This is a genomic window from Erwinia typographi (genome assembly GCF_000773975.1).
Taxonomy (GTDB): Bacteria; Pseudomonadota; Gammaproteobacteria; order Enterobacterales; family Enterobacteriaceae; genus Erwinia; species Erwinia typographi.
Genome location: NZ_JRUQ01000027.1, coordinates 57,672 through 114,099, shown reverse-complemented (window position 1 = coordinate 114,099; position 56,428 = coordinate 57,672). Strand labels below are relative to the sequence as shown.

Below are 56,428 nucleotides of genomic sequence, written 5' to 3'. Positions count from 1 at the left end.
GTGTTTGAGTCGTCTCACAGCGTAGTCTTCGACCAGGCGGAAAACCGTCTGCACACCATCAAGGCGGTGATGGTCGCCACGCTGGCTAAATTGCCGTAGCCGGGCTGGGAGCAAACGGTTACGCTGTTCGCGTTTTTTACTTGCCGCAGCGGGCCGATTGCGTATAATTCCCCCCGTTTGCCGGGAGGAAGCATGAAACTGAGTAGCGTTAACATTGCTGGACTGACAAGCCTGACCGCAGGCTGGCAGCGCCGTTTTTCCTTACCAGGCACCCCGATCTTAGTAAAAAGAAGCCCCTCATTGAGGGGCTTTTTTTTGCCCGTTTTCCAGCTAACCGGCACGCGAAGGAGTGATAATGGCTAATCCCTTATTTCACAAACACATCATTTCAATCAACGACCTCAACCGCGAAGAGCTGGAGCTGGTGCTGCGCACGGCCGCCAGCCTGAAGGCGAACCCGCAGCCGGAACTGCTTAAGCATACTGTCATTGCGAGCTGCTTCTTCGAAGCCTCCACCCGTACCCGCCTCTCCTTCGAGAGCGCGATGCACCGGCTGGGCGCCTCCGTCGTCGGTTTTGCTGACGGCGGCAATACCTCGCTGGGCAAAAAAGGCGAAACCCTGGCCGACACCATTTCGGTCATCAGCACCTATGTGGATGCCATCGTGATGCGCCATCCGCAGGAGGGCGCGGCGCGTCTGGCCACCGAGTTCTCCAGCGGCATTCCTGTTCTGAACGCCGGTGACGGCGCCAACCAGCATCCCACCCAGACGCTGCTGGATCTGTTCACCATTCAGGAAACCCAGGGCCGCCTTAGCAACCTCAGCGTGGCGATGGTCGGCGATCTGAAATATGGCCGCACCGTGCACTCGCTGGCGCAGGCGCTGGCGAAGTTCGACGGCAACCGCTTCTACTTTATCGCGCCGGACGCGCTGGCTATGCCGTCCTACATCACCGACCTGCTCGACGAGAAAGGCATCCTTTGGAGCCGCCACGACAGCATTGAGGAAGTGGTGCCGCAGGTAGATATTCTCTACATGACCCGCGTGCAGAAAGAGCGTCTCGACCCGTCTGAGTACGCCAACGTCAAGGCCCAGTTTATTCTGCGTGCGGCGGACCTGGCCGGAGCCAGGCAAAATATGAAAGTGCTGCATCCGCTGCCGCGCATTGATGAGATCGCCACTGACGTGGACAACACCCCGTTTGCCTGGTACTTCCAGCAGGCAGGCAACGGCATCTACGCACGCCAGGCGCTTCTGGCGCTGGTACTGAACAGCGAACCGGTTCTGTAAGGGGGAATTGACGATGACGCAAGATAACAAACTCCAGGTCGAAGCGATTAAACGCGGTACGGTAATCGACCATATTCCGGCACAGATTGGCTTTAAGCTGCTGTCGCTGTTTCGCCTGACCGAAACCGATCAGCGCATTACCATCGGCCTGAATCTGCCCTCCGGCGAGATGGGCCGCAAGGATCTGATCAAAATTGAGAACACTTTCCTGACCGACGATCAGATCAACCAGCTGGCGGTCTACGCCCCGCACGCGACGGTTAACCGCATCGACAACTATGAGGTGGTGGGGAAAATCGCCCCGGCGCTGCCGGATCGGATCGAGCATGTGCTGATCTGCCCGAACAGCAACTGCATCAGCCGTAGCGAGCCGGTCAGCTCCAGCTTCGCGGTGAAAAAGCGTCAGGACGACGTGCGCTTAACCTGTAAATACTGCGAGAAATCGTTCGCCCACCATGTGGTGTTGGCAAACTGGTAATCAGCCGCCAGCAGCCTATAATGGGCCGGATTCAGGCGGCATAGCCTGCGCTCCCTGCATCTGTTGTCGGGGGCGAAGGCCGTCGCCAGTTGAGCCACATTATCCCTTAAACATGGAGAACGTTATGTCTCGCGAAATCAGCACTGAAAACGCACCAGCCGCTATCGGACCTTATGTGCAGGGCGTCGATCTGGGCAGCATGATCATCACTTCAGGCCAGATCCCGGTCGATCCTAAAACCGGCAGCGTGGCGGACGATGTGACTGCCCAGGCGCGCCAGTCGCTGGAGAACGTGAAGGCTATCGTCGAAGCCGCCGGTCTGAAGGTGGGCGACATCGTGAAAACCACGGTCTTCGTCAAGGATCTGAACGACTTCACCACTGTGAACGCCGCTTATGAAGCGTTTTTCACCGAGCATCAGGCCAGCTTCCCGGCGCGCTCCTGCGTGGAAGTGGCCCGTCTGCCTAAAGATGTTAAGATCGAAATCGAAGCCATCGCCGTTCGTCGCTAAGCGGTTCTTTCCTCTCCCGCCACCGGGAGAGGGATTTCAGCCCGGCGCGCCCGCCCGCAGCAACTTCTCAATCGGATAAACCAGCGCCAGCACCACCTCATCCTGCGTCTCTGCCGCCTTATCCAGCTTTGCATGCATTGCGGCGACTTCATTTGCCCCGAACGTCCGGTTCTCCTCCATCGCATCCAGGAGCGACAGCCCCATGCTGCTAACCTCCTGCAACTGCTCCGCCACCGGCCTCAGCGGCTGCAACGGGTAATTCTGCGCCAGTAGCGGCATCACTTCAGGGATATTTTGCTGCCACAGACGCAGCTGATGGCGAATAGCCTGCATGGCCTGACGGTCGCCCCGATTCGCGGTCAGCTTTTCCACCTGAAGATTCAGCTCGCGGATCTTATCGCTTTCCGCTGGCAGCACGTCCGCCAGGCGATTCAGCGGCTCGTTGAGATCGTAATGCCCCGCCTGGAATTTCAGGTGCTGCCGAGTGTAATACTGCGCGGGCTCCAGCGCTTCGGCAAAAATTTGCAGCGGTACGGTGCTGCTGCCGTTCGCCAGGCGGATCATTTGCGTCTGCGCCTGAGCGTGCTGTTGCAGCCCAACCGAGACGGCGGACCAGCTGTCCACAGCCGCCAGCCGCCGATACATATTCTGTTGGTTGGTCACATCCTTCGCTGACCACAGCCGCTCCGCCACCACAAATGCCCTCGGCCACAGGCGCACGTCAATCACCTGTGGATTAACAATTTCCGCCCACAGCGCCGCTTCCCCGCCCAGCAGGTTGTCTTTCATCTGCTGCTCGTCCGGCACGCTCGGCTGAAGGCCGACCGGCACTTCTTTCAGCCTGCTGCCTTGCGCGGGATAGCGAACGTTGCCCACCAGCATATAGCCTGACATTTTATCGTCCGCCAGCAGAACCACCGGGCTGAACTCGCCCATCCAGGTATCGACGGTGAAGGTCACCCGATCCGGGGCCAGCCAGTCAATGTCGCGCACCATTCTGCGCGACTTGCCGGCAAAATCGATAAAGCCGCGCCACTTGCCGTCACGCTCAATCAGCGTGAAGCTGCCTTTAACCGCGCTGCCCTTCAGCCTCGGCATGGTGAACTGCCAGCTCTGCGCCGTATCGTCTTTTTGCAGCCGATCCTGACCGTTCAGCCCAACCGGATAGACTTCATTTCGGTAGTGATAGGAGGCGGGCTGCGCCTGGTCGAGGTAAAACCCGGCGGAAAGAATGCCGCGATAGCCGTTTTTACTGACTTCGCCCAGCGCATCCTGCCCCTGCCAGGACTGGATCAAAATGCTCTTCGGCAGATCGGGATGGGCGATCTCATCCCATCCGAGCATCTGGCGATGGTGCTTTTGCAGGATCTTTTCCACCCGCTGATTGAAATACGCCTGCAAAGCGTGCTCATCCTTCAGCCCTTTTTGCTGCATAAAGGCCTGAATGTGCGGCGACGCTTTCCACTGTGTGGCATCCACCTCATCACCGCCAATGTGCAGCCAGGGATCGGGGAACACCGCCGCAACCTCGCCGACCAGCGTGTCGACAAACTGATAAACCTGCTCGTTGCTGGGATCGAGCAGCGGCTTGAACACGCCCCAGCCACGCTCGATCTGATAAGGCCCCGGCGCGGAGATCAGCTCCGGCATCGCCACCGCCAGCGCGGTGGCATGGCCCGGCAGATCGATCTCTGGCACCACCCGCACGCCGCGATCGGCCGCATAGCGCACGATCTCCCTCATCTGATCCTGGCTGTAGAACAGGCCATCGCTGCCCTTTTCCTGGAGCTGCGGGAAGTGCGTGGAGGCAAAGCGCCAGCCCTGATCGTCAGTCAGATGCCAGTGAAATACGTTCATCCTCGCGGCGGCGATACCGTCAATTTGCCGACGGATCGTCTCCAGCGGCATAAAGTGACGGGCGGAATCGATCAGGATCCCTCGCCACGGAAAACGCGGGCTGTCATGGATCGATACATAGGGAATTCCGCTGTTTTGCCTGCCGTTTTGCACCAGTTGCAGAAGCGTTTCCATACCGCGCATCGCTCCGAAGCGGGTGGCGGCATCCAGCTGTACGCCTGCGCTGCTAACTTTAAGGCTATAGCTTTCGTCGCTGTCCAGCTGCGGCAGAGGGTCAACCCGTCGGGCAATGGTAATCTCAATCGTTGGCTGCGCCTCGTTTGCGTCCTGCGGCAGCATCTGCCAGCCGGTTTGCAGGCCAATCCGCTGACGCCAGCGGTCTACAGCGCCCGGCAGATCGTCGCCTGTAATACGGATGGCAAGCCGGTTATTCAGCGCAAGGCTACCGCCGCCTTTGGGCTGTTCTACCTGCTGGGGCCAGGGCATTAGCGGCAGATTGCCAGCAGGCGTGGCGTGAGCATACAGCGAGACGAAAAGAGAGGTGGAAAGGAGCGACCAGCGCAGAAAACAGGGCATCAAAACTTCTCCATAAGTGTGACGGGCCAAAAAAGGCAAAACATTGATAAAACATAATTCGCTTTACACATCAAGTTACAACTTGCTTAACGAACCAGCAGTCTCTGGTTTTGTGACACCTTGCGAGTTAATGGCTAACCTTAAATAAGAACAACAGCGCGTGATAAGCGCCATCAGTCTGGCCAGACCCTTTAACCTGATAATCAGGATTGAGCAATGACTAACCTTCTCCCGTGGTGGCAAAACGGCGTTATCTATCAAATTTATCCCAAGAGTTTTCAGGACACCACCGGCAGCGGCACGGGCGATTTGGCTGGCGTGGTGCAGCGGCTGGATTATCTTAAAGAGCTTGGCGTAGACGCCATCTGGCTGACGCCGTTCTATATTTCCCCGCAGGTGGACAATGGCTATGACGTGGCGAACTACATCGCCATCGATCCGATCTACGGTACGCTCAACGACTTCGACAGGCTGGTAGAGGAGACTCACCTGCGCGGGATGCGGATCATTCTCGATATGGTGTTTAACCACAGCTCCACCCAGCACCACTGGTTCCACGAGGCGCTGGATCGCGAAAGCCCGTACCGATCCTATTACATCTGGCGCGACGGCGCGCCCAGCCAGCCGCCCAATAACTGGCTGTCGAAGTTCGGCGGCAACGCCTGGCGCTGGCACCCGGAAAGCGCCCAGTACTACATGCATCTGTGGGCGCCGGAGCAGGCCGAACTCAACTGGGAAAACGACAGCCTGCGCGCCGAGCTGAAGCAGATCGTCAACTTCTGGGCGGATCGCGGCATTGACGGGCTGCGGCTGGACGTGGTGAATCTGGTCTCCAAGCATCAGGATTTTCCGGACGATCCGAACGGCGACGGGCTGCGCCTGTATACCGACGGACCGCGTATTCATGAATATATGCAGGAGATGAGCCGCGATGTTTTTCGCCCTCGCGGGCTGATGACCGTCGGGGAGATGTCTTCAGCAACGCTGGAGCACTGCCAGCGCTATGGTTCGCTGGACGGTCAGGAGCTGTCGATGGTGTTCAGCTTCGATCATGTTGAGGTAGATTTTTACAACGGTCAGAAATGGACGCTGACGGCGCTGGATCTGGTGGCGCAGAAGGCGATCTTCAGCCACTGGCAGCAGGGGATGCACAACAAGGCCTGGAACGCGCTGTTCTGGTGTAACCACGATCAGCCGCGCGTGGTGTCACGCTGGGGCGATGAGGATCGCTATCGCGTGCAGTCGGCCAAGATGCTGGCGCTGGTACTGCACGGTATGCAGGGCACCCCTTACATCTATCAGGGGGAAGAGCTGGGGATGACCAATCCGCACTTCACCCGCATCATCGATTACCGCGATATAGAAAGCCATAATATGTACGCCGAGCTGCGCTCTCAGGGGCGCGACAGCGATAATCTGCTGGCGATCCTCGCCAGCAAATCACGCGATAACGGCCGGACGCCCATCCCCTGGAACGCCGCAGAGAACGGTGGGTTTACCAGCGGCACGCCGTGGATTGGCATGTGCGATAATCTGGAGACGATCAATGTTGAAGCCGCGCTGGCCGATAAGGAATCAGTGTTTTACACCTATCAGCGGCTGATCCAGCTGCGTAAGGAGTATGCGATCCTCAGTTGGGGGGATTATCTCGATCTGCTGCCGGATCACCCCTGGCTGTGGTGCTACTGCCGCCGCTATGAGAACCAGACGCTGGTCGTCGCCACTAACTTCAGCGCCGAAACGCAGGTCTGGCATCCTCCGGCCTACAGCGGCCAGTGGGACGTGCTAATCAGTAACTATTCCGATACTCACGTCACGCCGGGTGAAGTGATGCTGCGCCCGTGGGAAGCGGTGTGGTGGTATCAGCGGCGTTAACTCTTCAAACCGGCGCAAACAGCGCGGCCAGATCCTCACTGGTAAACTGAGCGGGCTCGCTGAGCTCATCTTCCAGAATGCTGCCCGCCAGCTCGGCCTTCTGCTCCTGTAGCGCCACGATCTTCTCTTCAATGCTGCCTGCCGCAATCAGTTTATAAACAAAGACCGGTTTGTCCTGGCCCAGCCGGTAAGCGCGATCCGTCGCCTGATTCTCGGCAGCCGGATTCCACCAGGGATCGTAATGGATCACCGTGTCCGCCGCCGTCAGGTTCAGGCCCACGCCGCCCGCCTTGAGGCTTACCAGAAACACCGGCACTTCGCCCTGCTGAAAACGCCGCACCGGCTCGGTTCTGTCCCGCGTGCTGCCGGTTAAGCTGGCATACGGGATGCGGGCCTTATGCAGCTCCTCCGCGATCAGCGAAAGCATGGTGGTGAACTGCGAGAAGATCAGAATGTGGCGATCTTCCGCCAGCAGATCGGTGAGCATTTCCCGCAGCAGCGCCAGCTTGGCCGAGTGTTTAACCTTCAGCGCCTTATCGGTTTTTACCAGCCGGGGATCGCAGCAGATCTGCCGCAGCTTCAGCAGCGCGTCCAGCACCAGCAGATGGCTGCGCCCTGCCCCCTGCTGCTCAACCGCCAGGCGCACACGATCCTGCATCGCGCTGCGCACCGATTCGTACAGTTCGCGCTGGCTCCCTTCCATCTCCACCGAGCGCACAATGGTGTTTTTCGGCGGTAACTCTTTCGCCACTTCCTGCTTGCGCCGCCGCAGCATAAATGGCCTGACGCGCCGCGCCAGCAGCTCCCGACGCACCCGATCGCCGTTACGCTCGATCGGCACGCGCCACTCCTGCGTGAACTGTTTTTCGCTGCCCAGAAATCCCGGCAGCAGGAAATCAAACTGTGACCACAGCTCGCCGAGATGATTTTCCAGCGGCGTGCCGGTCAGACAGAGACGATGGCGGGACTTCAGCGAGCGGATCACCGAGGCGGCGCGCGAAGCGCTGTTTTTCACGTACTGCGCCTCATCCAGGATCAGCAGGTGATAGCTGTGCCCCAGCAGCTGCGGCTGGTCGCGCCACAGCAGCGAATAGGTGGTGATCACCACGTCGTATTTTTCAATGGCGTCATAGAAATCTTTGCGTTCCGGCCCGGTCAGCGCCAGCACCTTCAGACCCGGCGTGAAGCGGCTCGCCTCCTGCGTCCAGTTGTAGACCAGCGTGGTGGGAACGACGATCAGCGCCGGACGATCCAACCTGCCGGCCTCTTTCTCCAGCTGGAGGTGCGCCAGCGTCTGGACGGTTTTACCCAGCCCCATATCGTCCGCGAGCACGCCGGAGAGATCGTGCGCTCGCAGGAACTGCATCCAGTTAAGCCCCTGCTGCTGATAGTCACGCAGCTGCGCGTGCAGCCCCACGGGCGGCCTGACCGGAAGGATGCCCTCGCTGGATCGCAGGCGCTCGGCCAGCTGATGCACGCCGCTGTCGCCAGAGAACTGCCAGCGCCCGGTATCGCTCAGCGCCGTAAGCCTGCCCGCCTCGTAAGGCGCAATGCGCAGCGGCGTATTCATGCCCTGCGCAAACAGATCGATCAGATTGCCCACCAGCGGTTTCATCACGCTGGCACTGATATGCAGACGCTCGTTGCGGTCGCTTCTCAGCTCGATCACTTCCTCATCCGGGATCTGATTGAGGTTGCCGGAGAACCAGCGGCGATCCTTTTGGAACAGTCCGGCCAGCAGCGGCTGCATCCGTAGCTGGCGCTTACCGACGCTGACCTCCAGCTCCAGATTGAACCAGCCATCCTGCCCCTGCACGGCCTTGCCTTCAATGCCCGCAATCTCGGTGATGTTCCAGGTGAAGTCGTCGTCCATGCTGACCTTCCAGCCGCTTTTGCGCAGCTTCGGCAGCTGGGTGCGGATAAAGTCTCGCCACTGAGCGGGCATGTCTGGCGCGAAAATGGACGGCGGCAAAGGAGCCGACTCCGGGGTATAAATATGTCCGGCGGGGATAGTATTCAGCCCGGCCGCGTTGATTTCAGCCAGCCACTCCTGCTCCAGCCCCGTCTGGCGCTGAACCAGAAAGGGCACGCCCTGAGAATCAATGAAACGATCGCCGCTGCTGCCTGCGGCCACCGCGATGCCAGCGTAGTCAAAATGCACTGCGGCAAAATCCAGCCTCTTCTGCCGGTGGCCGTAGCGACCAAAGCCGCTGATAAATTTTGCGCGCGATTCCAGCCGGAGGGTGGGAACTGGTCGGCTTGAGATACGGTGTAAAAGTGGCTCTTCAGGCGTGAGTTCTGGCTGCTGTTGCAGGTTGGCCAGCATCACCGCCGCCACATGGCGACAGTTATTTTTTACCGGGCAGGTACATTCGCCGCTGGCGTGAAGCTTGCCCTGCGGCAGGCTGAAATGGACCATCACCTGGTACGGCTCAATTTTTCTGCCCGGCACTTCGCCGGTCAGCAGATTATTTTGCCACTGAATATTCTGCGCTTTTTCCACCAGGCTTTTTGCTCTGGCGACGGTGCGCGCACCGATCCATCGGCTAACCTGTTTTTCATTGTACGTCACAGAAGACATCAGACAGTATCCCTGGATGACCTGAGCAAAGAGATGTTTGCTCCGCATAACAGGCAATAATATGAATTCCTCGACTATGAATGCAACTCAAGCGCGCCGATCCGGCGACAAAAAATTGGCGATCGCGGCGTATCGGCCCTTCAGAGGATGTCAGATCGCGGGCTTTAATGTTGTCCCAGGCGGCCCCCACATTTCACTATTTTTTTCTGTCCGGGTGACAACCGGCTACGTTTCCCGCTGAGTTTTCCAATCCTTGTCCTACATCAATAAACTCGCTGTTATTTTGCTACAAACACCATATATAGCGCCTATCATGAATTTATATTCAACATATAGATATTCAGGCGAGGAGGGACAAGGTGGCGAGGGTGATAAAAAGAGATGGCTGCAACGTGGCGTTTGACGCAACGCGCATTGGCGAAGCCATTAAAGGAGCAGCGCGCGCGGCGGCCATTGACGATGAGAAATATTGTGCGGAAGTGACCGCGCAGATTTGCCAGCAGCTTCAGCAGCAGGAGAGCCTGGATATTAATGACATCCAGCGTGCGGTAGAAAACCAGCTTATGGCCGGCCGCTACCCTGAGCTGGCGCGCACCTATATCGAATATCGTCACGACCGGGATATCGCCCGGGAACTGCGTGGCAAGCTGAATAAAGCCATTCGCGGGCTGGTCGAGCAAAGCAACCCCGCCCTGCTGAACGAAAACGCCAATAAAGACAGCAAGGTGATCCCTACCCAGCGCGATCTGCTGGCGGGCATTGTCGCTAAGCATTACGCCACGCAGCATATTTTACCGCGCGACGTGGTCATGGCCCACGAGCGGGGCGAGATCCACTATCACGATCTGGACTACTCTCCGTTCTTCCCGATGTTTAACTGCATGCTAATCGACCTGAAAGGTATGCTGACCCACGGGTTTAAAATGGGCAATGCGGAAATTGAGCCGCCGAAATCCATCTCCACCGCCACGGCGGTAACTGCCCAGATCATCGCTCAGGTCGCCAGCCACATCTATGGCGGCACTACCATCAACCGCATTGACGAAGTGCTGGCCCCCTTTGTTGAGGCCAGCCTGGCGAAGCACCATAAAACCGCGCTGAGCTGGCAGATCGCCGATGCTGACGCCTATGCCCGTGAACGGACTGAAAAAGAGTGCTACGACGCTTTCCAGTCGCTCGAATATGAGGTGAACACGCTGCACACGGCTAACGGCCAGACGCCCTTTGTCACCTTCGGCTTTGGCCTCGGCACCAGCTGGTCTGCGCGGCTGGTGCAGCAGTCCGTTCTGCGCAACCGCATTGCCGGATTAGGCAAAAACCGCAAAACGGCGGTCTTTCCCAAGCTGGTCTTTGCCATCAGGCAGGGACTGAACCGCCTGCCCGGCGAACCTAATTATGATATTAAACAGCTGGCTCTGGAGTGCGCCAGCAAGCGCATGTATCCCGATATTCTCAACTATGAACAGGTAGTAAACATCACCGGTTCCTTCAAGACGCCAATGGGCTGCCGCAGCTTCCTGGGCGCGTGGGAAGAGAACGGCGAGCTGGTGCATGAAGGCCGTAACAATATTGGCGTTATCAGCCTGAACCTGCCGCGCATCGCGCTGGAAGCGAAAGGCAATGAAGCGGCCTTCTGGTCGCTGCTGGACAGCCGCCTGGCAATAGCGAAAAAAGCGCTGATGACGCGCATCGCCAGGCTGGAAAACGTCAAGGCGCGCGTCGCGCCAATCCTGTATATGGAAGGCGCCTGCGGCGTGCGGCTGAAGGCCGATGACGATGTGGCGGAAATTTTCCGCCATGGCCGCGCCTCAATCTCTCTGGGCTATATCGGCCTGCATGAAACCATTAATGCGCTTTTCGGTGCTGAAACGCACGTCTATGACGACGAGCGGCTGCGGGCTAAGGCAGTGGCTATCGTCAGCCATCTGCGCAGGGCAACCGACCGCTGGAAGGAGGAAACGGGCTACGGCTTCAGCCTTTACAGCACGCCAAGCGAGAACCTCTGCGATCGCTTCTGTCGTCTGGACGCCGCCGAGTTTGGCGTGGTGCCGGGCGTGACCGACAAGGGCTATTACACCAACAGCTTCCACCTCGACGTCGAGAAAAAGGTAAACCCCTACGACAAAATTGATTTCGAAGCGGCCTATCCGCCGATCGCCAACGGCGGGTTCATCTGCTACGGCGAATATCCCAATATTCAGCATAACCTCAAAGCGCTGGAAGACGTCTGGGACTATAGCTACAGCCGCGTACCCTATTACGGCACCAATACGCCGATTGATGAGTGCTACGAGTGCGGCTTCACCGGGGAATTTTCCTGCACCAGCAAAGGCTTCACCTGCCCTAAATGCGGCAATCACGATGCGGCCAGAGTTTCCGTCACCCGCCGGGTGTGCGGCTACCTGGGCAGCCCGGATGCGCGCCCGTTCAATGCCGGAAAACAGGAAGAGGTAAAACGCCGCGTTAAGCATCTGAGCGGACCGCTGGGATGAATATCCACCAGTATTACCCGGTCGATATTGTGAACGGGCCGGGAACCCGCTGTACGCTGTTTGTCGCCGGCTGCGAACATCAGTGCGTCGGGTGCTATAACAAAAGCACCTGGCGGCTTAACTCCGGGCGGCCCTTTACCGTACAGCAGGAGGAGCAGCTGATTGCCGACCTGAACGACACGCGCATTCCCCGGCAGGGGCTATCCCTGTCGGGAGGCGACCCTTTACATCCGGCAAATGTGTCGGAGGTGCTGAGGCTGGTAAAACGCGTGCGCCGTGAGTGTGAGGGCAAGGACATCTGGCTGTGGACCGGCTACCGGCTTGAGGATCTGAGCGCAGAACAGCAGCAGGTAGTGGCAAGGATTAACGTGCTGGTTGACGGCAAATTTGTCGCCGGGTTGAAAGACCCGGCGCTACCGTGGCGAGGCAGCAGTAACCAGGTCATTCACTATTTACGCTAGTTCGGCTGCTGCATCTTTACAGCAGCAGCCCGCACTACGTGACCAGCGCGGCAGGTGCAGATCATGCCCGCTGCCAGCTTAGTTTTTTGCCGAAGCCCAGCGTGTTATCGGTCATTTTCAGCTCGCTGAGACGGATCTCCCACAGCGGCGCCGGGGCTTTTGCCGCAATCGGGAAGCGTTTCACGTAGGCCTTGCGCGCACGAGCCTCCTCTTCGCCCTGTAACAGCGCTATCCTCCCTGCGTACTGCACGCCCTTAATCAGCATCACGGATTTTGGCTGGCCACTCACCGTACCAGCCACCAGCGGCTCCCTGACCATTAGTGACCCATGACGAGTTTCCGCTTCCGTCATCAGCCAGAAGGCCACCCGCCCTGCGTCATAGACGTAAAAACAGTTGGCGCACCACAAGGGCTGTCCGCTGCAAAGCGACAGCACATGCTGCTTTTTCAGATAGCGGCTGATGCTGTTCAGGTGTTCACTTGCTAACATGGCGCCTCCGCAAAAGACGCTACTTTGCCACATCCGTTGGGGGTTTTGCTATGCTGCAGGCACGGGAATTGAGATGAAGGAAGCTATGAGCCACAGTGAAAGCGCGCCCTGGCGCCTGTATATCCTGCGCACCGCCAGCGGAATGCTGTATACCGGCATAACCAATGATGTGGCGAGGCGGTTTGCGCAGCATCAGTCGGGGAAAGGGGCGAAGGCGCTGCGGGGAAAAGGCCCGCTGGAGCTGCTATTTCACTGCGAAGCGGGCGATCGCTCCAGCGCTTCACGGCTGGAGTATCAGGTGAAACAGCTCAAAAAGCCGGACAAAATCAGGCTGGTTGAGCACCAGCCCGTGTCGTTAAGCCGCTGGCTGGCGGCGCTTAACGCTTAAAAGCGGTTAAACGGCTCAGAGTAGTCAATTTGCCCTTCTGCGCCATTAAATGCATTGTCGTCAAGCTTATAAACCTGAAAAGCGGCCTCGGCACCCGGCCAGCGGCAGCGAAGCTGATGCCTGGCCGCCGGTTCAAAACCGTAGCGTCCATAATAGGCCGGGTCGCCCATCACCACCACGGCGGCGTAGCCAAACTCATTCAGCGTATCCAGCCCTTCGTAGATCAGTTGCTTGCCCAGGCCTTCGCCGCGAATGCTCTGATCTACGGCAAGCGGAGCCAGACCGACCCACTGATTGTCCTCGCCATTCAGGGTGACCGGGCTGAATGCCGCGTAGCCCAGAACCTGGCCCTCGTCATCAGTGGCAACCACGCCGAGCGTCAGCAGGCCATCTTCACGCAGTTGCTGGACCAGCTCGGCCTCTGCGGAAGTCTCAAAACAGCGGCGCAGCAGGCTATCTATGCTGGCCGCGTCCACCCCTATTTCAGTACGAATTAACATGGTGCACCTGCGCGATCCGCCGGGGAATTCGCGTCCTCAGTCAGTCCAGCTTCAACCAGGTCGGCCAGTTGCATCAGGCCAAAACGCAGCGGCGCCGGCATGAATTCAAGCTCAATGGCATCCATCATGTTTTTCACTTCAAGCCCCAGTTCTGTATCCCCTTCAATCACCAAACGGCGCTGGAAAAACAGCATATCAGGATCGAGCCTGCGGGCGGCGACCAGCAGCAGGTCGTTAGCGTCGCCGCGGAACCAGACGTCCGCCTCACTGCGATCGGCTACCCGTAATTTCCCCTGTTCAACAGTCGTTGCCCAGCGCAGTCCCAGGTCGCGGATCTCAATGCCTAACCAGCGCCCCTGCAGAAAGTTTAACTCACCTTCGGCCAGAGCATGATGAAATTGCCAGCTGAGGATCTGCTGCAGCCCCTGTTTTTTCAACATGAACGGCGCAAACTGCAGCGGGATCCGCAGCATTTGCGGGCCCTTACGAACAAGCTGAGCGCGTAATGGGTTCAACACCATCGTGACTCCTATTGAGTAAATTTCGATTATTTTGCCATAACAGCAAAACGTCTTAGCCAGTTGGATCAACAAAGTGTGTGAACTTTCCGAAATTTGTTGGTTAATCTCATCCCATCAATACGCCATTAGCTGCCTTAAATCAAAAATTGTCCTCGCCGGGCTGACTAAACTCAACGTTTGTCCTGTTTATTCGGAATGTCTTTATATGGAACTGCTTTGTCCTGCGGGTAATTTGCCTGCTCTGAAGGCGGCGATTGAAAATGGTGCGGATGCCGTTTATATCGGCTTAAAGGACGACACAAACGCCCGCCATTTCGCTGGCCTCAACTTTACAGAAAAACGCCTGCAGGAAGCGGCCCGTTATGTTCATCAGCATAGACGTAAACTGCACGTTGCGATCAATACTTTTGCCCACCCAGAGGGTTACCAGCGCTGGGAACGTGCGGTGGATATGGCCGCAGATGCCGGGGTTGACGCGCTGATCCTCGCGGACATCGCGATGCTGGAATATGCTGCCCATCGCTATCCGCACATTGAGCGTCACGTCTCCGTACAGGCTTCGGCGACCAACGCGGAGGCGGTCAATTTCTATCAGCGTCATTTTGACGTCGCTCGCGTCGTGCTTCCCAGGGTGCTTTCTATTCACCAGGTTCGCCAGCTTGCCCGCGCCACCACCGTGCCGCTGGAAGTTTTCGCCTTTGGCAGCCTGTGCATCATGGCCGAAGGCCGCTGTTATCTCTCTTCTTATCTGACCGGTGAATCGCCGAATACCGTCGGAGCCTGTTCCCCGGCGCGCTTTGTTCGCTGGCAGCAGACTGCTTCGGGGCTGGAATCCCGGCTGAATGAGGTGCTGATCGACCGCTATGCGGCCGATGAGAATGCTGGTTACCCCACGCTGTGCAAGGGGCGCTACAAGGTTGGGGATGTGCCGTACCACGCGCTCGAAGAGCCGACCAGCCTGAATACGCTGGAACTGCTGCCGGCCCTGCTGGCGGCCAATATCGCCTCGGTGAAAATTGAGGGGCGTCAGCGCAGTCCGGCCTACGTTGCCCAGATAGCCCGCATCTGGCGGCAGGCCATTGACCGCTGCAAGGCAGACCCTGAACAATTTTCCGCCCAGCAGAGCTGGATGAATGCGCTTAGCGCACTCAGTGAAGGTACGCAGACAACGCTGGGTGCCTATCACCGCGACTGGCAATAAGGATTTCCATGAAATATGCTTTAGGGCCGGTGCTATGGTACTGGCCAAAAGAGACGCTACAGGCGTTTTATCAGGCGGCGGCAGACAGCCAGGCCGACATCATTTACCTCGGCGAAGCCGTTTGCAGCAAACGCCGGGCGACGAAAAATGCCGACTGGCTGGCGATGGCGAAAGAGCTGGCGAACAGTGGAAAGCAGGTGGTGATCAGCACGCTGGCGCTGCTCCAGTCCCCTTCGGAACTGATTGAGCTGAAAAAATATGTCGATAACGGCGATTTTCTGATTGAAGCCAACGATATGGGCGCGGTCAATATGGCGTCCGAGGCCGGGCTGCCGTTCGTCGCCGGTCATGCGTTGAACTGCTACAACGCCGTTACGCTGCGTCTGCTGCACAAACTGGGCATGGTGCGCTGGTGTATGCCGGTGGAGCTGTCGCGCGAGTGGCTGGCTAATTTGCTGACGCAGTGTGACGAATTGGGAATTCGCGGGCAGTTTGAGGTGGAGGTGCTGAGCTATGGTCATCTGCCTCTGGCATACTCCGCGCGCTGCTTTACCGCCAGAGCGGAAAACCGCGGCAAAGATGACTGCCAGACCTGTTGCATTAACTACCCTCAGGGCAGAGCGCTGCGCTCCCAGGAGGATCAGCAGGTGTTTGTGCTTAACGGCATTCAGACCATGAGCGGCTACTGCTACAACCTGGGCAATGATTTGATCTCAATGCAGGGGCTGGTCGACATTGTCCGTCTCTCGCCCGAGGACCAGGGCACGCTGGCGACGCTCGACGCGTTCCGCAACAATGAAACAGGCAAGCATCCATTACCTCTGCTTGCCCGCCAGCAGTGCAACGGCTACTGGTGGAAGGTCGCCGGACTGGAGCTGGTTAGCTAGCATCAGAGCGGGCTATCGGCCCGCTCTCTCTCGCCAATAAAGACAGTTTTAATCTGTGGACCAATGAGTAATACTGGTCTGACAACCCTGTCATGAACGTACGCCCATGGGTTGGCAGGTCGGCCCGCCTGACCACGACAGGGTAAAAGTGCTTCAAACTGCCAATCCTGCTGAGAAAAATTCCTTCAGGATAGATATTTGTATTGGCGCTAATCCGCCCATCGAATAAGTGAGCACCTATGTCTGATAAAAAAAATGTTTCGCTTTCGGTCCTCGATCTGGCTCCGATCCCGCAGGGTGCATCGCCGCGCGAAGCTTTTCATGCCTCTCTGGCGCTGGCACAGCAGGCTGAAAAGTCAGGCTATAACCGCTACTGGCTGGCCGAACACCACAATATGACCGGGATCGCCAGTGCGGCAACCTCCGTGCTGATTGGCTACTTAGCCGCGAATACCACCACGCTGCGGCTGGGTTCCGGCGGCGTGATGTTGCCTAACCATTCACCGCTGGTGATTGCGGAGCAGTTCGGCACGCTGGAATCCCTCTATCCTGGCCGCATCGACCTTGGTCTGGGCCGCGCGCCAGGCTCCGATCAGCGCACCATGATGGCTCTCCGTCGCCATATGGGCAGCCACGTCGACAATTTCCCTGCCGACGTAGCCGAGATGATCGCCTGGTTCGATGCGGAGGCTGGCGATCATCCAGCCGTTCAGCCAGTCCCTGGCCTGGGCCTTAACGTTCCCATCTGGCTACTGGGGTCCAGCCTGTACAGCGCGCAGCTTGCCGCTCAGCTTGGCCTGCCGTTTGCGTTCGCCTCGCATTTTGCGCCGGATTTGCTGTTCCAGGCGCTGCATCTGTATCGCGAGAACTTCAAACCTTCGGCCCGCCTTGATAAGCCCCATGCGATGGTCTGCGTCAACGTGATCGCCGCGGACAGCGATCGCGATGCCAGCTTCCTGTTTACCTCCATGCAGCAGCAGTTCATCAACCTGCGCCGGGGAAAACCTGGTCCGCTTCCGGCTCCGGTTGAAAACATGGATAACCTTTGGTCGCCTTCAGAGCAGTATGGCGTGCAGCAGGCGCTGAGCATGTCGATCGTTGGTGACAAAGATAAGGTTCGTCACGGTCTGGCTTCGCTCATCCGCGAAACTCAGGCCGACGAAATCATGGTAAATGGTCAGATTTTCGATCGCCAGGCGCGGCTGCACTCATTTGCGCTGGCAATGGAAGCGCACAAGTCGCTACAGGAATAGGCGGCTAATTTCCCTCTGCCGCTGACGTTCAGACAAAAAAAATGCCGGTCAGCAAGTGACCGGCATTTCATGCGCATGGCGCCGTCAGGCGTCAATCAGTGATTAGGCATCACGACGACGAGTGGGTGCGTTGCCGCCTTCGGTACGCGGACCACGATTACCACCGTCACGGCTAAAACCAGCGCTACGACGCTCACCGCCATTGCGATCGTTGCTGAAGCGACGTCCGCCTTCTGGACGATCGCCACGGCCGCCTTCACGACCGCCAGCACCGAAACCACCACGCCCCGGAGCCCCACCGCCACGACGCTCGCCGCCGCGATCGTTGCTGCGTGGCACTGCATCGCCAATCAGCTGCATATTCATCGGTTTGTTCAGAATACGCGTGCGGGTGAAGTGTTGCAGGATGTCACCCGGCATACCTTTTGGCAGCTCAATGGTAGAGTGAGTGCCGAACAGTTTGATGTTACCGATGTAGCGGCTGCTGATATCACCTTCGTTAGCGATGGCGCCAACGATGTGACGAACCTCAACGCCGTCATCACGGCCCACTTCGATGCGGTACACTTCCATGTCGCCAACGTCACGACGCTCACGACGTGGACGATCGCCACCATCACGGTTTTCACGCGGGCCACGGTCAGGACGGTCGCCACGGCGATCGTCACGCTCTTTGAACTCACGACGCGGACGCGGAGCCGGATCAGCTGGCACGATCAGAGGACGTTCGCCCTGAGCCATTTTCAGCAGGGCCGCAGCCAGCGTTTCGATATCCAGCTCTTCTTCAGCAGGCTGCATTTTGCTCAGCAGCGCACGGTACTGTTCCAGATCGCTGCTTTCCAGCTGCTGCTGCACTTTAGCCGCGAATTTAGCCAGACGACGTTGACCCAGCAGCTCTGCGTTAGGCAGCTCAACTTCTGGAATGGTCAGCTTCATGGTGCGTTCAATGTTGCGCAGCAGACGACGCTCGCGGTTCTCAACGAACAGCAGGGCGCGGCCAGCACGGCCAGCACGACCGGTACGGCCGATACGGTGAACGTAAGACTCAGCATCCATCGGGATATCAAAGTTGACGACCAGGCTGATACGCTCAACGTCCAGACCGCGGGCCGCAACGTCGGTGGCGATCAGGATATCCAGACGACCGTCTTTCAGGCGCTCCAGAGTCTGCTCGCGCAGAGCCTGATTCATGTCGCCGTTCAGTGCCGCACTGTTGTAACCGCTGCGCTCCAGCGCTTCAGCCACTTCCAGCGTGGCGTTTTTGGTCCGCACGAAGATGATAGCAGCATCAAAGTCTTCGGCTTCGAGGAAGCGAGTCAGGGCGTCCGTCTTACGACCGTACGCGGTCCAGTAGCTCTGGCTGATGTCAGGGCGAGTAGTCAGGCTTGACTGAATACGCACTTCCTGCGGATCTTTCATGAAGCGTTTAGTAATGCGGCGAATCGCTTCTGGCATGGTGGCAGAGAACAGCGCGGTCTGATGACCGTCTGGGATCTGCGCCATAATCGTTTCTACGTCTTCGATAAAGCCCATGCGCAGCATTTCATCAGCTTCATCCAGCACCAGACCGCGCAGGTTGGACAGATCTAACGTGCCGCGTTTCAGGTGGTCCAGCAGGCGACCAGGCGTACCCACAACAACCTGTGGGCCCTGGCGCAAAGCGCGCAGCTGTACGTCGTAACGCTGGCCGCCGTAAAGGGCCACGACGTTAAGACCGCGCATGTGTTTAGAGAATTCGGTTACGGCCTCGGCTACCTGAACCGCCAACTCACGGGTTGGTGCCAGCACCAGAATCTGAGGTGCTTTCAGGGAGCTATCAATGTTGTTCAGCAGCGGCAGCGAGAACGCTGCGGTTTTACCGCTCCCGGTCTGCGCCATACCCAACACATCACGGCCAGCCAGCAGGTGAGGAATACACTCAGCCTGGATTGGCGAAGGCTTTACGTAGCCCATACCGGTCAGTGATTCGAGGATGTCGGCGTTCAGGCCAAGGTCAGCAAAAGTGGTTTCAATATCAGTCATGTAGTACATGTGCCTCTTAGATTGCGGCGGCCAGTCTACATAACTCGTCGTGAAAACATTCAGTCATTTTCATCAAAAAGTGTGAACCGGCTCAAATTAGTGGTTTCGACGAACAAGAAAGCCCTCATCCGCTAAGATGATGACATTTCGAAAAAAAGGGCGATAAAAGTTCGTCAGCTATTGCTGGTCAGATTCTGATAAATCGTCTTGTGTCTGGCCGAGTAGCGCCAGCTCCAACAATGCATATCGGTGCTCAACAAAATTATGAACGTTGTTGGCGACCGTCAGCTTGAACAACGCTTCTGCGTCGTCCTTCTCCCCCAGACTTAGGTAATGTTTACCTAAATAGAAGTTGGTTTCACTGAGATGTTCAGCGAGCGAGGTGTTATCCGTTGCGTCCGCCTTGAGACTGTCCATCAGCTTACTTTCACTGATGTTGCCCAGGTAGAACTCGACAATATTCCATCCCCATTGGTCTCTGACCGCTTTGTCATAACGCTGTTGAAGCGCTACTTTTGCCTTGTCGGCGTTCATCTCGCTTTCATCGAGATACAGCCACAGGCTACGGAAAGGATCGTTAGGATCGTCTTGATAAAACGCCAGCAGATCATCTTGCGCTAATTTATACCTTCCGCCGTAATACAGGGCGATACCGCGGTTTAAATGCGCATAATTGTAAGTTGGATCAAGCTCAAGTACAGAATCGAACGCTTCATAGGCAGCATCAAAATTGCCTGCCTGCGTTAAATATATGCCTAAGTAATTGAATACTTCAGGCATATCGGGTCTGACAGATAACGCTAATGAAAAATCATTTCGCGCCAGCGCTCTCAAACCCAGACTATCATACAACACTCCGCGCTCATATAACAGCTGTGCGCGTTCATCATCGCTCAGGGATCGACTGGCAAGAATTTGTTCCATACGCGCCAGAATGACTTCCTGTTGCAGCGTAGGCTGCAACGGAACAGCCAGAGTCTCGTTCTTACGCCAATCCGAGTTGCTGCATCCTGCCAGCGTTAAAGCTGTCGCAACGAAACACCAGCGCAAAAAAGGCTTCATTTCCCACTCCCAAATACAAACAATGGGATGACTATCCTTTCATCCGCCTGCCGTGCACAAGGTGTCGTCCTGCCCTCGCGATGAACCCGCTCTCCATGCCAGCATGGAGAGCTTAATGGTCTGACTTTATTCTGCTTCAGGAGCTGCAGGCGCCGCGTCCGCTTCAGGCTCTGCCGCCTGCTCGGTCGCTTCTTTGATGCTCAGGCGCACGCGGCCCTGGCGATCAACTTCCAGTACTTTTACCGGCACTTCCTGGCCCATCTGCAGATAGTCAGTGACTTTCTCTACGCGCTTGTCAGCGATCTGAGAAATGTGCACCAGACCTTCTTTACCGCCGCCAATAGCAACGAAGGCGCCAAAGTCTACGATGCGGGTCACTTTACCGTTGTAAATGCGCCCTACTTCGATTTCTGCGGTGATCTCTTCGATGCGACGGATGGCATATTTCGCTTTATCACCGTCGGTGGCCGCGATTTTCACCGTACCGTCATCTTCGATTTCGATGGTGGTGCCGGTCTCTTCAGTCAGCGCACGGATAACGGAGCCGCCTTTACCGATCACATCTTTGATCTTGTCCGGGCTAATCTTGATGGTATGGATACGCGGAGCGAACTGAGAGATGTCGCCGCGCGGGGTGCTGATAGCCTGTTCCATCACGCCGAGGATGTGCAGACGCGCGCCCTTAGCCTGGTTCAGAGCCACCTGCATGATTTCGCGGGTGATACCTTCAATTTTGATATCCATCTGTAGCGCGGTAATACCTTCACGGCTACCGGCTACTTTAAAGTCCATGTCGCCCAGATGATCTTCGTCACCCAGAATGTCCGACAGAACCACAAAGTTGTCGCCTTCTTTCACCAGCCCCATCGCAATACCGGCTACGGCAGCTTTGATCGGCACGCCAGCATCCATCAGCGCCAGAGAAGCGCCGCAAACGGAAGCCATTGAAGAAGAGCCGTTAGATTCAGTAATTTCTGACACTACGCGAACGGTGTAAGGGAACGCATCGGCTTTAGGCATGACTGCCAGCACGCCACGCTTCGCCAGACGACCGTGACCAATTTCACGACGCTTAGGCGACCCAACCATACCGGTTTCACCCACGGAGTACGGAGGGAAGTTGTAGTGGAACAGGAAGCTGTCGGTGCGCTCGCCCATCAGCTCATCCAGATTCTGCGCGTCACGAGCGGTGCCCAACGTCGCGGTAACCAGGGCCTGGGTTTCACCACGGGTGAACAGCGCGGAGCCGTGAGTACGCGGCAGCACGCCAGTGCGCACGTCCAGACCACGGATCATGTCTTTTTCACGGCCATCGATACGCGGCTCGCCGCGCAGGATGCGGCTACGCACCACGTTTTTCTCCAGCGCGTGCAGGATGTCGCCAATTTCAGCTTCGTCCAGGGTCGCATCTTCGGCCAGCAGAGCTTTCGTGGTTTCAGATTTGATCACGTCAACCTGAGCATAACGCTCCTGCTTCTCGGTGATCAGGTAGGCATCGCTCAGGCGGGATTCAGCCAGCGCGGCAATACGAGCCTGTAACGTTTCGTTGACGGCTTCTGGCTGCCAGTCCCAGCGTGGTTTGCCCGCTTCAGCAACCAGCGAGTTAATCTGCTCGATCACGGTCTGCTGCTGCTCGTGGCCAAAGACCACCGCGCCCAGCATCTGGTCTTCGCTCAGTACTTCAGCTTCAGACTCAACCATCAGTACGGCACCCTGAGTACCGGCAACAACCAGATCCAGCTTACTTTCTTTCAGCTCATCGGTCGTTGGGTTCAGCACGTACTGGTCGTTGATGTAGCCGACGCGCGCGGCGCCAATTGGGCCATTAAACGGCAGGCCTGACAGGCTCAGCGCGGCAGAAGCGCCGATCATCGCCACGATATCAGGGTTGACCTGAGGGTTAACGGAAACCACGGTAGCAATCACCTGGACTTCGTTAATGAACCCTTCCGGGAACAGTGGACGAACCGGACGGTCAATCAGACGCGAGGTCAGCGTTTCGCCTTCGCTCGGACGGCCTTCACGACGGAAGAAGCTGCCCGGAATACGACCGGCAGCGTAGGTACGCTCCTGGTAGTTTACGGTCAGCGGGAAAAAGTCCTGGCCTGGCTTGGTGGTTTTTTTGCCTACAACGGTCACGAACACGGCGGTGTCGTCCATGCTTACCATTACGGCGGCCGTTGCCTGGCGAGCCATCATACCAGTCTCAAGAGTGACGGTATGCTGACCATACTGGAATTTTCTTACGATCGGGTTCAGCAAAATAATGTCCTTAACGTCCTGGCAAGGCACTGACCCTGCCGTTAATTTTAAATCCTCATCTGCATCCTCGCGACTAATGACAACCCTAATCCCTTATGGGACAAAGCCTCTCATTAGCCGCGCGAAACTCTGCAACTGAAGATCACACCCAGCAACAATACAATAGTTTGACCTGAAATGCTGCCGCTCACCTGAAAAAAGGGGCCATAAAGGCCCCTTTTCAGCAAAACTTGCACGAATCTGCCTGTTGATCTTTTCCGGGTATCAGACTGCACCGAAACGACCGCGGCAAACCCTAAGACTAGCGACGCAGACCCAGACGTTCGATCAGGCTGGTGTAACGTGCAACGTCTTTACGCTTCAGGTAATCCAGCAGCTTACGACGCTGGGAAACCATACGCAGCAGACCGCGACGGCTGTGGTGGTCTTTTTTGTGCTCAGAGAAGTGACCCTGCAGATGGTTAATCTGTGCGGTCAGCAAAGCAACCTGAACTTCGGTAGAACCACTGTCATTCGCATCGCGACCGTAATCAGCAACGATCTGCGCTTTAGTTTCAACACTTAGAGACATGATACAACTCCAAATTATAAGATAAATGTACAGGTGCCGATCTCTAATTCAGCAACCCAATGGTAAAGCCGCATTATTCTACTCTTAGCCAGAAGCTTACGCAAATGGCTAGTTGGAATATTCTACAACCAGCCTGCGTGGCGCCACGCGGCCATCTTCAGCAATTTCAGCCATGCCGATAAACTTGCGCTCATCGCCTTCCGTTACCCGCACCAGCCCGGAGGCGGGGGCATTGGCAGCCTGCACCGGCATTCCCTGCTTAAAGTAAGCCGAAACAACCACAGGCAGGTTCACCACGGGGTAATCGGCGGCCGGGCTGTCCATCGGCATCAGTAATGGATCGAGCAATTCCGCTGGCGAGCGTTCGGTGCGGAAGGCCTCCTCACTCAGCTCGGCCAGCTGCTCCAGCGTAACCATTCGGGTGATGGGATAGGTGGCGACCTGTAGCCGACGCAAATAAATCACATGGGCGCCGCAACCCAGCATCTCGCCGAGATCGTCGGTGATGGTGCGAATGTAGGTCCCTTTTGAGCAGTGAATTTCCAGCTCCAGCTCGTCGCCTTCCCAGCGAATAAATTTCAGCTCGTAGACCGTTATGCTGCGGGCCTCGCGCGGCACCTCAATGCCTTCACGGGCATATTCATACAGTTTACGCCCCTGATACTTGAGCGCGGAGTACATCGACGGTACCTGCTGGGTTTCCCCACGGAAGCGCTCTAATGCGCTCTCCAGCTGCTGCTGAGTGACGTTCACCGGGCGCTCGCTGATAATCGCCCCATCAGCATCAGAAGTATCGGTACGCTGACCCAGGCGGGCAATGACCCGGTAGCGTTTGTCGGAGTCGAGCAGATACTGAGAGAACTTGGTGGCCTCTCCCAGGCAAATCGGCAGCATACCGGTCGCCAGAGGGTCCAGCGCGCCAGTGTGGCCAGCACGGTTTGCCGTGAACAACCGCTTCACCTTCTGCAGGGCATCGTTACTCGAAAGCCCCTGCGGTTTGTCCAACAGCAGAACGCCGTGAACGTCGCGTCCGCGACGACGAGGACGGCTCATCAGTCTTCCTTCTTGTCTTCTTCTTCCTGCGGTCCCCGGCGCTCGGCGTCGTTTCTGACCACGTTAGTCACCAGATTCGACATGCGCATCCCTTCCACCAGCGAGTTGTCGTAGAAGAAGGTCAGTTCAGGCACGATGCGCAGGCGCATGGCTTTGCCCAGCAGCGTACGGATAAAGCCAGAAGCATCGCCCAGCGCACGCAGGCCGCCTTTGATAGCGTCTTCGTCTTTATCGTTGAGGAAGGTCACAAACACTTTGGCATAGGCCAGGTCGCGCGAAACCTCAACGCCAGACACGGTAACCATCATGCCCAGACGAGGATCTTTGATTTCACGCTGTAAGATGACGGCGATCTCTTTTTGCAGTTCCTGCGAGACCCGCTGTGGGCGACCAAATTCTTTCGCCATAATAATACTCTCCAAATAATTCGGGAGGCGCAGAGGCCTCCCAAATAAGTCACATGTTCAGGCGACCGTTAAGCGATAGTACGCTGGATCTCGATAATCTCGAACACTTCGATCATATCGCCAACGCGCACATCGTTGTAGTTCTTCACGCCGATACCACACTCCATGCCGTTGCGGACTTCGTTAACGTCATCTTTAAAGCGGCGCAGGGATTCCAGCTCGCCTTCGTAGATAACCACGTTGTCACGCAGCACGCGGATGGGGTTGTGACGCTTAATGTTCCCTTCCGTCACCATACAGCCAGCGATAGCGCCGAACTTAGGTGATTTGAACACGTCACGAACTTCAGCCAGACCGGTGATCTGATGCTGATATTCCGGCGTCAGCATTCCGCTCATCGCCTGCTTCACTTCGTCGATCAGGTTATAGATGACGGAGTAGTAACGCAGATCCAGGCTTTCCGAATCAATCACGCGACGGGCAGAAGCATCGGCACGAACGTTGAAGCCAACCAGAATCGCATTGGAAGCCGCCGCCAGGGTTGCGTCGGTTTCGGTGATACCGCCCACGCCGGAACCCACGATTTTGACTTTCACTTCGTCGGTGGACAGCTTCATCAGCGAGTCGGAGATCGCTTCAACAGAACCCTGAACGTCCGCTTTCAGCACGATGTTCAGCTCAGACACTTCGCCTTCGGTCATGTTAGCAAACATGTTTTCCAGCTTAGATTTCTGCTGACGAGCCAGCTTAACTTCACGGAATTTGCCCTGACGATACAGCGCAACTTCACGGGCTTTCTTCTCGTCACGCACCACGGTAGCTTCATCGCCCGCAGCCGGAACGCCCGACAGGCCAAGGATTTCCACTGGGATCGAAGGACCCGCTTCCATCACTTCACGACCCTGCTCGTCACGCATCGCTCGCACGCGGCCATACTCAAAGCCACACAGCACGATGTCGCCCTTGTTCAGCGTCCCTTCGCGCACCAGCACGGTAGCAACCGGACCACGTCCTTTATCGAGGAAGGATTCGATCACCACGCCGCTTGCCATACCCTGACGAACCGCGCTCAGCTCCAGCACTTCCGCCTGCAGAAGAATGGCGTTAAGCAGGTCATCAATACCAGTCCCCGCTTTGGCGGACACGTTAACAAACATATTTTCGCCGCCCCACTCTTCCGGAATGATGCCGTACTGGGTGAGTTCGTTTTTAACGCGGTCCGGGTCAGCATCTGGCTTATCGACCTTGTTAACCGCCACGACAACCGGCACTTTCGCCGCTTTAGCGTGCTGAATAGCTTCGATAGTCTGCGGCATCACGCCGTCATCGGCAGCAACCACCAGGATAACGATATCCGTTGCCTGAGCGCCACGAGCACGCATTGCGGTAAACGCGGCGTGGCCCGGGGTATCCAGGAAGGTGATCATACCGGTGTCGGTTTCAACGTGGTAAGCACCAATGTGCTGAGTAATGCCGCCCGCTTCGCCAGAGGCGATTTTGGTGGAGCGAATATAGTCCAGCAGCGAGGTTTTACCGTGGTCAACGTGACCCATGATAGTGACCACCGGCGCACGGGATTCGTGGGCCGCATCGGTATCACGATCGCTCATTACCGCATCTTCCAGCTCGTTCTCGCGGCGCAGCGTCACTTTGTGACCCATCTCTTCCGCAACCAGCTGGGCAGTTTCCTGATCGATAACCTGATTAATGGTCGCCATCGCGCCCATTTTCATCATCGCTTTGATGACCAGAGAGCCTTTAACCGCCATTTTGTTAGCCAGTTCCGCTACGGTGATGGTTTCACCGATGATAACGTCACGGTTAACGGCCTGAGCCGGTTTGTTAAAGCCCTGCTGCAGGCTGCTTGGCTTACGCTTGCCGCCTTTACCGCCGCGGAACTGCGCACGCGCTTCTTCGCGGTCAGTTTTCGCTTCAGAATGCTTGTTGCCTTTCTTACGCTGAGGCGCTTTAGCCGGACGGGCAGCACGAGAGCGGCGGTCGCCTTCAACCTGCGCATCGTTCTCGTCTTCAGCCGCACGAGCGTGGGTAGATGTGGTTACATGGTAATCAGAAGTGTCTTCAACTTCCTTCGCCTCGGTCCACTCGGTGCCTTTTTCTTCAGCCATTTTACGAGCCTCTTCCGCTACGCGCTTCGCTTCTTCTTCAATCTTGCGATGCGCTTCTTCTTCAGCTTTACGCTTCAGTTCGGCAGCTTCTGCTTCGCGACGGGCTTTGTCGGATTGCGTCGCCCGGGTTACTTCATCGGTAGGTTGATTGCTCACTTTGTCTTTTTCCGCTGCTTCACGTTTGGCTTTCTCAGCTGCCTCACGTTTAGCCTGCTCCTCGGCTTCACGCTTCGCTTTCTCTTGAGCTTCGCGCTTGGCTTTTTCTTCAGCCTCGCGACGAGCCAGTTCTTCCGCTTCACGCTGTGCCTGCTCCTCTGCTTCTGCCTGTTCAGCTTCTGCAGCATCGCCTTTTACATAGGTGCGCTTTTTGCGGACTTCAATTTGTACCGACTTACTTTTACCCCCGGTGACGGGAACATTCAAGGTGCTGCGCGTTTTGCGCTGCAGAGTCAGTTTACCTGTACCGCCGTTATGATCGCGATTCAGATGGGTAAGGAGCGTTTCTTTTTCATGCTGCGTCACAGAATCTGTCTCAGACTTGCGGATCCCTGCATCAGCGAATTGCTGTACCAGGCGTTCTACCGGGGTCTGAATCTCTGCGGCCAGCGATTTTACCGTTACATCTGTCATGCTGTTCCTTCCTGCTACAGTTTATTACGCGTCGTCGCCGAACCAGCAGATATTACGTGCAGCCATAATCAGCTCACCGGCCTTTTCACTATTCAGGCCTTCAATATCTGACAGGTCGTCAACACCCTGTTCGGCAAGATCTTCCAGCGTACAGACGCCTTTCGCTGCCAGCTTGAATGCCAGCTCACGATCAAGACCTTCCAGATTCAGCAAATCTTCTGCCGGCTGGTTGTCGCCCAGGCTCTCTTCTTTCGCCAGCGCCAGGGTGGTTAACGCATTTTTCGCACGATCGCGCAGCGCTTCTACTGTCTCTTCATCAAGACCGTCAATGTCCAACAGCTCGTTGATTGGAACATACGCCAGCTCTTCGAGAGAGGAGAAACCTTCCTCTACCAGAACCGTGGCGAAATCTTCATCAATATCGAGATATTTGGTAAAGACGTCGATGGCAGCATGGGCTTCAGCCTGGTGCTTAGCCTGCAGATCGTCGACCGTCATCACGTTCAGCTCCCAACCACTTAGCTGGGCCGCTAAACGTACGTTTTGACCATTACGGCCAATCGCCTGAGCCAGGTTACCGGCTTCAACAGCGATATCCATGGTGTGGTTGTCTTCATCCACCACGATAGAGGCAACATCCGCCGGGGCCATAGCGTTGATCACGAACTGCGCAGGATTATCATCCCACAGCACGATATCAATACGCTCGCCACCCAGCTCGCTGGATACTGCCTGAACTCGCGCGCCACGCATCCCTACGCAGGCGCCGACCGGGTCGATGCGCTTGTCGTTGGTTTTCACCGCGATTTTGGCTCGGGAGCCCGGATCGCGTGCGGCGGCTTTAATTTCAATCACTTCTTCGCCGATTTCCGGCACCTCAATGCGGAACAGTTCGATCAGCATTTCCGGCTTAGAGCGGCTGACAAACAGCTGAGCGCCGCGAGCTTCTGGACGCACGGCGTACAGCACGCCGCGAATACGGTCGCCCGGACGGAAGTTTTCACGCGGCAGCATGTCTTCACGAATGATGACGGCTTCGGCGTTGCTGCCCAGATCCAGAGAGATGTTGTCGCGGTTAACCTTCTTCACCACGCCGGTGATGATCTCACCTTCCTGCTCACGGAACTGATCGACGACCATCGCGCGTTCCGCTTCGCGCACTTTCTGCACGATAACCTGTTTGGCCGTCTGAGTAGTGATACGGTCAAAGGTGACGGATTCGATCTGGTCTTCCACGAACTCGCCCAGATTCAGCGCTTCGTCTTCATAGCGGGCCGCATCCAGCGTAATTTCACGCGTTGGCATGGTGACTTCATCCACGATCACCCAACGGCGGAAGGTGTCGAAATCGCCGCTTTTGCGGTCAATGCTGACGCGCACGTCGATTTCCTGCTCATACTTTTTCTTGGTCGCCGTGGCCAGTGCGCTCTCCAGCGCTTCGAAAATCTTTTCGCGCGGGAGTGATTTCTCGTTCGACACAGCCTCAACTACAGCTAAGATTTCTTTGTTCATCCTGGTATGCCTCAATCCGGACTTTTAAAAGTGGGGGACCAGGTTCGCTTTCTGAATGTTGCTCAGCGCGAACACTTCGTCGTGACCCTCAACGGCAACAGCGATCATTTCACCTTCAACAGATTTAATGATGCCCTGCCATTTGCGGCGGTTTTGAACGGCCATACGCAGCACCAGGCTCACTTCTTCGCCGATAAATTGTGCATAATGCGCAGCGGTAAAGAGTGGGCGCTCAAGGCCTGGTGAGGAAACTTCAAGGTTGTAAGCGACGGTAATCGGGTCTTCAACATCGAATACGGCGCTTACCTGGTGGCTAACATCAGCACAATCGTCAACATTGATGCCATCTTCACTATCAATATAGATGCGCAACGTGGATGTGCGACCGCGTATGAACTCGATACCGACCAGCTCGAAGCCCAGCGCTTCTACCGGTGGCGCGATCAGCTCAGTTAATTTTTGCTCTAATGTGGACAAGGCCACCCCCAAGACATAAAAAAAGGGCTTAATAGCCCAGTATGCTGTTTCCTGATAACAAAAAACCCCGATAAATCGGGGCTTAATGCGACTGGACCCTGTACGCCAAGACTCTGGCGGTTCGGCACAATCCAAAAGAATTTTTTTCAAAATCCGCTGACATGCGCCGTTCGATGCATACAGTATATTTGAAAAAGAACTCTAAGGGAAAGTGGTTGCGGGGGCCGGATTTGAACCGACGACCTTCGGGTTATGAGCCCGACGAGCTACCAGGCTGCTCCACCCCGCGTCCGAAAACGTGGCAAATACTACGCCGATCTTGCATAAAATGCAAGCAAAACTGAGATTTGGTACCGAGGACGGGACTTGAACCCGTAAGCCCATGCGGGCACTACCACCTCAAGGTAGCGTGTCTACCAATTCCACCACCACGGCACTAAAGAGACGACTTTTTTATTTCTGTCGTGTCGAAATTACGGCTTTTACTGCTTACTGCGGGATATCGCTACCCGGCGCGGCCGGTTTAGCTGGCTGGCTCTGCTGCGACTGTGCAGGCTGAGTCAGATTTTCCCACTCGCTTCCCTTCTGAGTCTTATTGCTGTTGAGGTTACCCAGAATCAAGCTAATGATGAAGAACAATGTCGCCAGCACTGCCGTCATACGGGTCATAAAGTTACCTGAACCGTTAGAACCAAACAGCGTTGCCGAAGAGCCTGCACCGAATGACGCGCCCATATCAGCGCCTTTACCTTGCTGAAGCATGATCAGTCCTACCAGGACGACCGCCACAATAAGGAAAACTACCAAAAGAGCTTCGTACATAATTAACCTGTTTCCTTGCGCGGTAACCGCACATCAAAAGCTTCAAACCAGTTACAGTGATAGCGTTGCCGCTACCCATCAGAAGCGGGTGTGAATACTAACCAAAGCGGCCTGACTGCGCAAGGGCAATTTTACCGCGAAAGGCTGTTTGCGGAAAAAAGCGGCAAACGGCGAATTTAAGCAACAAAACTTGCTGCTAAATCACTCATCTACCGTCCTTTTTCACATCAGACCGCTTTCACCGCATCGGCAATCCGATGGGCCAACTCGGTCACCTGCTGTTCATCTTCGCCTTCAACCATGACGCGGATCAAGGGCTCAGTACCGGACTTACGCAGCAAGACGCGCCCCCGGCCATGCAGCTCTTTTTCCACCCCGGCCGTAATCGCTTTGACCGCTTCGTCTTCCAGCGGGTCGGTAGCGCCGCTGAAGCGCACGTTGACCAGAATTTGCGGCAGCAGCTTCATGCCGCTGCACAGATCGTGCAGGGTCATATGGTTGCGCACCATCGCAGTAAGCACTTGCAAACCTGCAACAACGCCGTCGCCGGTAGTCGTTTTATCCAGCAGGATGACGTGACCGGAGTTTTCGGCACCTAACCGCCAGCCTTTTTCCTTCATCTTCTCGAGCACGTAGCGGTCACCCACTTTGGCGCGGGCAAACGGGATACCGAGCTGTTTGAGCGCCAGCTCCAGCCCCATGTTGCTCATCAGCGTGCCGACTACGCCGCCGCGCAGCTGTCCCTGACGTAACCCTTCGCGGGCGATGATATAGAGGATCTGGTCGCCGTCCACTTTATGGCCCAGATGGTCCACCATCATGATGCGGTCGCCATCGCCGTCGTAAGCCAGACCAATGTCGGCCTTCTCGGCAAGGACACGCTGCTGGAGCTGGCGTATATCGGTAGCCCCGCACTCTTTGTTAATGTTCATGCCGTCGGGCTGAATACCAATGCTGATCACCTGCGCGCCCAGCTCGCGCAGCACGTTTGGCGCGATGTGGTAAGTTGCGCCGTTTGCGCAGTCCACCACAATTTTTAAGCCGTTGAGGCTAAGCTCACTGGGGAACGTTCCTTTACAGAACTCAATGTAGCGGCCAGCGGCGTCGACGATGCGGCTGGCGCGCCCCAGCTCTGCCGACTCAACGCAGGTGATTGGCTTCTCCATCTCGGCTTCAATCGCCTCTTCGACGTCATCCGGCAGCTTGGTGCCTTCAATGGAGAAGAATTTGATGCCATTGTCATCGAACGGGTTATGCGAAGCGGAGATCACAATCCCCGCTTCGGCACGGAAGGTTCTGGTCAGATAGGCAATCGCGGGCGTAGGCATTGGGCCGGTAAAGGCCGCAGACAGTCCGGCGGCGGCCAGTCCGGCCTCCAGCGCAGATTCCAGCATATATCCTGAAATACGCGTGTCCTTACCGATAATGATTTTTTTTGAGCCGTTACGCGCCAGCACCTTTCCCGCCGCCCAGCCAAGCTTGAGGACAAAGTCAGGGGTAATAGGAGACTCACCCACTTTGCCGCGGATGCCATCGGTACCAAAATACTTACGATTGCTCATAACGTTACTCTTCCTTCGCTGACAAAGTTGCTTCGACGACGCGCATCGCTTCAACGGTTTCTTTAACATCGTGAACGCGCAGAATATGCGCGCCCTGCATCGCGGCTATCACCGCGCAGGCCAGGCTACCGGTCAGCCGCTGCGACGGGCCGACGTTCAGTAGCTGACCGACCATACTTTTACGCGACATGCCGACCAACAGCGGCAGGCCAAACTGATGAAAATCAGCCAGGTGGGCCAGCAGTTGATAATTGTGGGACAGATTCTTACCGAAACCGAATCCCGGGTCGAGTATCAACTGCCCTTTTTTTATTCCCGCCGCTTCACAACGGGCAATATGCAGCGCGAAAAAGGCCGCCACATCCTGCAACAGCTGAGTGTACTTAGGCGCCTGCTGCATGGTGCGCGGCTCGCCCTGCATATGCATCAGGCAGACCGGCAGTCCGGTTTCTGCTGCCGCCTCAAGCGCGCCAGACACCTGTAGCGAACGGATATCGTTGATGATATGCGCACCGGCTTTTGCCGACTCGCGAATAACTTCCGGTTTTGAGGTATCCACCGAAATCCACACTTCAAAACGCTGGGCGATGGCTTCCACCACCGGAATGACGCGCTCCAACTCCTGCTCAACGCTGACCTCATCGGCACCAGGCCGCGTGGACTCGCCGCCGACATCAATGATGGTAGCACCGGCGTTGATCATTTCGTTGGCGTGGGTCAACGCCTGAACCAGTTCGTTATGCTTGCCGCCATCAGAAAATGAATCCGGGGTCATATTCAGGATCCCCATAACGTGGGGATGGGATAAATCGAGCGCGGTATCTCTGGCGTAAAGCTTCATGACGAAGAGTCTCCAAACGTTTTTTCAGGTTGGTCAGACCGGGTAATCAAGTCGTGGATGTAAAAAACCCCGGTCATCGCCGGGGTTTGGAGTGTGCTCAGACGAACAAAGAGGTTATTTGTCGCCCAGCTGTTCTGACATGGTATTGCCAGGATTTGGCGTGCGCGGTTCATCAACCGGGCGCGGCGCCTTAGGCGTACCGTTGCTGTCAGAATTATTGGTGCTGCCCGGATCTTCCCAGCCCTGCGGCGGACGCACTTCACGGCGCGCCATCAGGTCATCGATCTGCGGAGCATCAATGGTTTCATACTTCATCAACGCGTCTTTCATTGAGTGAAGAATGTCCATGTTTTCGTTCAGGATACGGCGTGCACGCTGGTAGTTACCTTCAATCAGCGATTTCACTTCCTGATCGATGATGCGCGCGGTTTCATCAGACATGTGCTTCGCTTTAGCTACCGAGCGGCCGAGGAAAACCTCGCCCTCTTCTTCGGCATACAGCAGCGGGCCAAGTTTCTCTGAGAAGCCCCATTGCGTGACCATGTTACGTGCAATAGAGGTTGCAACTTTAATGTCGTTTGAAGCACCGGTAGACACATGTTCAACGCCGTAGATAATCTCTTCGGCCAGACGCCCGCCGTACAGCGTGGAGATCTGGCTTTCCAGCTTCTGACGGCTGGCGCTGATCGCGTCGCCTTCAGGCAGGAAGAACGTTACGCCCAGCGCGCGACCACGAGGAATGATCGTCACTTTATGTACCGGATCGTGTTCTGGCACCAGACGACCAATAATGGCATGGCCCGCTTCATGGTAAGCCGTTGACTCTTTCTGCGATTCAGTCATCACCATGGAGCGACGTTCCGCACCCATCATGATTTTGTCTTTCGCCTTCTCGAACTCAACCATCGACACCACTCGCTTGTTGCCGCGAGCAGCAAACAGCGCCGCTTCGTTAACAAGGTTAGCCAGGTCGGCACCGGAGAAGCCAGGTGTACCGCGAGCAATCACCGAGGCATCAATATCGGTAGCAAGAGGGACGCGACGCATATGCACCTTGAGGATCTGCTCACGACCGCGAACGTCCGGCAGACCAACAACAACCTGACGGTCAAAGCGGCCTGGGCGCAGCAGCGCAGGGTCAAGAACGTCCGGACGGTTGGTCGCGGCAATCACGATGATGCCTTCATTACCTTCGAAACCATCCATCTCAACCAGCATCTGGTTCAGGGTCTGCTCACGCTCATCGTGACCACCGCCTAAACCAGCGCCGCGCTGGCGGCCAACCGCATCGATCTCATCGATAAAGATGATGCAAGGCGCCGCTTTTTTCGCCTGTTCAAACATGTCGCGGACGCGGGAGGCGCCTACACCGACAAACATTTCAACGAAGTCAGAACCGGAGATGGTAAAGAAAGGCACTTTCGCTTCACCGGCGATAGCTTTCGCCAGCAGCGTTTTACCGGTACCCGGAGGACCGACCATCAGTACGCCTTTCGGAATCTTACCGCCCAGCTTCTGGAAACGGCTTGGCTCGCGCAGGTATTCCACCAGTTCGCTAACTTCTTCTTTCGCTTCGTCGCAACCGGCGACATCGGCGAAGGTGGTCTTGATCTGATCTTCCGTCAGCATACGGGCTTTGCTTTTACCAAAGGACATCGCGCCTTTGCCGCCCCCGCCCTGCATCTGACGCATGAAGAAGATCCAGACGCCGATAAGCAGCAGCATTGGGAACCATGAGATGAAGATCGACGCCAGCAGGCTCGGTTCTTCTGGCGGTTCGCCAACGACTTTCACATTTTTAGTCAACAGGTTATCGAGCAACTTAGGATCGTTGACGGGAATGTAGGTTGTGTATTTGTTGCTGTCTTTTTTGACAACGTTGATTTCACGCCCGTTAATACGTGCCTCGCGGACCTGATCCTGGTTCACTTCTGACAGGAAGGTTGAGTAGTCAACCCTACGGCCATTCGACTCGCTGGGCCCAAAGCTCTGGAATACCGACATCAGCACGACTGCGATGACTAACCAGAGAATCAGGTTTTTCGCCATGTCACTCAAGGGATTAACCTCTTATTACAACTGTGTTAACAGACAGCGTAGGGTACTATATATCCTTCATACTTGAAATCACTGCGGCGTTGACTGCGCTCACTCCCCCAAATAACCTGGCCATGCAGGCTTATGGGGTTTCACTCAGTAGTCGCCTGGCAGAGACTGCAATCATTTTGGCTATAGTTTGCGCCCTGTCGCTACAATGTACACCTCACGCGAACGAGAGCGCGAAGCGTCCGGCTTACGAATTTTTACTTTCGTAAACAGGGAGCGAATTTCCCGGAGGTATTCTTCAAAGCCATCTCCCTGAAATACTTTAACTAAAAAACTGCCGCCAGGTGCCAGTACATCTCGACACATTTCCAGCGCAAGCTCAACTAAATACATCGACCGGGGGATATCAACCGCTGGTGTTCCCGTCATGTTGGGTGCCATATCGGACATCACAACCTGAACCTTTGCGTCACCAACGCGTTCCAACAGGGCTTTCAATACCAGTTCATCACGAAAATCGCCCTGAAGAAAATCGACACCGACGATAGGATCCATCGGCAGGATATCACAGGCGATAACATGACCTTTTGACCCAATCTGCGTTACCACATATTGAGACCAGCCTCCGGGCGCCGCACCAAGATCCACGACCGTCATACCCGGCTTGAACAGCTTGTCACCTTGCTGTATTTCATCAAGTTTAAACCAGGCGCGCGAGCGCAGCCCTTTTTTCTGTGCCTGAAGCACATATTTATCGCTAAAGTGTTCCTGTAGCCAGCGGCTGGAACTGGCCGAACGCTTTTTACCAGACATAGAATTTCCAACTATGATTCAACGTATGCGATAAATAAACCGCGCAAACCAGCAAAGCCGATTTGGTGATACACCAGAGATGGCGGTAGAATGACCCGTTTTCAATCCCAATGTAAGTAAAAAATACGATGAATCTGAGTACCAAACAAAAACAGCACCTGAAAGGGCTGGCCCATCCGTTGAAGCCCGTTGTGATGCTGGGCAACAATGGTTTGACCGAAGGGGTGCTGGCCGAGATCGAACAAGCACTGGAGCACCACGAGCTCATCAAAGTGAAAATCGCCACGGAAGACCGTGAAACGAAAGCACTGGTTGTTGAGGCTATCGTGCGCGAAACCAAAGCAGCGAATGTGCAGGTTATCGGCAAGACGCTGGTACTGTACCGTCCAACGAAGGAACGCAAGATCTCCCTTCCGCGCTGAGCGTCAGGTTCACCTTCTGCAACTTAGTTCGCAGAAGGTGACATGCTCCTGATGTTGATAAAAGGCCGCCTGGCGGCCTTTTTCCTTTCTTTACAATACGCCGGTTATTTTCAGCGTAGCAGAACTCAAAGATATTCAACCTTCAGAATTTCATACTCGACGTCGCCGCCGGGCGTTTTAACTACCGTCACGTCATCAACTTCTTTACCAATCAGGCCACGCGCCATCGGCGAGTTAACGGAAATCAGATTTTGCTTAAAGTCCGCCTCGTCATCGCCCACGATGCGATAGGTCGACTCTTCGTCAGTATCAAGATTTAATACGCTGACGGTAGCGCCGAAGATCACCCGGCCATTCGCGTTCATTTTAGTGACGTCGATAACCTGGGCATTGGACAGCTTGGCCTCAATCTCCTGGATTCGACCTTCACAGAAGCCCTGCTCTTCACGCGCCGCGTGATATTCAGCATTTTCTTTTAAGTCGCCGTGCTCGCGTGCTTCTGCAATTGAGGCAATAATTCTGGGGCGTTTAATGGTTTTCAGCTCTTCAAGCTCTTCGCGCAGTTTGTCCGCGCCCCTTAACGTCATCGGAATCTGATTCATCTCAATACCTCGTAAACTCTGTCCTGTGCAAAATTTCGTCATCCTGACAGGTTAATGCAGAAAAAGCGTTCTGCGGCGCTTACCACTGAATTACAAACGAAATAAACCTGGCCCGGAGGGATGCTCAGAGCCTGGCGGTTTTGCATTTTGATACGTATTTTAACCCAGAGTTCCTTGTGGGTCATCGTTTACTTTCCACAACGATGCACCGTAGTATGTCAGCATCACCTGTCAGTTAACGCGAGATTATGCGATTTTCACGAATTGTTACCGGGTTAGCCTGTGCATTTATGCTGAATGCCCACGCTGCTTCGGTTGAAGACTATACCCAATATTTACCTGACGGCGCGAATCTGGCGCTGATTGTACAAAAAATAGGCGCAAGCGCACCCTCAATTGATTACCACAGTAAGCAGATGGCGCTTCCTGCCAGTACCATGAAGGTGATAACCGCCCTGGCGGCGCTGCTGCAACTGGGTCCGGATTACCGTTTCCATACGCAGTTGGAGAGTAAAGGATCGATTGACGACGGCACTTTGCAGGGCGATCTGGTGGCCCGCTTTGGCGGCGATCCCACGCTGACGCGCCAGGATCTGCGCAATATGGTCGCCACCCTCAAAAAACAGGGCGTGAAGCATATCCAGGGCAATCTGGTAATTGATACCTCCGTTTTTGCCAGTCATGACAAAGCGCCAGGCTGGCCGTGGAACGATTTGACCCAGTGCTTCAGCGCCCCACCGGGCGCCGCCATCGTTGACCGTAACTGTTTCTCCGTGTCGCTCTACAGCGCCGCCAATGCTGGCGATAAGGCATTTATTCGCGTGGCCTCTTATTATCCGGTCAATATGTTCAGCGAGGTTCGCACGCTGGCTAAAGGCTCTCCGGATGCGCAATATTGTGAGCTGGACGTGGTGCCCGGCGAACTTAATCGCTTTACGCTGACCGGCTGCATGACGCAGCGCGCCGAACCGCTGCCGCTGGCCTTTGCCATACAGGACGATGCGAGCTATGCCGGGGCGCTGCTCAAAGCCGAGCTACAGGCGGCGGGTATCGATTACACCGGCCACCTGCTGCGCCAGACTCAGGCGACGCCACCGGCAAAAGTACTGGCTGAAACGCAGTCCGCGCCGCTACACGACCTGCTGCGGGTGATGTTGAAGAAATCGGACAATATGATTGCGGATACCGTCTTCCGCACCATTGGTCATGAGCGCTTTGGCGTACCGGGAACCTGGCGAGCCGGTTCCGATGCCGTGCGGCAGATACTGCGTCAGAAGGCGAATATCGATCTGGGCAACAGCATTCAGGTAGACGGATCGGGGCTTTCACGGCACGATTTGATTTCCCCTGCTACCATGATGCAAGTGTTGCAATACATTGCACAAAATGATCAACAGCTGAATTTCATTTCAATGTTACCGCTGGCAGGCTACGACGGAACGTTGCGCTATCGTGGTGGTCTTCATGAGGCTGGCGTGGACGGCAAGGTGTCGGCCAAGACCGGTTCCCTGCAGGGAGTTTATAACCTGGCAGGCTTTATGACCACCGCCAGCGGGCAGCGTGTGGCATTTGTCCAGTATCTTTCTGGCTATGCCGTTCCGCCGGAAGATCAGCGTCAGCGGCGTATTCCACTGGTCCGCTTTGAGAGCCGGCTCTATAAGGATGTTTATCAAAACAACTGACGACCATGAAACTGCTGATTGTTGAAGATGATGCCCTGCTGCTGGCTGGCCTGGTACAGGCGCTGACCAGCGAAGGCTACGCCGTGGATAGCGCCACCAGAGGCGCCGAAGCCTGCGCGTTGCTGCAGAGCGGCCAGTACAGCCTGATCGTGCTCGATCTCGGACTGCCGGACCGTGACGGCGGCCAGCTGCTGCGCCAGTGGCGCAAGGAGAATATCGATCTGCCGGTGCTGATCTTGACCGCGCGCGATGCCCTTGAAGATCGGGTTGAGGGGCTGGATGCCGGTGCCGACGATTATCTGGTCAAACCGTTTGCGCTCGCTGAGCTGAAGGCCAGGGTGCGGGCGCTGATTCGCCGCTATCAGGGGCACAGCGATAACCTGCTACAGCATGGCGATCTTTCGCTTAACCTCTCTTCTCAGCAGGTCTGTCTCGACGGCCGCCCGGTGGAGATCACGCCAAAGGAGTTTGCGCTGCTCACCCGCCTTTTAATGCGCGTGGGGCAGACGGTGCACCGCGAAACGCTACAGCAGGATCTCTATAGCTGGCAGGATGATACCGGCTCCAACACGCTGGAAGTTCATATCCATAATTTACGCCGCAAGCTGGGCAAGGACCGTATTAAAACTGTCCGGGGCGTGGGCTATCGGCTGGAAGAACGCTCTTGAACAGTATGCGTCGGCGTTTGCTGATAATGCTGGCCCTGATCCTGTTGACCTGTCAGATGATGAGCGCCGCCTGGCTGTGGCACGAAAGCCGCGAGCAGATCGGCTTTCTGGTCAACGAAACGCTCTCTGCCCACGCCCGCAATGAGCGCGTAGAAGGTGAAATCCGCGAGGCTATCGCCTCCTTGTTGCTGCCTTCGCTGGTGATGGTCTGCTTCACCCTGCTGCTCTCCTTCTGGGCTATTAGCTGGATCATTCGGCCTTTAAAATCTTTGCAAAATAGCCTGTCTGAACGCTCAGCCGATAACCTCACTCCGCTTCCTCACTTCTCCGATATGGATGAGATTGCCGCCGTCACGCAGGCATTAAACCAGCTGCTGGGACGGCTTGATCATACGCTACAGCAGGAGCGGCTCTTTACGGCCGATGCCGCCCACGAGCTGCGTACGCCGCTTGCCGGGCTGCGGCTGCACCTTGAACTGCTGGAACAACAGGGCGTGGCTCAGGGCCCGATGCTGGTACAGCGCATCGACCAGTTAATGCATGTGATTGAGCAGTTGCTGATGCTATCCCGCGCCGGGCAGGCGCTGGCGGGCGGCCATTATCATGTGGTGAGCTGGCAGACGGTTTACCAGCCTCTCCAGTTGGAGATGACCGAGATGCTCTCTCTGCGTCAGCAAACGCTAAGCGTCACGGGCGATATGCGGCTGGAGGCTCAGGGAGACGCCGTATTGCTAAGGCTGATGGTGCGTAATCTGCTGGAAAACGCCTCAAGATACAGCCCGGAAGGCAGCCTTATCACCCTCATTGCCCAAAGCGAAGAGGGCGGCAGCAGTTTGACCGTCCGCGATGAGGGACCAGGAATTGATCCTTCCACCTCTGAAGAGCTGACGCAGGCATTTCGCAGGATGGATCAGCGCTATGGCGGCAGCGGATTAGGGCTGAATATCGTACAGCGCATTACTCAGCTCCATCATGGTGAGCTGAGGTTGGCTAACCGCCGCGATCGCAGCGGGCTGGATGCCACCTGCTGGCTGCCGCACAAGCTGAATTAGCCGCAGGCATCCACCTCCGGCAGCAATGCCGCACCAGCGTTAAAAAAGGGGACACATTTTGTGTCCCCTGTTCGGCTTAGCGCTTGTAGATGATTTCGACGCCTTCGTCGTCTTCTTCATCCCAGTCATCATCCCAGTCGTCGTCTTCCACTTCGACGCCAGATTCGGCTTCGGCCTCTTCGAGCTGCTGACGATGGTAGTCGTCCCACATGAACTCAACTTTCTCAGGCTGTTTCTGCTCGACTTCCGCTTCTTTCGGATTGGCATTGATAAAGGACATCACATCCCAACACAGCGGCGTAACGCCTGAGCGGTTAGCGGCGGAGATCAGATAGTATTTATCGGTCCAGCCCAGCGCTTCAGCAATCGCCTTCGCACGGGATTCCGCTTCTTCCTGATCCAGCAAATCGACCTTGTTGAACACCAGCCAGCGAGGCTTGCTGAACAGCTTCTCGCTGTATTTTTCCAGCTCGCCCAGAATGATGCGGGCGTTTTCAATCGGATCGGACTCGTCAATCGGTGCCAGATCGATGGTGTGCAGCAGTACGCGGCAGCGCTCAAGGTGCTTAAGAAAGCGAATACCCAGACCGGCGCCCTCAGAAGCCCCTTCAATCAGCCCTGGAATATCGGCAACCACAAAACTCTGCTCGGTATCCATACGCACGACGCCCAGGCTTGGCACCAGCGTGGTGAACGGATAGTCAGCTACTTTTGGCTTGGCCGCAGAGACGGCGCGAATAAAGGTCGATTTACCGGCATTCGGCAGGCCCAGCATACCCACATCGGCCAACAGCATCAGCTCCAGCTGCAAATCGCGCTTCTCGCCGGGCGTTCCCATCGTTTTCTGACGGGGCGTACGGTTTACCGAGGATTTAAAACGCGTGTTGCCCAGGCCATGCCAGCCGCCTTTAGCCACCATCTGCACCTGACCATGCGTCATCATGTCGCCCAGCGTCTCGCCGGTGCCCTGGTCGATGATTCGGGTGCCGACAGGCACTTTGATCACGATGTCTTTCCCGCGCTTGCCGGTACAGTCACGGCTCTGGCCATTTTCGCCACGCTCGGCACGGAAAGATTTTTCAAAGCGATAATCGATCAGGGTGTTCAGGTTTTCATCGGCCTGCATGTAGACGTCGCCGCCGTCGCCGCCGTCACCGCCATCCGGACCGCCTCTTGGGATATATTTTTCACGACGGAAGCTGACGCAGCCATTGCCGCCATCGCCCGCAGAAACGAGGATCGTCGCTTCATCAACAAACTTCATGTTACTTCTCCGTAAATCATTCGCCCGGCAGTGACAAGGTAAGGCAAGTCCGGGAGTGATCCGTCGTGGCAAGCATTGATGCCTGATGACGGAAACTGGGTGTCTGTCGCCGCAAAATCTGTCTTCGCGTCATTTCCAGAAAAGGGGGTCCGCCTTAAGACATCGTGCAGCTGAATATAAAGTGTACAGCAAAAACGGCGTATGCTGTGACCCCTCAGGCGCAATTACGCAGGGGTAAAATGCAGAATGTAAAAAGCCCCGCCATCAAAGCGGGGCTTTTCGATTCGCTGCAGAAAGCGATATCAGGTACCGCTTTCGGGCACGAAAACCTTACTCAGCAACGATGCTGATGTATTTACGGTTATTCGGGCCTTTCACTTCGAATTTGACCTTGCCGTCTGCAGTTGCAAACAGGGTGTGGTCACGGCCGCAGCCTACGTTAGTGCCCGCGTGGAATTTGGTGCCACGCTGACGAACGATGATGCTACCTGCCAGAACGGCTTCGCCGCCGAAACGCTTAACGCCGAGGCGTTTTGCATTGGAATCGCGACCATTTCGAGTGGAGCCGCCAGCCTTTTTGTGTGCCATTTGTCAGATCTCCTCTTAGGCGCTGATGCCAGTGATCTTCACATCAGTGAACCACTGACGGTGACCCTGCTGCTTACGGTAGTGTTTACGACGACGAAACTTAACAATCTTAATTTTTTCGCCACGACCATGGGCAACGATTTCTGCCTTGATCACGCCACCTGAAACTAAAGGCGCGCCAATCGTTACGTCTTCACCGTTAGCAATCATCAGAACCTGGTCGAATTCAATCGTTTCGCCGGTTGCGATGTCCAGCTTTTCCAGGCGAACGGTCTGACCTTCGCTTACTCGGTGTTGTTTACCACCACTTTGGAAAACCGCGTACATATAAAACTCCGCTCTCGCGTTTGCCGTCTTGGTTTCAGGCTACGCTATAAATATTCACAATAGGGCGCGAATTCTACGCAAGTTCGGGGGGAATGACAAGTGCCTGATACGGGGTATTGCAGAAAAAAAACGCAAAGCGCAGGCAATTGTTTCGCTCCGCCGATTTTCCAGTACAATCTGTTATACATTATTATGCCGCAGGCACGGGTAAAGACGCTTATCATAGCAGCATACTGAGCAATAGCTGAACAGACTGATGAACTTAGAACAGATAAACGAACTCACCGCGCAGGATATGGCGGACGTCAATGCAACCATCCTCGAACAGCTGAACTCTGAGGTTTCCCTCATCAATCAGCTGGGTTACTACATCATTAGCGGGGGAGGTAAACGCATCCGCCCAATGATTGCCGTTTTAGCGGCCCGCGCCGTAAATTACACTGGAAAACAGCACGTTACCGTAGCGGCTCTGATTGAGTTTATCCACACCGCCACCCTTCTTCATGATGATGTGGTGGACGAGTCGGATATGCGCCGGGGAAAAGCGACGGCTAATGCCGCCTTTGGCAACGCTGCCAGCGTGCTGGTTGGCGACTTTATCTACACGCGCGCCTTCCAGATGATGACCAGCCTCGGCTCGCTTCGCGTGCTGGCCCTGATGTCAGAAGCGGTGAATGTGATTGCCGAAGGCGAGGTGCTGCAGTTGATGAACTGCAACGACCCCGACATCACGGAAGAGAGCTACATGCGGGTCATCTACAGCAAAACCGCCCGCCTGTTTGAAGCCGCCGCCCAGTCCTCGGCCATTCTGGCTGAGGCCACGCCGGAGCAGGAAAAAGCCCTACAGGATTACGGTCGCTACATCGGCACCGCTTTCCAGCTGATCGACGATCTGCTGGATTACAGCGCCGATGGTCAGACCCTCGGTAAAAATGTCGGTGATGACCTGAGCGAAGGTAAACCCACCCTGCCGTTGCTCCACGCTATGCGCAATGGCACCCCAGAGCAGTCGCAGATGATCCGCGCCGCGATTGAGCAAGGCAACGGCCGTCATTTGCTGGAGCCGGTTCTGGAAACCATGCGCCAGTGCGGCTCCCTCGAATGGACGCGGCAGGCGGCTGAACATGAAGCGGATAAGGCGATTATCGCCCTGAAAACGCTTCCTGAGTCCCCGTGGCGTAGCGCCCTCGAGGCGCTGGCCCATATGTCAGTACAGCGCGAGTTTTAACCTGCACAGCGCGGCACTCCGCGCTGTACTCTGCATCTTCCCGATTTTTGCTGACGCGCACCTCGCCATGTCCCTCTCCCTGTCATTTGCCAAATGTAACAACAGAAGACTTTTTGCTACTTTTTGCGCGCTGTAGCACAAATCCAATCAAATATTTGGAAATTACTGGAATCTTTAATCCAATTATTGCTATAAAAATCACTCTGTAATCGAGAGTTGTTACCGGGCATTAACCGTAAATCATGCCGAGACTTTGCTGGAGATGTCCAGATGAGATCAAGTGTACAAGGAGGAGACACGCATGTTGCATATAAAAAAAGACTGGCATAACGCCGACATTATCGCGAGCCTGCGAAAAAAAGGAACCAACCTCGCCTGCGTTTCACGGGAAGCGGGATTGAGTTCGTCTACGCTGGCCAACGCGCTATTTCGCCCGTGGCCTAAAGGGGAGTGGCTGATTGCGCAGGCGCTCAACATCCATCCCGCTGAGATTTGGCCGAGTCGCTATTACGATCCCGTGACCAAAGACCTGATTGACCGTAAAAAGTTAATCAGGAAATAGCAAAAAGGCGGTAGTTATCTACCGCCTTTCGTTATTGATTGCTGGCAGATTACTCTTCGCCGCTTATCCGCTCGATGTTCGCACCCATCGCCTTCAGCTTATCTTCAATGTGCTCATAGCCACGGTCAATGTGGTAAATACGATCGACAATGGTAGTGCCTTCCGCGATACAACCGGCTAACACCAGACTGGCTGAAGCACGCAGGTCGGTAGCCATCACCTGCGCCCCGGAAAGCTTCTCAACGCCGTGGCAGATCGCCGTGTTGCTTTCGATCTCCGCGTGTGCGCCCATGCGGATCAGCTCAGGGATGTGCATAAAGCGATTTTCGAAGATAGTTTCGGTGATGATGCCCGTCCCTTCCGCTACCAGGTTCAGCAGGCTGAACTGGGCCTGCATATCCGTCGGGAAGCCCGGATGCGGCGCCGTGCGGAAGTTGACTGCTTTAGGGCGCTTGCCATGCATATCCAGGCTGATCCAGTCCGGCCCGGTTTCGATATCCGCACCGGCTTCGCGCAGTTTCGACAGCACCGCATCCAGCGTATCCGGCTGCGTCGCGCGGCAAACGACTTTACCACCAGAAATGGCGGCGGCAATCAGGAAGGTGCCGGTTTCGATACGGTCAGGCAGCACGCGATAAACGCCGCCGCCCAGACGCTCGACGCCTTCAATAGTGATACGATCGCTGCCCGCGCCGCTGATTTTCGCTCCCAGCGTGTTGAGGAAGTTGGCGGTGTCCACAATTTCTGGCTCGCGCGCGGCATTCTCAATCACGGTGGTGCCGGTAGCGAGCGTGGCGGCGCTCATGATGGTCACGGTAGCGCCGACGCTGACCTTATCCATCACGATATGCGCCCCTTTCAGGCGGCCATCGACCGACGCTTTCACGTAGCCTTCTTCGAGTTTAATTTCAGCGCCCAGCTGCTCCAGCCCCGTAATGTGCAGGTCAACAGGCCGGGCGCCAATGGCGCAGCCGCCCGGCAGAGAGACCTGTCCCTGGCCAAAGCGCGCCACCAGCGGACCAAGCGCCCAAATCGAGGCGCGCATGGTTTTCACCAGCTCATATGGAGCGCAGTAGATATCGACATGACTGGCATCGAGATGCACAGAACCATTACGTTCAGCCTTAACCCCCAGCTGACTAAGCAGCTTCATGGTGGTATCAATGTCCTTTAGCTTAGGGACATTCTGAATCTCTACGGGCTCTTCGGCCAGCAGAGCGGCGAACAGGATCGGTAGCGCAGCATTTTTAGCGCCGGAAATTGTGACTTCCCCGCTTAAACGGGTTGGACCCTGCACACGAAATTTATCCATTACACCAGCTCTCTTTTTTAAAAATTAAATCCTGCCCGCCTCGCCATAGTGTGGCCGGGGAGCGTAGTAAAGCAGCTTAGAAACCGTTTAATTTACGGTCGCGCGCCCACTCATCGGGGGTATAAGTTTTGATCGAGACGGCATGGATGCGGTTGTCAGCGATGTAGGCCATCAGCGGCGCATAGACCGTCTGCTGTTTTTTGACCCGGCTCAGCTCGCCAAACAGTTCGCCTACGGCGATAACCTGAAAGTGGCTGCCATCGCCAGTTACGTGGACTTCCTGCAACGATAACGCGTCCATCAGCACGGCTTGAATTTCACTAGTTTCCATGAGGCTCTAAAGTTGGTTGATGATAAACAGGCACACATAGTAGTAGAAAGTGCCGCTATCTTAAACAAGCAAAAAGCCCCTGACGGGTCAGGGGCTGGTTCTGTTGCGTTCCAGGCGGCCGTTTTAACCGCGTGAAACAATGATCTGCTGCAGGTTATACAGATCGATCAGCGATCGAAGTTTGTCGGTGATGCCGGTGAACTGCGGGGCTTTCCCCTGGCTCAGCGCAATCTGCCTTAAATGCACCAGCAGCGCCAGACCGGCAGAATCGACCCTGTCCAGGGCTGAAACGTCGATTGTATCGACCTGTGTCATTACCGTTTCACGCTGCTGCCAAAGCGCTAAGAGCGTCTCACGCTGCAGCTCCCCGGAGAGCCGCAGTTGGTTAGCGTCAAGGCGCCAGCTCAGTAGTTCACTCATTACTGCTGCTTATCCAGCTTGATAGGCTGACTGGCATAGGATTTCAACTGAGTGGTCAGGCCGTCAATGCCCTTCTGGCGCAGCGTATCGCTCCACTCGTTTTGTTTGGTGGTGATCATGCTTACCCCTTCGGCAATCATGTCATAAGCTTGCCAGTCGCCGGTGCGGCTGTTTTTGCGCCACTGGAAGTCCAGGCGAACGGGAGGGCGACCGTGAGGATCGATGATAGTCACGCGGATAGCGATGATGTTTTTATCGGCGTAAGGCTGTTCAGGAGCAATCTGATAGGTCTGACCGTTATACAGCGCCAGCGCCTGGCCGTAGGCCTGGGCCAGATAATCGCCGAACGCGGTGAAGTAGGCTTCTCGCTGGGCTGGCGTGGCCTCTTTGTAATAACGCCCCAGCACTAATGCGCCAGCATACTTAATCTGCACATAGGGCAGCAGCTCTTCACGCACGACCTGGCGGAGATAATCGGGGTTCTGCTTGATTTTAGGCTGCTCGGTCTTCAAACGGGTGAAGGTTTTACCCGCCGCCTCATTCATCAGTTGATAAGGGTTAGTTTGATCCGCCGCAGCGTTGGCCGCCAGCGGGGCAACGATCAGCATTGCCATGATCAGAAAACGTTTAAGCATTACTTGTCCTCGTTTGGATTAGTCGTTGCAGCCGGCGCGGGTTGCCCGTTTGCTTCCGGTGCCGCCGACGAAGCTTTGTTACTGTCATTACCATCGCCGCTCTTATACAAGAACTGGCCAATCAGATCTTCAAGCACCATCGCTGATTTGGTGTCCTGAACAGTGCTGCCGTCTTTAAGCATAGCCGTTCCCATATCAGGATCGTCGAAGCCGACGTTCAGCGCCAGATACTGCTCGCCCAGCAGACCAGAGGTTCTTATCGCCAGCGAGCTGGTGTCCGGCAGCTGATTATATTTCTGTTCGATATCCATCGAAACGCGCGGCGAGTAGGTTTTGCTGTCCAGTTCGATAGCTGAAACCCGACCAATCAACACGCCGCCAATCTTAACCGGCGAGCCTGTTTTAAGGCCGCCGACATTGTCGAAAGTGGCATACAGCCTCCAGGTGGGCTCATTACCGAGAGATTTTAAATCGGCCACCCGCAGGCACAGGAACAGGGCCGCGCACAGCGCCAGCAGTAAAAATACCCCTACCCAAATTTCGCTCTTTTTCGTTTGCATTGAATCAGTTCCCAAACATCAGTGCAGTCAGCACAAAATCTAAACCGAGTACAGCCAGAGAAGCATGTACCACAGTGCGAGTGGTTGCCCGGCTAATCCCTTCTGAAGTGGGGATCGCATCATAACCATTAAACAGAGCAATCCAGGTCACCGTGAAGGCGAAGACCGCGCTTTTGATGACGCAATTCACAATATCCTTGCGTACATCAACGGCATTCTGCATCGCCGACCAGAAGAAGCCGCTGTCGATCCCTTTCCAGCTCACGCCAACGATAGCGCCGCCCACAATACCCACGGCCACGAAAATCAGCGCCAGCAGCGGCATACTGATAAAGCCTGCCCAGAAACGGGGAGAAATAATCCGACGCAGCGGATCGACCGCCATCATTTCCATGCTGGAAAGCTGCTCTGTCGCCTTCATCAGGCCAATTTCCGCGGTTAGCGCAGAACCCGCCCTGCCGGCAAACAGCAGCGCGGTGACCACCGGTCCCAGCTCGCGCAGCAGCGAGAGCGCCACCAGCATCCCAAGGCTGCTGTCCGCGCCGTAAGTGTTCAGCACCAGATATCCCTGCAAGCCCAGCACCATCCCGATGAACAGCCCGGAGACCATCACAATCAGCAGGGAGAGTACCCCAATACTGTAGAGCTGTTTTATCAGCAGAGGCGCATGCTGGCGAAAGCGGGGAATGCCCACCAGCGCATGAAAGAGCATTAATCCGGCACGTCCAAAGGAAGCGCAGGTATTGATTCCCTGTTTCCCCAGAGCCCCAAGTGCACGTAGCAACATCAGTTAATTAACTCCCTGAACCGGTTAAGTCTTGCAGATAATCCCCTGCCGGGAAGCGAAACGGCACCGGACCATCTGCGATCCCATCAATAAACTGGCGCACGCGCGCGTCCTCATTGTCATGCAGAGCCTGGGCGGTGCCCTGGGCAATCACTTTCTGCCCGGCGATAATATAGGCATAGTCGGCAATGCTCAGGACTTCCGGTACGTCATGCGATACGACAATGCAGGTCATTCCCAGTGAGTGGTTCAACTCATCAATCAGTTTCACCAGCACGCCCATAGTGATCGGGTCCTGACCGACAAACGGTTCGTCAAACATGATCAGGTCGGGTTCCAGCGCAATGGCACGAGCCAGCGCGGCACGACGCGCCATGCCGCCGGAGAGTTCCGAGGGTTTCAGCAGCGCGGCGCCGCGCAACCCCACCGCTTCCAGCTTCATCATTACCGTACTGTGCAGCAGCTGAGGCGGAAGCCGGGTATGTTCACGCAGCGGCCAGGCGACGTTATCAAAGACGTTGAGGTCAGTAAATAGCGCGCCGGACTGAAACAACATGCTCATTTTTTTTCTGGCTTCGTACAGCCGCGAGCGAGACAGGCTGGGGATATTTTCACCGTTAAACCAGATTTCCCCGCTGTCCGGGCGCAACTGGCCGCCAATCAGGCGTAATAAGGTCGTTTTTCCAATGCCTGATGGGCCCATAATGGCCGTGACTTTCCCTTTTGGCACCGTCAGCGAGATGTTATCGAATACGGGTCTCTCTCCGCGGGAAAAGCTTACGCCGCGGACATCTACCAAATTCGTCTCCGTCTGACTCATAATAATCTCTCCAGGATTTCAGGCATATAATTTACCTCCGATGGTAGCGTATTACCTGGTGGACTGGACACTTTTACAGAAACTTACCTCGAAGACGTGGCTAAAGTTGGCATAAGTTTTACTTTTTGCTTTCAGAACGTCAAAATCAGCACATTAACTTAACTTTTCTGCTTTACTCGTCGCGCAAGGCGAGCCGACGATAAGACCCGATTCAAAGGACACTTCATGCTCGTAGCAATAGCACTATTGATTATCGGTTTAGTTCTACTGGTATATGGTGCAGATCGTCTGGTCTTTAGCGCTGCCATACTTAGCCGCGCGCTGGGCATTCCCCCTCTGATTATTGGCATGACCGTGGTCGGCATTGGCACCTCGCTGCCCGAACTGATCGTCTCTTTCTCTGCCGCGACCCATGGCCAGATGGATATTGCCGTTGGCACCGCCATGGGTTCTAACATTACGAATATTCTGCTGATCCTCGGTGGCGCCGCCCTGCTTCATCCGCTGACCGTTCATTCAAATCTGGTGCGCCGTGAACTGCCCTTAATGCTGCTGGTCACATTATTATGCGGCGTCATGTTGTTTGATAATAATCTCGGCCGCAATGACGGTTTGGCGCTGATTGCCATTGCCGCCGCCTATCTCCTTTTTATTATCAAAATTGCGCGCAGGGCCGAGCGTGACAACAACGATTCGCTGACGCGCGAGCAGTTGGCCGAACTGCCGCGTGACGATGCTGGCAATACGGTGGCCTTTTTATGGCTCGCGGTGGCGCTGATTATCCTGCCCATGTCAACACGGATGGTGATCGACAATGCCACCGTGCTGGCGGACTTTTATGGCATCAGCGAACTGGTCATCGGCCTGACCGTGATTTCCGTCGGCACCAGCCTGCCAGAACTGGCTACGGTGATTGCCGGGGCGCTGAAAGGGGAAGATGACATTGCCATCGGCAACCTGATCGGTTCTAACATCTACAATATTGCCATTGTGCTTGGCGTTCCGGCGCTGATACATCCGGGCGATATTGATGCGCATGCTTTTGCCCGTGACTATTGGGTCATGCTGGGCGTCAGCGCGCTGTTTGCCTTAATCTGTCTGCAACGCAGCCGCCGTATCGGACGAGTAGCCGGCGCGCTGCTGCTCTCAGGCTTTGTTGCCTGGGTGGCCCTGCTTTACTGGCTGCCCTCGGCTACCCTCTGGTAAAAGGAATGGATATTATGGCACCTGGCAATTTCAACCCCGGCTTCGACTTTCAGCAGGCTGGGAAAGATGTCCTGAATATCGAACGTCAGGGCCTGGAGCAGCTCGATCAGTACATCAACGACGATTTTACACTGGCCTGCGAGCGCATCTACGGCTGCCTGGGCAAAGTGGTGGTGATGGGGATGGGGAAATCCGGCCACATCGGCAAAAAAATGGCGGCGACCTTTGCCAGCACCGGCACCCCGGCATTTTTCGTGCACCCTGCCGAAGCCAGCCACGGCGACCTTGGCATGGTCAGCGCGGGCGATATCGTGATTGCGATCTCAAACTCCGGCGAGTCTTCTGAAATTCTGGCGCTCATCCCGGTACTGAAACGGCTGCACGTCTCGCTAATTTGCATGACCAGCAAGCCTGATAGCGCAATGGGGCGTGCGGCGGATATCCATCTCTGTGTTAAAGTACCGCAGGAAGCCTGTCCGCTGGGCCTGGCGCCAACCTCAAGCACCACAGCGACGCTGGTCATGGGCGATGCTCTGGCGGTGGCGCTGCTAAAAGCGCGCGGCTTCACCGCAGAAGACTTTGCCCTGTCCCACCCAGGCGGTGCGCTGGGTCGTAAGCTACTGCTAACCGTGAATGACATTATGCACAGCGGTGACGAGATCCCTCACGTCAGCCGCGACGCTTCGCTCCGCGATGCGCTGCTTGAAATCACCCGCAAAAACATGGGCATGACGGTAATCTGTAACGATCTGATGAAGATTGAAGGCATCTTTACCGATGGTGACCTGCGCAGGGTGTTTGATATGGGCATTGATATCCAGAAGGCCAGCATTGCCAGCGTGATGACGCCTGGCGGCATCCGGGTGCGCCCTAACCTGCTGGCTGTGGATGCGCTCAATCTGATGCAGAGTCGGAACATCACCTCGGTGATGGTCGCCGATGGCGATACGCTGCTGGGCGTAGTCCATATGCATGACATGCTGCGCGCGGGCGTGGTTTAACAAGGATCGGAAGACAAATGAGTACTGCTTCAGAGTGGGTTGAAACCTGTTATGGCGAAGTAAGCCAGCAGGTAATGACGCGAGCGCGAAACGTCAGGCTGCTAATTTGCGACGTGGACGGCGTGATGTCGGACGGTGTGATCTATCAGGGCAACAACGGGGAAGAGCTTAAGGCTTTTAACGTTCGCGACGGTTATGGCATCCGCTGCCTGCTGACTTCAGACGTGGAGGTCGCCATTATTACCGGCCGCAAGGCAAAATTGCTGGAAGATCGCTGCGCGACCCTGGGTATTACGCATCTTTACCAGGGACAATCTGATAAGCTTTTGGCCTTCCATGAACTTCTGGATACACTAGCGCTTCGCCCCGACCAGGTCGCCTACATTGGCGACGATCTGATTGACTGGCCGGTAATGGCCGAAGTGGGCCTCAGCGTCACCGTGGCGGATGCGCATCCGGTTCTGCTGCCCCGTGCAGACTATGTAACCCGAATTGCGGGCGGGCGCGGCGCGGTACGCGAGATTTGCGATCTGATATTGATAGCACAGGATAAGTTTGATGAGGCCAAAGGGCAGTCTGTATGAGTAAAACCAGACGTTGGATTACGCTGTTATTGGCTCTGGTGGCCATTGTGCTGATTGGCTGGAACCTGACCGGTACAGATGACAGCGACACTCCTGTGGCCAGTAACGACCAGGAGCCGACCTACACAAGCCAGACCTCAAATACCGTGGTATATAACCCGCAGGGCGCTCTGAACTACAAGCTTGTCTCGGATAAAGTGACCTATTTTTCAGCCGAGGCCGTCAGCTGGTTCGATAACCCGGTGATGACCACCTTTGATGAGAATAAAATCCCTACCTGGTCCGTCCGGGCGGATAAAGCCAAGCTGACCAACGACCGAATGCTGTATCTTTATGGTCATGTGGAGGTCAACAGCCTGACGCAAGATGCTCAACTTGAGCGGATTAAGACCGATAATGCCGTAGTAAACCTCGTGACGCAGGATGTCACTTCGCAAGATCAGGTGACGCTTTACGGCCGGAGTTTTAACTCTACCGGCATGAAAATGCGTGGAAATTTACGGAAGAAAACTGCCGAGTTGATTGAAAAGGTCAAAACCTCTTATGAAATCCAAAATGAAAAACAACCTTAAGTTTCTTACGCTCAGCCTGCTCCTCGCGACCAGCCTGCCGGCCTTTGCCTTAACCGGAGACTCGGATAAGCCCGTCAACGTCGATTCTGAAAATCAGGCGCTGGATATGCAGGGCAACGTCGCGACCTTTACCGGTAAGGTGATCGTCACCCAGGGCTCAATCAAAATCACTGCCGATAAGGTCGTGGTCACTCGCCCCGGCGGCGACAGTAACAAAACCATCGTTGATGCCTACGGCGACCCTGCCACCTTCTACCAGATGCAGGACAACGGCAAGCCGGTAAAAGGCCACGCGCAGAAAATGCACTATGAGCTGGCTAAAGACTTTGTTGAGCTGACGGATAATGCTTATCTGGAGCAGCTTGACAGCAACGTTAAGGGTGATCGGATCACCTACCTGGTGAAAGAGCAGAAAATGCAGGCCTACAGCAGCGGCGCTGGCAAGCGTGTGACTACCGTGCTGGTTCCTTCCCAGTTGCAGGACAAGGGCACCCAGTCAACCGGACCAAAAAAGAGTAACTAATCAGCTATGGCTACTTTAATTGCGGAAAACCTGGCGAAGGCTTACAAGGGCCGTCGCGTGGTCGAAGACGTCAGTCTGCAGGTGAAATCCGGCGAAATTGTCGGCCTTCTTGGCCCCAACGGCGCCGGTAAAACCACCACGTTTTACATGGTGGTGGGCATTGTGCCGCGAGATGCAGGCCGCATCATCATTGATGACGAAGATATCAGTATCCTGCCGCTACATGCCCGCGCGCGCCGTGGAATTGGCTACCTGCCGCAGGAAGCGTCGATTTTCCGTCGGCTAAGCGTCTATGACAATTTAATGGCCGTTTTGCAGATCCGTGAAGATCTGACGACCGAACAGCGCGAAGACCGGGCCAATGAGCTGATGGACGAGTTCCACATCGCGCATCTGCGCAACAACATGGGCCAGGCTTTATCAGGGGGGGAACGCCGCCGCGTCGAAATCGCCCGTGCGCTGGCCGCCAACCCGAAATTTATTCTGCTGGACGAACCTTTTGCCGGCGTTGACCCGATTTCGGTGATTGATATCAAGAAAATTATCGAACATCTGCGCGACAGCGGCCTGGGCGTGCTAATCACCGACCACAACGTACGTGAAACGCTGGCGGTCTGTGAGCGGGCCTACATCGTCAGCCAGGGACACCTGATTGCTCATGGTACTCCAGGCGAAATTCTGGAGGATGAGCAGGTTAAACGAGTCTATTTAGGCGAAGAGTTCAGACTCTGATAAGGTGTTAATACCAGGTAAGATTTTCGAGGAATTTGTATCCTGAATATGAAGCAAGGTTTGCAGCTCAGGCTTAGCCAACAGCTTGCCATGACGCCACAACTGCAGCAGGCGATCCGTCTGCTGCAGCTCTCTACGCTTGAACTACAGCAGGAAATTCAGTTGGCGCTGGAAAGTAATCCGCTGCTTGAACAAACCGACCTCCACGAAGAAGTGGACGCACGCGACTATCAGGAGAAAGAAGCCCTGGATACCAGGGAAGCGCTGGAGCAGAAAGAGATGCCGGAAGAGCTGCCTCTGGATGCCACCTGGGATGAAATCTATACCGCTGGCACGCCGTCCGGTACCGGCACGGATTACCATGATGACGAGCTCCCGGTCTATCAGGGCGAAACGACCCAGTCACTCCAGGACTACCTGATGTGGCAGGTTGAACTGACGCCGTTCACCGATACTGACCGGGCAATCGCCACCTCGATCATCGATGCCGTTGATGACACCGGTTATCTGACCGCCTCTCTGGAAGAGGTGCTGGACAGCATTGGCAATGATGAACTGACCATGGATGAGGTGGAGGCGGTGTTAAAACGCGTCCAGCGTTTTGATCCGGTTGGCGTCTGCGCCAGAGACCTGCGGGATTGCCTGCTGGTACAGCTTTCCCAGTTCTCGCCGGAAACGCCCTGGCTGAAAGAAGCCCGGCTGATCGTCAGCGAGCATCTGGATTTACTGGCTAACCACGATTTTCGCAGCCTGATGCGGGTCACGCGCCTGAAAGAAGAGGTGTTAAAAACCGCGATGCAGGTTATCCAGTCGCTCGACCCGCGTCCGGGTCAGTCGATCAATACCAGCGAGCCGGAGTACGTCATCCCGGATGTGCTGGTGCGCAAGATAAGCAACCGCTGGACGGTTGAGCTGAACTCAGACAGCGTGCCGCGCCTGAAAATCAATCAGCACTACGCTTCGCTCGGCACCACCACGCGGAACGACAGCGACAGCCAGTTCATTCGCAGCAACTTGCAGGAAGCCAAGTGGCTGATTAAAAGCCTGGAAAGCCGTAACGACACGCTGCTCAAGGTGACGCGCTGTATCGTCGACCAGCAGCAGGCTTTTTTCGAGCAGGGTGAAGAATTTATGCGGCCGATGGTGCTGGCGGATATTGCCAGCGCGGTGGACATGCATGAGTCGACCATTTCCCGGGTGACCACGCAGAAGTACCTGCACAGCCCGCGCGGTATTTTTGAATTGAAATATTTTTTCTCCAGCCACGTCAACACCGAAGGCGGCGGCGAAGCCTCCTCCACGGCGATACGCGCGCTGGTGAAGAAATTAATCTCGGCGGAGAATCCCGCCAAACCTCTGAGCGACAGCAAGCTCACCACCCTGCTTTCCAGTCAGGGGATCATGGTGGCGCGCCGGACTGTCGCGAAGTACCGAGAGTCTTTATCCATCCCGCCCTCAAACCAGCGCAAACAGCTGGTCTGAACGAACAGATAAGGAAGAGCGTATGCAACTCAATATTACCGGGCAGAACGTAGAAATCACCGAGCCCCTCCGTGAATTCGTGACCACTAAATTTGCCAAGCTGGAACAGTACTTCGATCGGATTAATCAGGTCTATATTGTTCTTAAGGTCGAAAAAGTCACGCAAATAGCGGATGCTACTCTGCATGTGAACGGCGGTGAGTTGCATGGCACCTCAGAAGGGAAAGATATGTACGCGGCGATTGACGGCCTGATTGACAAGCTGACGCGCCAACTCAATAAACACAAAGACAAGCTGAAGCAGCACTAAATTTCACTCAGGCATTGATTATTTCTTCGCCACCCCTATCTAAGGGTATCAGGTGACGTAAGATAAACCGACTCGTCCGCTTTCATCAGGGGCGAGCCGTTAATCAGGCAGGCTGTGCAGTCGACCGACGCCTTCCGCTCCTCTTCAGGCGCGGATACGTCCCGTTATTTTGCCAGGCAGAAGTGAACACGTAAGTGAAACTATGATGAACAATGAATTAACACTGGAACTGAGCTCGGTATTGAGTGTGTCCTGCACCCGCAGCGGCGTACATTGCCAGAGCAAAAAACGGGCGCTGGAGATCATCAGCGAGCTGGCGGCTAAGCAGCTTAACCTTCCGCACCAGACCATCTTTGAGGCGATCCTGACGCGTGAGCGCATGGGCAGTACCGGCATAGGCAATGGCATTGCCATCCCGCACGGTAAGCTGATTGAAGATACGCTGCGTGCGGTAGGGGTGTTTATCCGCCTCGACCAGCCGATCGCTTTTGATGCCATCGACAATCAGCCAGTGGATCTGCTGTTTGCCTTACTGGTCCCTGCCGATCAGTGTAAAACACACCTGCACACGCTCTCGCTGGTCGCTAAGCGTCTGGCCGATAAAACCGTGTGCCGCCGCCTGCGGGCCGCGCAGAGTGATGAAGAGCTTTATGAGATCATGGCGGAAAGCCCTGAGGAGAACCACTGATCTCACCGGGTCGGCCAGCGTCGACTCATTTTGCTAAATCAGGAGAACAAGCCATGGTGCTGATGATTGTCAGCGGTCGATCGGGATCGGGTAAGTCTGTTGCCCTAAGAGCTCTGGAGGATATGGGCTTTTACTGCGTGGATAACTTACCCGTGGTGCTCTTGCCTGAGCTGGCGAACTCACTGGCCGATCGGAATATGTCTGCTGCTGTCAGCATTGACGTGCGCAACATGCCTGAGTCGCCGGAAATTTTTGAAAAGGCGCTGACCAGCCTGCCGGACAGCTTCTCTCCGCAGCTACTGTTTCTCGATGCCGATCGCAATACGCTGATCCGCCGCTACAGCGATACGCGCCGTCTTCACCCCCTTTCCAGTAAAAATCTCTCGCTGGAGAGCGCTATCGACGAGGAGAACGAACTGCTGGAGCCTCTGCGCTCGCGGGCCGATCTGATTGTCGACACCTCTGAGATGTCGGTACATGAGCTGGCAGAGATGCTGCGAAC

At 55.8% G+C, this 56,428-nt stretch carries 58 protein-coding genes and 2 tRNA genes (2 of these 60 only partly in view); 27 read left to right on the top strand and 33 right to left on the bottom strand.

Features of this window, described 5'->3' with window-relative positions; all coding sequences use genetic code 11:
• The 4 genes from argF to ridA all read left to right on the top strand — a co-directional run.
• Positions 1-99, top strand: partial view of an ornithine carbamoyltransferase gene (gene argF, locus NG99_RS07855; protein WP_034890546.1) — the 3' end only. Its footprint begins 912 nt before the window's first position; the window shows 99 of its 1,011 coding nt (coding positions 913-1,011); its start codon lies beyond the left edge, outside the window; the stop codon is at positions 97-99.
• A 256-nt stretch (positions 100-355) separates the two neighbouring features.
• Positions 356-1,291, top strand: coding sequence for an aspartate carbamoyltransferase (gene pyrB, locus NG99_RS07850; protein ID WP_034890545.1), 936 nt, complete (start codon positions 356-358; stop codon positions 1,289-1,291).
• Positions 1,292-1,304: 13 nt separating this feature from the next.
• Entirely contained in the window at positions 1,305-1,769 is a 465-nt protein-coding gene (pyrI, locus tag NG99_RS07845; protein ID WP_034890544.1) for an aspartate carbamoyltransferase regulatory subunit, read from the top strand.
• 124 nt (positions 1,770-1,893) lie between these two features.
• The gene (ridA, locus tag NG99_RS07840) at positions 1,894-2,280 is read left to right on the top strand and encodes a 2-iminobutanoate/2-iminopropanoate deaminase (RefSeq protein ID WP_034890543.1); all 387 of its coding nucleotides are present in this window, start codon (positions 1,894-1,896) and stop codon (positions 2,278-2,280) included.
• Positions 2,281-2,316: 36 nt separating this feature from the next.
• Here ridA and NG99_RS07835 read toward each other — a convergent pair whose 3' ends face one another.
• On the bottom strand, positions 2,317-4,713 hold the full coding sequence (locus tag NG99_RS07835; RefSeq protein ID WP_034890541.1) for a beta-N-acetylhexosaminidase: 2,397 nt from the start codon (positions 4,711-4,713) through the stop codon (positions 2,317-2,319).
• Positions 4,714-4,929: 216 nt separating this feature from the next.
• Here NG99_RS07835 and treC point away from each other — a divergent pair, with 216 nt between their 5' ends.
• The gene (treC, locus tag NG99_RS07830) at positions 4,930-6,588 is read left to right on the top strand and encodes an alpha,alpha-phosphotrehalase (RefSeq protein WP_034890539.1); all 1,659 of its coding nucleotides are present in this window, start codon (positions 4,930-4,932) and stop codon (positions 6,586-6,588) included.
• A gap of 4 nt (positions 6,589-6,592) precedes the next feature.
• Here the strand turns inward: treC and NG99_RS07825 are convergent, their stop codons facing one another.
• Complete coding sequence (locus NG99_RS07825) at positions 6,593-9,169, bottom strand: DEAD/DEAH box helicase (RefSeq protein WP_034890536.1); 2,577 nt, start codon at positions 9,167-9,169, stop codon at positions 6,593-6,595.
• 359 nt (positions 9,170-9,528) lie between these two features.
• Between NG99_RS07825 and nrdD the strand changes: the two genes are divergently transcribed.
• Together nrdD and nrdG are read left to right on the top strand one after the other, a co-directional pair.
• Positions 9,529-11,661, top strand: coding sequence for an anaerobic ribonucleoside-triphosphate reductase (gene nrdD / locus NG99_RS07820; protein ID WP_034890534.1), 2,133 nt, complete (start codon positions 9,529-9,531; stop codon positions 11,659-11,661).
• Complete coding sequence (nrdG, locus tag NG99_RS07815) at positions 11,658-12,122, top strand: anaerobic ribonucleoside-triphosphate reductase-activating protein (protein WP_034890532.1); 465 nt, start codon at positions 11,658-11,660, stop codon at positions 12,120-12,122. Before nrdD ends, nrdG begins: the two co-directional genes overlap by 4 nt.
• A 61-nt stretch (positions 12,123-12,183) precedes the next feature.
• Here nrdG and NG99_RS07810 read toward each other — a convergent pair whose 3' ends face one another.
• Entirely contained in the window at positions 12,184-12,612 is a 429-nt protein-coding gene (locus tag NG99_RS07810; RefSeq protein WP_034890530.1) for a YhbP family protein, read from the bottom strand.
• A gap of 73 nt (positions 12,613-12,685) precedes the next feature.
• Here NG99_RS07810 and NG99_RS07805 point away from each other — a divergent pair, with 73 nt between their 5' ends.
• Positions 12,686-13,000 carry a GIY-YIG nuclease family protein gene (locus NG99_RS07805; protein WP_232298236.1) on the top strand — a complete coding sequence of 105 codons (315 nt, stop codon included), beginning with the start codon at positions 12,686-12,688 and terminating at the stop codon, positions 12,998-13,000.
• On the opposite strand, the gene NG99_RS07800 is transcribed toward NG99_RS07805, so the two are convergent.
• Together NG99_RS07800 and ubiT are read right to left on the bottom strand one after the other, a co-directional pair.
• Positions 12,997-13,500 carry a GNAT family N-acetyltransferase gene (locus tag NG99_RS07800; protein ID WP_034890526.1) on the bottom strand — a complete coding sequence of 168 codons (504 nt, stop codon included), beginning with the start codon at positions 13,498-13,500 and terminating at the stop codon, positions 12,997-12,999. The genes NG99_RS07805 and NG99_RS07800 overlap by 4 nt on opposite strands.
• Positions 13,494-14,021: a ubiquinone anaerobic biosynthesis accessory factor UbiT gene (ubiT, locus tag NG99_RS07795; protein WP_052130609.1), complete on the bottom strand. Its 528-nt coding sequence runs from the start codon at positions 14,019-14,021 to the stop codon at positions 13,494-13,496. Before ubiT ends, NG99_RS07800 begins: the two co-directional genes overlap by 7 nt.
• 205 nt (positions 14,022-14,226) lie before the next feature.
• Here ubiT and ubiU point away from each other — a divergent pair, with 205 nt between their 5' ends.
• From ubiU to NG99_RS07780, 3 genes are all read left to right on the top strand, one after another.
• Positions 14,227-15,222, top strand: a complete 996-nt coding sequence (gene ubiU / locus NG99_RS07790; protein ID WP_034890523.1) for a ubiquinone anaerobic biosynthesis protein UbiU — start codon at positions 14,227-14,229, stop codon at positions 15,220-15,222.
• 8 nt (positions 15,223-15,230) lie between these two features.
• Positions 15,231-16,109, top strand: a complete 879-nt coding sequence (locus NG99_RS07785) for a U32 family peptidase (protein WP_034890520.1) — start codon at positions 15,231-15,233, stop codon at positions 16,107-16,109.
• Positions 16,110-16,348: 239 nt separating this feature from the next.
• The gene (locus NG99_RS07780) at positions 16,349-17,362 is read left to right on the top strand and encodes a luciferase-like monooxygenase (protein WP_034890517.1); all 1,014 of its coding nucleotides are present in this window, start codon (positions 16,349-16,351) and stop codon (positions 17,360-17,362) included.
• 102 nt (positions 17,363-17,464) lie between these two features.
• On the opposite strand, the gene NG99_RS07775 is transcribed toward NG99_RS07780, so the two are convergent.
• The 17 genes from NG99_RS07775 to rlmE all read right to left on the bottom strand — a co-directional run bounded on the left by NG99_RS07775 (position 17,465) and on the right by rlmE (position 35,568).
• The gene (locus tag NG99_RS07775; RefSeq protein WP_034891042.1) at positions 17,465-19,384 is read right to left on the bottom strand and encodes a DEAD/DEAH family ATP-dependent RNA helicase; all 1,920 of its coding nucleotides are present in this window, start codon (positions 19,382-19,384) and stop codon (positions 17,465-17,467) included.
• Between the two features lie 16 nt (positions 19,385-19,400).
• Positions 19,401-19,457 (bottom strand): protein YrbN, encoded by a 57-nt coding sequence (yrbN, locus tag NG99_RS30340; RefSeq protein WP_106382000.1) that lies wholly within the window; start codon positions 19,455-19,457, stop codon positions 19,401-19,403.
• A 104-nt stretch (positions 19,458-19,561) separates the two neighbouring features.
• Complete coding sequence (nlpI, locus tag NG99_RS07770) at positions 19,562-20,446, bottom strand: lipoprotein NlpI (RefSeq protein WP_034890514.1); 885 nt, start codon at positions 20,444-20,446, stop codon at positions 19,562-19,564.
• 126 nt (positions 20,447-20,572) lie between these two features.
• Positions 20,573-22,708: a polyribonucleotide nucleotidyltransferase gene (gene pnp, locus NG99_RS07765; RefSeq protein WP_034890504.1), complete on the bottom strand. Its 2,136-nt coding sequence runs from the start codon at positions 22,706-22,708 to the stop codon at positions 20,573-20,575.
• A 301-nt stretch (positions 22,709-23,009) separates the two neighbouring features.
• Positions 23,010-23,279 (bottom strand): 30S ribosomal protein S15, encoded by a 270-nt coding sequence (gene rpsO / locus NG99_RS07760; protein WP_024966694.1) that lies wholly within the window; start codon positions 23,277-23,279, stop codon positions 23,010-23,012.
• Positions 23,280-23,387: 108 nt separating this feature from the next.
• Entirely contained in the window at positions 23,388-24,332 is a 945-nt protein-coding gene (gene truB, locus NG99_RS07755; RefSeq protein WP_034890500.1) for a tRNA pseudouridine(55) synthase TruB, read from the bottom strand.
• Positions 24,332-24,739: a 30S ribosome-binding factor RbfA gene (gene rbfA, locus NG99_RS07750; protein ID WP_034890498.1), complete on the bottom strand. Its 408-nt coding sequence runs from the start codon at positions 24,737-24,739 to the stop codon at positions 24,332-24,334. The genes truB and rbfA overlap by 1 nt, the downstream gene beginning before the upstream one ends.
• Positions 24,740-24,807: 68 nt before the next feature.
• Entirely contained in the window at positions 24,808-27,495 is a 2,688-nt protein-coding gene (gene infB / locus NG99_RS07745; RefSeq protein ID WP_034890496.1) for a translation initiation factor IF-2, read from the bottom strand.
• A 24-nt stretch (positions 27,496-27,519) separates the two neighbouring features.
• Entirely contained in the window at positions 27,520-29,007 is a 1,488-nt protein-coding gene (gene nusA / locus NG99_RS07740; protein ID WP_034890494.1) for a transcription termination factor NusA, read from the bottom strand.
• Between the two features lie 24 nt (positions 29,008-29,031).
• Positions 29,032-29,484 (bottom strand): ribosome maturation factor RimP, encoded by a 453-nt coding sequence (gene rimP / locus NG99_RS07735; RefSeq protein WP_034891039.1) that lies wholly within the window; start codon positions 29,482-29,484, stop codon positions 29,032-29,034.
• 212 nt (positions 29,485-29,696) lie between these two features.
• Positions 29,697-29,773, bottom strand: a tRNA-Met gene (locus NG99_RS07730).
• 59 nt (positions 29,774-29,832) lie between these two features.
• A tRNA-Leu gene (locus NG99_RS07725) sits at positions 29,833-29,919 on the bottom strand.
• Between the two features lie 54 nt (positions 29,920-29,973).
• Positions 29,974-30,306: a preprotein translocase subunit SecG gene (gene secG / locus NG99_RS07720; RefSeq protein WP_034890493.1), complete on the bottom strand. Its 333-nt coding sequence runs from the start codon at positions 30,304-30,306 to the stop codon at positions 29,974-29,976.
• Between the two features lie 227 nt (positions 30,307-30,533).
• The gene (gene glmM, locus NG99_RS07715; RefSeq protein ID WP_034890491.1) at positions 30,534-31,868 is read right to left on the bottom strand and encodes a phosphoglucosamine mutase; all 1,335 of its coding nucleotides are present in this window, start codon (positions 31,866-31,868) and stop codon (positions 30,534-30,536) included.
• A 4-nt stretch (positions 31,869-31,872) separates the two neighbouring features.
• Positions 31,873-32,709 (bottom strand): dihydropteroate synthase, encoded by an 837-nt coding sequence (gene folP / locus NG99_RS07710; RefSeq protein ID WP_034890489.1) that lies wholly within the window; start codon positions 32,707-32,709, stop codon positions 31,873-31,875.
• A 114-nt stretch (positions 32,710-32,823) separates the two neighbouring features.
• Positions 32,824-34,758: an ATP-dependent zinc metalloprotease FtsH gene (gene ftsH / locus NG99_RS07705; protein WP_034890488.1), complete on the bottom strand. Its 1,935-nt coding sequence runs from the start codon at positions 34,756-34,758 to the stop codon at positions 32,824-32,826.
• Between the two features lie 180 nt (positions 34,759-34,938).
• On the bottom strand, positions 34,939-35,568 hold the full coding sequence (gene rlmE / locus NG99_RS07700; RefSeq protein ID WP_034890486.1) for a 23S rRNA (uridine(2552)-2'-O)-methyltransferase RlmE: 630 nt from the start codon (positions 35,566-35,568) through the stop codon (positions 34,939-34,941).
• Between the two features lie 128 nt (positions 35,569-35,696).
• Between rlmE and yhbY the strand changes: the two genes are divergently transcribed.
• Complete coding sequence (gene yhbY, locus NG99_RS07695; RefSeq protein WP_034890484.1) at positions 35,697-35,990, top strand: ribosome assembly RNA-binding protein YhbY; 294 nt, start codon at positions 35,697-35,699, stop codon at positions 35,988-35,990.
• A gap of 125 nt (positions 35,991-36,115) precedes the next feature.
• On the opposite strand, the gene greA is transcribed toward yhbY, so the two are convergent.
• A complete protein-coding gene (greA, locus tag NG99_RS07690; RefSeq protein ID WP_034890482.1) occupies positions 36,116-36,592 on the bottom strand; it encodes a transcription elongation factor GreA in 477 nt (158 codons plus the stop codon).
• A gap of 248 nt (positions 36,593-36,840) precedes the next feature.
• Here greA and dacB point away from each other — a divergent pair, with 248 nt between their 5' ends.
• Genes dacB through pmrB form a run of 3 tightly spaced genes read left to right on the top strand, consistent with a single transcriptional unit; the run spans position 36,841 to position 39,994 of the window.
• Complete coding sequence (dacB, locus tag NG99_RS07685; RefSeq protein ID WP_034890478.1) at positions 36,841-38,274, top strand: serine-type D-Ala-D-Ala carboxypeptidase; 1,434 nt, start codon at positions 36,841-36,843, stop codon at positions 38,272-38,274.
• A gap of 5 nt (positions 38,275-38,279) precedes the next feature.
• Positions 38,280-38,942: a two-component system response regulator PmrA gene (gene pmrA, locus NG99_RS07680; protein WP_034890475.1), complete on the top strand. Its 663-nt coding sequence runs from the start codon at positions 38,280-38,282 to the stop codon at positions 38,940-38,942.
• Positions 38,939-39,994, top strand: coding sequence for a two-component system sensor histidine kinase PmrB (pmrB, locus tag NG99_RS07675; protein WP_034890472.1), 1,056 nt, complete (start codon positions 38,939-38,941; stop codon positions 39,992-39,994). Before pmrA ends, pmrB begins: the two co-directional genes overlap by 4 nt.
• Positions 39,995-40,070: 76 nt before the next feature.
• Here the strand turns inward: pmrB and cgtA are convergent, their stop codons facing one another.
• From cgtA to rplU, 3 genes are all read right to left on the bottom strand, one after another.
• Positions 40,071-41,258: an Obg family GTPase CgtA gene (gene cgtA, locus NG99_RS07670; protein WP_034890470.1), complete on the bottom strand. Its 1,188-nt coding sequence runs from the start codon at positions 41,256-41,258 to the stop codon at positions 40,071-40,073.
• 330 nt (positions 41,259-41,588) lie between these two features.
• Positions 41,589-41,846, bottom strand: coding sequence for a 50S ribosomal protein L27 (gene rpmA, locus NG99_RS07665; protein WP_034890467.1), 258 nt, complete (start codon positions 41,844-41,846; stop codon positions 41,589-41,591).
• Positions 41,847-41,861: 15 nt separating this feature from the next.
• Positions 41,862-42,173 carry a 50S ribosomal protein L21 gene (gene rplU / locus NG99_RS07660; protein WP_034890465.1) on the bottom strand — a complete coding sequence of 104 codons (312 nt, stop codon included), beginning with the start codon at positions 42,171-42,173 and terminating at the stop codon, positions 41,862-41,864.
• Between the two features lie 256 nt (positions 42,174-42,429).
• On the opposite strand from rplU, the gene ispB reads away from it, so the two are divergent.
• Positions 42,430-43,401 (top strand): octaprenyl diphosphate synthase, encoded by a 972-nt coding sequence (ispB, locus tag NG99_RS07655; RefSeq protein ID WP_034890462.1) that lies wholly within the window; start codon positions 42,430-42,432, stop codon positions 43,399-43,401.
• Between the two features lie 301 nt (positions 43,402-43,702).
• Positions 43,703-43,963 carry a helix-turn-helix domain-containing protein gene (locus tag NG99_RS07650; RefSeq protein WP_034890459.1) on the top strand — a complete coding sequence of 87 codons (261 nt, stop codon included), beginning with the start codon at positions 43,703-43,705 and terminating at the stop codon, positions 43,961-43,963.
• Positions 43,964-44,012: 49 nt separating this feature from the next.
• Here the strand turns inward: NG99_RS07650 and murA are convergent, their stop codons facing one another.
• From murA to mlaF, 7 genes are all read right to left on the bottom strand, one after another.
• Complete coding sequence (murA, locus tag NG99_RS07645) at positions 44,013-45,275, bottom strand: UDP-N-acetylglucosamine 1-carboxyvinyltransferase (RefSeq protein WP_034890456.1); 1,263 nt, start codon at positions 45,273-45,275, stop codon at positions 44,013-44,015.
• Between the two features lie 76 nt (positions 45,276-45,351).
• Positions 45,352-45,606, bottom strand: a complete 255-nt coding sequence (ibaG, locus tag NG99_RS07640) for a BolA family iron metabolism protein IbaG (RefSeq protein ID WP_034890453.1) — start codon at positions 45,604-45,606, stop codon at positions 45,352-45,354.
• Positions 45,607-45,729: 123 nt separating this feature from the next.
• A complete protein-coding gene (gene mlaB / locus NG99_RS07635; protein ID WP_034890450.1) occupies positions 45,730-46,026 on the bottom strand; it encodes a lipid asymmetry maintenance protein MlaB in 297 nt (98 codons plus the stop codon).
• Positions 46,026-46,661, bottom strand: coding sequence for a phospholipid-binding protein MlaC (gene mlaC, locus NG99_RS07630; RefSeq protein ID WP_034890447.1), 636 nt, complete (start codon positions 46,659-46,661; stop codon positions 46,026-46,028). The genes mlaB and mlaC overlap by 1 nt, the downstream gene beginning before the upstream one ends.
• A complete protein-coding gene (mlaD, locus tag NG99_RS07625) occupies positions 46,661-47,221 on the bottom strand; it encodes an outer membrane lipid asymmetry maintenance protein MlaD (RefSeq protein WP_034890444.1) in 561 nt (186 codons plus the stop codon). The genes mlaC and mlaD overlap by 1 nt, the downstream gene beginning before the upstream one ends.
• Positions 47,222-47,225: 4 nt before the next feature.
• Positions 47,226-48,008: a lipid asymmetry maintenance ABC transporter permease subunit MlaE gene (mlaE, locus tag NG99_RS07620; RefSeq protein ID WP_034890443.1), complete on the bottom strand. Its 783-nt coding sequence runs from the start codon at positions 48,006-48,008 to the stop codon at positions 47,226-47,228.
• 7 nt (positions 48,009-48,015) lie between these two features.
• On the bottom strand, positions 48,016-48,828 hold the full coding sequence (gene mlaF / locus NG99_RS07615) for a phospholipid ABC transporter ATP-binding protein MlaF (RefSeq protein WP_034890441.1): 813 nt from the start codon (positions 48,826-48,828) through the stop codon (positions 48,016-48,018).
• Between the two features lie 225 nt (positions 48,829-49,053).
• On the opposite strand from mlaF, the gene NG99_RS07610 reads away from it, so the two are divergent.
• The 10 genes from NG99_RS07610 to rapZ form a co-directional block, all read left to right on the top strand.
• The gene (locus NG99_RS07610) at positions 49,054-50,034 is read left to right on the top strand and encodes a calcium/sodium antiporter (protein ID WP_034890439.1); all 981 of its coding nucleotides are present in this window, start codon (positions 49,054-49,056) and stop codon (positions 50,032-50,034) included.
• A 14-nt stretch (positions 50,035-50,048) separates the two neighbouring features.
• Positions 50,049-51,035 carry an arabinose-5-phosphate isomerase KdsD gene (gene kdsD / locus NG99_RS07605; protein ID WP_034891036.1) on the top strand — a complete coding sequence of 329 codons (987 nt, stop codon included), beginning with the start codon at positions 50,049-50,051 and terminating at the stop codon, positions 51,033-51,035.
• Positions 51,036-51,052: 17 nt separating this feature from the next.
• Positions 51,053-51,619 (top strand): 3-deoxy-manno-octulosonate-8-phosphatase KdsC, encoded by a 567-nt coding sequence (gene kdsC / locus NG99_RS07600; protein WP_034890437.1) that lies wholly within the window; start codon positions 51,053-51,055, stop codon positions 51,617-51,619.
• Positions 51,616-52,191: an LPS export ABC transporter periplasmic protein LptC gene (lptC, locus tag NG99_RS07595; RefSeq protein ID WP_034890435.1), complete on the top strand. Its 576-nt coding sequence runs from the start codon at positions 51,616-51,618 to the stop codon at positions 52,189-52,191. Before kdsC ends, lptC begins: the two co-directional genes overlap by 4 nt.
• Positions 52,163-52,714 carry a lipopolysaccharide ABC transporter substrate-binding protein LptA gene (gene lptA, locus NG99_RS07590; RefSeq protein WP_034890433.1) on the top strand — a complete coding sequence of 184 codons (552 nt, stop codon included), beginning with the start codon at positions 52,163-52,165 and terminating at the stop codon, positions 52,712-52,714. The genes lptC and lptA overlap by 29 nt, the downstream gene beginning before the upstream one ends.
• A gap of 6 nt (positions 52,715-52,720) precedes the next feature.
• Positions 52,721-53,446, top strand: a complete 726-nt coding sequence (gene lptB / locus NG99_RS07585) for an LPS export ABC transporter ATP-binding protein (RefSeq protein ID WP_034890432.1) — start codon at positions 52,721-52,723, stop codon at positions 53,444-53,446.
• 48 nt (positions 53,447-53,494) lie between these two features.
• Positions 53,495-54,928 (top strand): RNA polymerase factor sigma-54, encoded by a 1,434-nt coding sequence (rpoN, locus tag NG99_RS07580; RefSeq protein ID WP_034890430.1) that lies wholly within the window; start codon positions 53,495-53,497, stop codon positions 54,926-54,928.
• A 22-nt stretch (positions 54,929-54,950) separates the two neighbouring features.
• On the top strand, positions 54,951-55,238 hold the full coding sequence (hpf, locus tag NG99_RS07575) for a ribosome hibernation promoting factor (RefSeq protein WP_034890428.1): 288 nt from the start codon (positions 54,951-54,953) through the stop codon (positions 55,236-55,238).
• A gap of 205 nt (positions 55,239-55,443) precedes the next feature.
• Positions 55,444-55,926: a PTS IIA-like nitrogen regulatory protein PtsN gene (gene ptsN, locus NG99_RS07570; RefSeq protein WP_198138745.1), complete on the top strand. Its 483-nt coding sequence runs from the start codon at positions 55,444-55,446 to the stop codon at positions 55,924-55,926.
• Between the two features lie 53 nt (positions 55,927-55,979).
• Positions 55,980-56,428, top strand: partial view of an RNase adapter RapZ gene (gene rapZ / locus NG99_RS07565; protein ID WP_034890422.1) — the 5' portion only. It continues 406 nt past the right edge of the window; the window shows 449 of its 855 coding nt (coding positions 1-449); its start codon is at positions 55,980-55,982; its stop codon lies beyond the right edge, outside the window.

Excerpts from the sequence above, each read along its gene's own strand:
- pyrB (WP_034890545.1), top strand. The coding sequence starts at position 356 with ATGGCTAATCCCTTATTTCACAAACACATCATTTCAATCAACGACCTC.
- pyrI (WP_034890544.1), top strand. The coding sequence starts at position 1,305 with ATGACGCAAGATAACAAACTCCAGGTCGAAGCGATTAAACGCGGTACG.
- ridA (WP_034890543.1), top strand. The coding sequence starts at position 1,894 with ATGTCTCGCGAAATCAGCACTGAAAACGCACCAGCCGCTATCGGACCT.
- NG99_RS07835 (WP_034890541.1), bottom strand. The coding sequence starts at position 4,713 with ATGCCCTGTTTTCTGCGCTGGTCGCTCCTTTCCACCTCTCTTTTCGTC.
- treC (WP_034890539.1), top strand. The coding sequence starts at position 4,930 with ATGACTAACCTTCTCCCGTGGTGGCAAAACGGCGTTATCTATCAAATT.
- NG99_RS07825 (WP_034890536.1), bottom strand. The coding sequence starts at position 9,169 with ATGTCTTCTGTGACGTACAATGAAAAACAGGTTAGCCGATGGATCGGT.
- nrdG (WP_034890532.1), top strand. The coding sequence starts at position 11,658 with ATGAATATCCACCAGTATTACCCGGTCGATATTGTGAACGGGCCGGGA.
- NG99_RS07810 (WP_034890530.1), bottom strand. The coding sequence starts at position 12,612 with ATGTTAGCAAGTGAACACCTGAACAGCATCAGCCGCTATCTGAAAAAG.
- NG99_RS07805 (WP_232298236.1), top strand. The coding sequence starts at position 12,686 with ATGAAGGAAGCTATGAGCCACAGTGAAAGCGCGCCCTGGCGCCTGTAT.
- NG99_RS07800 (WP_034890526.1), bottom strand. The coding sequence starts at position 13,500 with ATGTTAATTCGTACTGAAATAGGGGTGGACGCGGCCAGCATAGATAGC.
- ubiT (WP_052130609.1), bottom strand. The coding sequence starts at position 14,021 with ATGGTGTTGAACCCATTACGCGCTCAGCTTGTTCGTAAGGGCCCGCAA.
- ubiU (WP_034890523.1), top strand. The coding sequence starts at position 14,227 with ATGGAACTGCTTTGTCCTGCGGGTAATTTGCCTGCTCTGAAGGCGGCG.
- NG99_RS07785 (WP_034890520.1), top strand. The coding sequence starts at position 15,231 with ATGAAATATGCTTTAGGGCCGGTGCTATGGTACTGGCCAAAAGAGACG.
- NG99_RS07780 (WP_034890517.1), top strand. The coding sequence starts at position 16,349 with ATGTCTGATAAAAAAAATGTTTCGCTTTCGGTCCTCGATCTGGCTCCG.
- NG99_RS07775 (WP_034891042.1), bottom strand. The coding sequence starts at position 19,384 with ATGACTGATATTGAAACCACTTTTGCTGACCTTGGCCTGAACGCCGAC.
- nlpI (WP_034890514.1), bottom strand. The coding sequence starts at position 20,446 with ATGAAGCCTTTTTTGCGCTGGTGTTTCGTTGCGACAGCTTTAACGCTG.
- rpsO (WP_024966694.1), bottom strand. The coding sequence starts at position 23,279 with ATGTCTCTAAGTGTTGAAACTAAAGCGCAGATCGTTGCTGATTACGGT.
- truB (WP_034890500.1), bottom strand. The coding sequence starts at position 24,332 with ATGAGCCGTCCTCGTCGTCGCGGACGCGACGTTCACGGCGTTCTGCTG.
- rbfA (WP_034890498.1), bottom strand. The coding sequence starts at position 24,739 with ATGGCGAAAGAATTTGGTCGCCCACAGCGGGTCTCGCAGGAACTGCAA.
- infB (WP_034890496.1), bottom strand. The coding sequence starts at position 27,495 with ATGACAGATGTAACGGTAAAATCGCTGGCCGCAGAGATTCAGACCCCG.
- nusA (WP_034890494.1), bottom strand. The coding sequence starts at position 29,007 with ATGAACAAAGAAATCTTAGCTGTAGTTGAGGCTGTGTCGAACGAGAAA.
- secG (WP_034890493.1), bottom strand. The coding sequence starts at position 30,306 with ATGTACGAAGCTCTTTTGGTAGTTTTCCTTATTGTGGCGGTCGTCCTG.
- glmM (WP_034890491.1), bottom strand. The coding sequence starts at position 31,868 with ATGAGCAATCGTAAGTATTTTGGTACCGATGGCATCCGCGGCAAAGTG.
- folP (WP_034890489.1), bottom strand. The coding sequence starts at position 32,709 with ATGAAGCTTTACGCCAGAGATACCGCGCTCGATTTATCCCATCCCCAC.
- ftsH (WP_034890488.1), bottom strand. The coding sequence starts at position 34,758 with ATGGCGAAAAACCTGATTCTCTGGTTAGTCATCGCAGTCGTGCTGATG.
- rlmE (WP_034890486.1), bottom strand. The coding sequence starts at position 35,568 with ATGTCTGGTAAAAAGCGTTCGGCCAGTTCCAGCCGCTGGCTACAGGAA.
- yhbY (WP_034890484.1), top strand. The coding sequence starts at position 35,697 with ATGAATCTGAGTACCAAACAAAAACAGCACCTGAAAGGGCTGGCCCAT.
- greA (WP_034890482.1), bottom strand. The coding sequence starts at position 36,592 with ATGAATCAGATTCCGATGACGTTAAGGGGCGCGGACAAACTGCGCGAA.
- dacB (WP_034890478.1), top strand. The coding sequence starts at position 36,841 with ATGCGATTTTCACGAATTGTTACCGGGTTAGCCTGTGCATTTATGCTG.
- pmrA (WP_034890475.1), top strand. The coding sequence starts at position 38,280 with ATGAAACTGCTGATTGTTGAAGATGATGCCCTGCTGCTGGCTGGCCTG.
- cgtA (WP_034890470.1), bottom strand. The coding sequence starts at position 41,258 with ATGAAGTTTGTTGATGAAGCGACGATCCTCGTTTCTGCGGGCGATGGC.
- rpmA (WP_034890467.1), bottom strand. The coding sequence starts at position 41,846 with ATGGCACACAAAAAGGCTGGCGGCTCCACTCGAAATGGTCGCGATTCC.
- rplU (WP_034890465.1), bottom strand. The coding sequence starts at position 42,173 with ATGTACGCGGTTTTCCAAAGTGGTGGTAAACAACACCGAGTAAGCGAA.
- ispB (WP_034890462.1), top strand. The coding sequence starts at position 42,430 with ATGAACTTAGAACAGATAAACGAACTCACCGCGCAGGATATGGCGGAC.
- NG99_RS07650 (WP_034890459.1), top strand. The coding sequence starts at position 43,703 with ATGTTGCATATAAAAAAAGACTGGCATAACGCCGACATTATCGCGAGC.
- murA (WP_034890456.1), bottom strand. The coding sequence starts at position 45,275 with ATGGATAAATTTCGTGTGCAGGGTCCAACCCGTTTAAGCGGGGAAGTC.
- ibaG (WP_034890453.1), bottom strand. The coding sequence starts at position 45,606 with ATGGAAACTAGTGAAATTCAAGCCGTGCTGATGGACGCGTTATCGTTG.
- mlaB (WP_034890450.1), bottom strand. The coding sequence starts at position 46,026 with ATGAGTGAACTACTGAGCTGGCGCCTTGACGCTAACCAACTGCGGCTC.
- mlaC (WP_034890447.1), bottom strand. The coding sequence starts at position 46,661 with ATGCTTAAACGTTTTCTGATCATGGCAATGCTGATCGTTGCCCCGCTG.
- mlaD (WP_034890444.1), bottom strand. The coding sequence starts at position 47,221 with ATGCAAACGAAAAAGAGCGAAATTTGGGTAGGGGTATTTTTACTGCTG.
- mlaE (WP_034890443.1), bottom strand. The coding sequence starts at position 48,008 with ATGTTGCTACGTGCACTTGGGGCTCTGGGGAAACAGGGAATCAATACC.
- mlaF (WP_034890441.1), bottom strand. The coding sequence starts at position 48,828 with ATGAGTCAGACGGAGACGAATTTGGTAGATGTCCGCGGCGTAAGCTTT.
- NG99_RS07610 (WP_034890439.1), top strand. The coding sequence starts at position 49,054 with ATGCTCGTAGCAATAGCACTATTGATTATCGGTTTAGTTCTACTGGTA.
- kdsD (WP_034891036.1), top strand. The coding sequence starts at position 50,049 with ATGGCACCTGGCAATTTCAACCCCGGCTTCGACTTTCAGCAGGCTGGG.
- kdsC (WP_034890437.1), top strand. The coding sequence starts at position 51,053 with ATGAGTACTGCTTCAGAGTGGGTTGAAACCTGTTATGGCGAAGTAAGC.
- lptC (WP_034890435.1), top strand. The coding sequence starts at position 51,616 with ATGAGTAAAACCAGACGTTGGATTACGCTGTTATTGGCTCTGGTGGCC.
- lptA (WP_034890433.1), top strand. The coding sequence starts at position 52,163 with ATGAAATCCAAAATGAAAAACAACCTTAAGTTTCTTACGCTCAGCCTG.
- lptB (WP_034890432.1), top strand. The coding sequence starts at position 52,721 with ATGGCTACTTTAATTGCGGAAAACCTGGCGAAGGCTTACAAGGGCCGT.
- rpoN (WP_034890430.1), top strand. The coding sequence starts at position 53,495 with ATGAAGCAAGGTTTGCAGCTCAGGCTTAGCCAACAGCTTGCCATGACG.
- hpf (WP_034890428.1), top strand. The coding sequence starts at position 54,951 with ATGCAACTCAATATTACCGGGCAGAACGTAGAAATCACCGAGCCCCTC.
- ptsN (WP_198138745.1), top strand. The coding sequence starts at position 55,444 with ATGAACAATGAATTAACACTGGAACTGAGCTCGGTATTGAGTGTGTCC.